This window comes from Microbacterium sp. NPDC056044, from assembly GCF_042267145.1.
GTDB lineage: Bacteria > Actinomycetota > Actinomycetes > Actinomycetales > Microbacteriaceae > Microbacterium.
The window spans coordinates 408269-463241 of sequence record NZ_JBHJWZ010000003.1; the positions used below are offsets into that span (position 1 = coordinate 408269).

A 54973-nucleotide genomic window follows, 5' to 3' on the forward strand; every position below is an offset into this window, starting at 1 on the left:
GCCCTTCGCATAGACCGAGATCGCGAGCAGCGCCTCGACCGCCATCACCACGAAGAGCGCCCCGATCCACCACGGCCACAGGCCCGGGTTGAGGAACGAGACCCATCCGCCGGTCGAGAAGTAGACGACGCCGACGAAGTGGTCCCACAGGATCGCGCCCGCGGCGACAGCGAGGAACACGAGAGTCCAGATGAGGTCGCTGAGGCTGGCACGGCGCTCCCGTGCCTCGGGCAGCTGGTCGAGCGTCCACGCGCTCACGAACCCCGAGTCGGTGCCGCGTTCAGCGCGCTCGACGATGAAGAACACCAGCGTCGTCCAGAACCCGATGTGCACGATGACGCTCATCGTGACGGCGGCGACGGTGCCGACGATGGTGCCGAACGGCTCCCCCGCGATCGTCTGGCCGAGCGCGACCCCGAACGCCGCGCACGCCGGCACGATGGCCCACAACAACTTCAGCAGGCGCCACCACGTGAGGTAGTAGCGCGGCCCGATCAGCCACAGCGGCCGGTCGGTGTACTGCGCGGCGAGCTTGTCGGGGTCGCCGAGCTCGGTGAGCACGGCCCGTTCGGCGCCGTCCCGCGGTTCGCCCTGCTCGACGCGGGCCTCGATCTGGTCGTCGATCGACGCGCGCAGCTCGGCGGCGAGGTCGGCGCGCTGCGCTTCGGGGACGGTCCGCATGGCGGCGTCGACGTAGCGGTCCGTGAGGGTCGCGGTGGTGGTCATGTCACTTCTCCTCGGGGAGGGCGTCGATCGCCGTGGCGATCGCGCGGAAATCGTCGGTGAGGGCGCCGGCCAGGCGGAGGCCGGCGTCGCTGGTGCGGTAGAACTTGCGCGGACGGGACTCGTCGGTGTTCCACTCGCTCGTGAGGTACCCCTGCTTCTCGAGACGTCGCAGCAGCGGGTACAGCGTGTTCGCGTCGGTCGGGAAGCCGCGCTCCCCCAGTTGCTCGAGCAACCCGTACCCGTACCCCGGCGTCTCGAGCAGCCGCAGGCACGCGAGCACGACCGTGCCGCGCCTCAGCTCCTGCAGGTGCGTCTCGAGGATCTCGGATTCGCTCATGCCTCACACCATACTGTGCGTCACACACTATCGTCAATGACACTTTATAGTTCTCGCCGGAACTGGGATGCTGAGGCAACCACGAGACGGGAGTCCCGATGTCCGAGAAGCCGAGCCGCTGGACCCGTCTGAAGTGGGCGCTCTTCGGAAAGCCCGTGACCCACGAGGAGTACCGCAACGCGCAATCCTCTTCCTACCGCGACGCCCGCGTGATCGGCCACTACGAGCCACGCGACGCGCGCTTCCACGCCGGCGGGTTCTGAGCGGCCGCGGGCAGACTGAGGACGTGACAACGCCTGCCCCGCTCCCGCCGCTCGACGACCTCCTCGGCACGGCCCACGTGGTCGCGCTGCCCCTCGTGACGCGCTTCCGCGGCATCGATTCACGCGAGGCGCTGCTCTTCGAGGGCCCCGAGGGCTGGTCCGAGTTCTCCCCCTTCGCCGAATACGACGACGCCGAGGCCGCGACGTGGCTGGCTGCCGCCATCGAGGATGCATGGATGCTGCGCCCCACCGCGCGCCGCGAGCTCATCGGCGTGAACGCCACCGTGCCGGCGGTGGCGGCAGCATCCGTTCCGTCCGTTCTCGCACGGTTCGACGGCTGCCGGACGGCGAAGGTCAAGGTGGCCGAGCCCGGTCAGGTGCTCGCCGACGACGTCGCACGCGTGCGCGCGGTGCGCGAGGCGATGGGGCCCGAGGGGCGCATCCGCGTCGACGCCAACGGCGCGTGGAACGTCGACGAGGCCGAGCACGCGGTGCACGCGCTCGCAGAGTTCGACCTCGAGTACGTCGAGCAGCCGTGCGCGAGCGTCGAGGAGCTCGCGGAGCTGCGGCGTCGCGTGAAGTACATGGGCATTCCGATCGCGGCCGACGAGAGCGTGCGCAAGGCCGCCGATCCGCTCGCGGTCGCACGGGCCGGGGCGGCCGACCTGCTCGTGATCAAGGCGCAGCCGCTCGGCGGCGTGCGCCGGGCGCTCGAGATCGTGGAAGAGGCCGGGCTTCCGGCGGTCGTGTCGAGCGCCCTCGACACGTCGGTGGGCCTGTCGATGGGTGTCGCGCTGGCGGCCGCCCTGCCCGAACTCGACTACGACTGCGGCCTCGGCACCGCGTCGCTGTTCACCGCCGACGTCGTCGACCCGCCGCTCGCTCCGCGCGGCGGCGCCCTGGCGGTGGGCCGCGTCATCCCCGACCCGGACCTGCTCGCCGCGCACGCGGCATCCGTCGACCGCCGCGAGTGGTGGCTCGAGCGGCTCGCGCGCTGCTACGAGGTGCTGCGCACCGCGGGCTGAAGCGGCGGCCCGTCAGAACAGCGGGCGGCGCCGCCGGAGGCGACGGCGGACGTCGCGGAGGCTCCGGCGCAGCGGCGCCTCACGGACCGCGACCGGCGTGAGGCGCATGAAGCGCGCGAGCCGCCGGTCGAAGCCGGCGAACGCCCGCGCGTCGGCGGCCGTCCACGGCAGGCGCATGAGCGCGCGGAACTCGGGGCCGAGATAGCCCGCGACCAGTCGCTGACGCAGACGCAGCACGCGTGCGGGCACGCGCCGCCCGAGGTACTCGAGCCGCACGATCCGCATCAGGTAGTCGCGCGTGACGTCGTCGATCGTGAGCTCGGCGAGGCTCTGCCGCCAGTAGTCGTCGAACGCCTCGCGTAACGGTGGCCACGCGTCGGGCGGCAGCTGCAGCGTCGTGCCGAACACGCTCCCCTGCTGGTAGAAGCGCTCGGCGAAGTCTCCGGCGAGCGCGCCGTGCACGCGCTCGTAGGCGTGCTCCGCGCCGCGATACAGGCACGCCGCCACCCACTTCTGCAGCGCCGGGTCGAAGGCGTTGTAGCCGACGGGGTGTCCGGGCTCGGAGCGCACCCGGGCGTGCGACGCGTTCGTCGCGCGTCGCATCGCCGCCCTCTCGTCAGCACCGCCGAGCATCGCCACCGCGATGTACGCGGTCGTCGTGCGCGCGCGCCGCTTCGGGTTGCTGAACAGGCGCGCCTCTTCGACCTTGCTCTCCATCACCCCGTACGCGACCGCGGGGCGCGACAGCTGCATGATGACGTTCGCCGTGCCGGCGGCGAGGATGAACCAGTTGGCCGCCTGGCGCAGCGCGTCGTTCTCGGTCGCATCGGTGCGCCGGCGCAGCTCGGCCCTCGTCGCCGTCACGACGGCCTCGGCGTCATCGCCCGTCGTCATGAGCGCACTCTAGCGCAGAAGTGAACGGCGGTTCACTCCCGGTGATCAGAGGGGGTCGACCAGCGCCGTGGCGAGGCGGGCGGTGCGCTCGTTCACGAGCTCGCGCATGTCGGCCACGCTCAGGCCCGACATGATCGCGAAGGCCGACGTGTCTTCCCAGGTCTGCAGGATGAGGCCGGCGAACTCCTGCGCGGGCACGCGCAGACGGAAGCGATAGGTGTCGGCGAGCTCCTCGATGAACGAGCCGACGCGCTCGACCATGCCCAGCTGCCACGCGATGTAGGTCTGCGCGAGCCGCTGGTCGCGCATGGCGCGCGTGCGGATCTCGCTGGTCAGCAGGACGCCGTGCTTCTTGTCGAACGCGACGTCGAGCAGCTGTCGCACCAGGGCGCCGGGGTCGAGGTCCTCGCCGCGCTCCTGCAGCTGCGCGACCCGCGCGGCGACGTCGTCGATCTTCTCGCCCGCGACCTGTTCGGTGAGGGCGAGCATGAGCTCGTCCTTGGTCTCGAAGTTCGAATAGAAGGCGCCGCGCGTGAATCCTGCGCGTTCGCAGATCGCTTCGACGGATGCTGCGTCCAGGCCGACTTCCGCGAAGACCAGAGCGGCAGCATCCAGCAGCTTCTGCCGGGTCGCCTCGCGACGACGCGAGGTTCCGGGCGCCTCGGCCACGGGGGTGTCGGTCATCGGTCCTCCCTCTCCTCCAGTCTCACACGCACTACTCAGCTTCGGGCCGCACGCCCGCCTTACGATACACTCATGTATCCGATACAGCGTTGTATCGACAGTTCCCCACCTCACCCGTAACCGGAGGCGCTGTTGTCGACTCTTCTGTATGCGCTCGGCCGTTGGACGTACCGTCACCCCTGGCGGGTGCTGGTGTCGTGGCTGCTGCTGCTGGGGGTGGCCCTCGGCTTCGCGGCGCCGCATCTGGGCGGCACCGACAACTCGTTCTCGATCCCCGGCACCGAGGCGCAGGAGGGCATCGAGCTGCTGGACCGCAGCTTCCCGCAGGCGAGCGGCACGAGCGCGCAGCTCGTGATCGTCGCCGCCGACGGCGACACCGTCACGAGCGAGCCGTATGAGAGTGCGATCGGCGACACCGTGTCGCACCTGGAAGACCTCGACGGCGTCATCGCCGTGACCGACCCGTTCAACGAGATGGTGACGGGGATGGTGTCGGACGATGAGTCGGCCGCGATCATCCGCCTGCAGTTCGACGGGCAGGCGACCGACGTATCGGACGAGACGAAGCAGGGCCTCGAGGACGTCGCTCACGATCTGCGCGAGACCCTCCCGTCCGGCTCCCAGGTCGCCATGGGCGGCGACCTGTTCTCGACGTCGGTGCCCGCTCTGTCTCCCATCGAAGCGGTCGGCGTGCTCATCGCCCTGTTCGTGCTCATCGTCACGTTCCGCTCGTTCGCCGTCGCGTGGTTCCCCCTCGTGTCGGCGCTGATCGGCGTGGGGCTGTCGATCGCGCTCATCTTCGTGGCGACCGTGTTCGTGTCGGTGTCGTCGACGACGCCGATGCTCGCCCTCATGCTGGGGCTCGCGGTCGGCATCGACTACGCGCTCTTCATCGCCGCCCGACATCAGGACCAGGTGCGGGCCGGCGTCGAACCTGAAGAGTCCGCAGCCCGCGCGACGGGCACCGCGGGCTCCGCCGTCGTGTTCGCCGGCATCACGGTGCTCATCGCCCTCATCGGCCTCGGCTTCGCCGGCATCCCGTTCCTCACCACCATGGGCATCGCGGCGTCGGTCGCCGTCGCGATCGCCGTGGTCGTCGCCGTCACGCTGACGCCCGCGCTCCTCGGCTTCGCCAAGCACCGCGTCGCCGGCTGGGGCCACGGCAAGAAGCGTCGAGGGATCGCCCTCGCCACCCGCCGCCGCGCCCGCGACGGCGAGGACGAGGACGAGGTCGTCGCCTCGACGGACGCACCCGAAACGATCCCCGCCACCGAGCCGGCCCACGAAACCGCAGCGCCGGCGAAGATGAACGCCTGGGTCAGGCTGGTGACGAAGCACCCGATCGTCACCACCATCGCCGTCGTCCTCACGCTCGGCGTCATGGCGATCCCGGCGGCGAGTCTCGCGCTGGCCCTGCCCAACGCCGGCGGGCAGCCGGAGTCGAGCCAGGCGCGCCAGGCGTACGACCTCACCGCCGAACACTTCGGGCCGGGGTCGAACGGCCCGCTCATCATGACGGGCACGATCGTGACGTCGACGGATCCGCTCGGGCTCATGGCCGACCTCAAGGCCGAGATCGAGAAGGTGCCGGGCGTGAAGGAGGTCGCGCTCGCGACCCCGAACGAGACGGCCGACACCGGGCTCATCCAGATCGTGCCCGAGACCGCGCCCGACGACCCGGCGACCGCCCAGCTCGTGCGCGACCTGCGCGCGCTCGCCCCGGAGCTCGAGGACGAATACGGCGTCGACCTGAAGGTGACGGGGTTCACCGCCGTCGGCATCGACATCTCGGACCGCCTGGGCGCAGCGCTGCTGCCCTTCGGCGTGTTCGTGGTCGGACTGTCGCTCGTGCTCCTCATGATCGTGTTCCGCTCGATCTGGGTGCCGATCAAGGCCGCCCTCGGCTACCTGCTGTCGGTGATGGCCGCGTTCGGCCTCGTCGCCGCGGTGTTCGAGTGGGGCTGGGGCGCGGACCTCCTGCACGTGGACCGCACCGGTCCGGTGATCAGCTTCATGCCGATCATCCTGATGGGCGTGCTCTTCGGCCTCGCGATGGACTACGAGGTCTTCCTCGTCAGCCGCATGCGCGAGGACTACGTGCACGCCAAGCGGGCCGCCGGCACGCACGCGACGCGCAGCGGCCGCGACATCGCCGTGGGCGCGGTGCGCTCGGGCTTCACCGCCTCGGCCCGCGTGGTCACCGCGGCGGCGGTCATCATGTTCGCGGTGTTCGCGGCCTTCGTGCCCGAAGGCGACTCGTCGATCAAGCCGATCGCGCTCGGACTCGCCGTCGGCATCGCGGTCGACGCGTTCCTCGTGCGCATGACCCTCGTGCCGGCCGTCATGACGCTGCTCGGCGACCGGGCGTGGTGGATGCCGCGCTGGCTGGAGCGGGTACTCCCCCACTTCGACATCGAAGGTGAGGCCGTCGAGCGCGAGCTGTCGCTCGCCCACTGGCCCGAGCCCGACACGACGGCCGTGGTCGTCGGCGACGGCGTCGCCGTGCGCGCGGATGCGGGCGGACCTGCCGGTGAGGTCGTGCTGTTCGAGGATGCGGCGTTCCGCGTCGAACCCGGCGGCACGCTGATCGCGACCGGCGACCCCCGCGCCGCGCGGGCGCTGGCCCTCACGATCGCGGCGCGGCTCGCGCCGACCGACGGACGCCTGCGTGTCGCGGGGCACCTCCTCCCCGAGCGCGGGGCGTGGGTGCGCGCACACGTCGGCCTGGCGCTCCTCGCCGACGCCGACGCCGACGCCGGCGAGCGGGTGCCGGCGCTGCGCCGCGCTCTCGCGGGGAAGGCGGGCCTCGTCGTGATCGAGGGCGTCGACGCGCTCGACCACGCCGAGCGCGACCAGGCCGCCGCGCTGCTGCGCGACGCGGCCGCCGCGCTGGCCGCGGGCGACGAGCGCCTGACGCTCGTCGTGACCGGCCGCACCGAGAGCGCCGCGCTCGCCCTCCTTGCGGACGCGCACCGCCCCGACGTGACCTCGATCACGCTGCGCTCCGCCGCCCAGACCACCCCCACCGCAGAGGTGAACGCATGACCCCGAACTGGATCACCACGGCCGTCGAGCGGGCCCGTTCGACCCGGCCCGTCACGTGGCTGACGCTCATCGGCGTGCTGCTGCTGCCCGTCGTGATCGGCGGCATCCTGGTGGCGGCGCTCTACAACCCGGTCGAGCGGCTCGACAACCTGACCGCCGCCGTCGTGAACGAAGACGAACCGGTCACGGTCGACGGGCAGCTGGTGCCCCTCGGCCGCCAGCTCACCGCCGGACTCGTCGAAGGCTCCGACGACCTCGACAGCAACCTCACCTGGACACTGTCGAACGCCGACGACGCGGCCGCGGGCCTCGAGGACGGCACGTACGACGCGGTCATCACGATCCCCGAGAACTTCACCGCCGCCGCCCTGTCGACGCGCCCGGGAGAGACGCCCGAGCAGGCGACCATCGAGGTCACGACCTCGCCTGACAGCCTGATCGTCGACGACGCCATCACGGCGCAGGTGGCGAACGCTGCGGCATCGACGATGGGCACGCAGCTGTCGACGGTGTACCTCGAGAACGTGTTCCTCGGCTTCACGACCCTGGGCGACCAGCTCGGCACCGCGGCCGACGGGGCGCAGCAGCTCGCCGACGGCGCGACCCAGGCCGCAGACGGGGCGGCGCAGCTGCCCGGCGGCATCACCCAGCTCGCAGACGGCAACGAGCAGCTCGCGAGCGGCGCCTCGCAGCTCGCGAACGGCGCCGGCCAGATCGCAGGCGGCGCGACGTCGCTGCAGTCGGGACTGACCACCATCGCGGATAAGACACGCGAAGCGGCCGCCGGCGCGCAGCAGATCGCGGACGGCGTGAATGCCGGCGCTGCGGCACTCGAGCAGACCGGCGTCGTACCCGACGGGCTGACGCAGGCGGCGAACGGCGCGTCCACCACGACCGGACTCGCGGCGGCGGAGGCGCAGTCGAACTTCGAGGCTCTCCAGAAGCTCGCCGCGTCCTGTGCGCAGCCCGGCGACTTCTGCGCCCAGCTGGGCGCCGCGGTGGCCTCGGCGGGCAAGACCTCGGCGATCCTCAACGGGACCGGCACGCCCGACAACCCCGGTGCGGTGACGCTGACGCAGCTGACGGCGGACGGGATCGCCCAGGTGAACACGGGCGTCACCGCCGAGTTCGCGAAGCAGTTCCGCACCGTCGGCACCGGCGTCGGCACGCTCGCGGGCGGCCTGACGCAGCTCGCCGGCGGCATCGACCAGTCGGCGGCGGGCGCGGGTCAGCTGGCCACCGGCGTCACGGGAATCCAGAGCGGCGCGAGCGGCCTGTCGGACGGAGCGACGCAGCTCGCGGGCGGCGCGACCCAGGCGGCCGACGGGGCCACGACCCTCGCCGACGGCGTCACGCAGCTCGCGGACGGCACCGCCGAGCTCGCCTCGGGGCTGACCACAGCATCCGAGTCCCTCCCGTCGTACACCGACCAGCAGGCGACCGACCTCGCCACCGTGGTGGCGAACCCCGTCGAGGCCGAGGGCGTCGGCTCGTCGTTGTTCGGCGCGTCGGCGATCCCGCTGCTCGCGACCCTCGCACTGTGGTTCGGCGGGCTCGGCACGTTCGTCGCGCTGCAGGCCGTGTCGCGCCGCGCGCTCACGTCGCGCAAGCCGTCGGCGCTGCTGGCCCTGCGCTCGTTCGCACCGGCCGCGGCACTCGGCGTGGTGCAGGGCCTGCTCGTCGCCGGCGTCGTGCAGCTCGCCGCGTCGTATTCGTGGGCGGACTGGTGGGTGTTCGCCCTGGTGTGCGTCGTCGCGGGCATCGCGTTCGCCGCGGTGAACCAGGCGCTCATCGCCGTGTTCGGCGGCGCCGGGCGCTGGCTCGCCGCGCTCATCGGGGTGTTCGCCGTCGCGACCGGCGTCGTCTCGACGGCGCCCGCGGTCCTCGCGGGCATCGCCGCCCTCCTGCCGACAGGCCCCGCCTACACTGGCATGCTCGCCGCGCTCACCTCCGCGTCGGGTCTCGGCGCGGCACTCGTCGGGCTCGTCGTGTGGACGGTGCTCAGCCTCGCCGCGACGATCCTCGCGGTCGCGCGCCGGCGCAGCACCTCGGCGCGCGCGCTGCTCAAGGCGGCTCCCGCCACCGCCTGATCTCCCGGGTTCGGGGCGCGTTCTCTCCGTTGGGGCGCACATCCTCCGCCCCAACGGAGGAAATGCGCCCCAAACCCGTCAGGGACTCGGCCGATCGGCGGACGATCCTGGCCGATCGGCCGATTGCCGGCCCGACGGCGGCGCGCCAGGATCGGAGCCATGAACGGCCCCGAGCCCACCCCGCGTCCGACCGAGCCACCCCGAGACACCGCGCGGATCCCGCCGCGCTGGTTCATCCGCACCGCGTGGGTCGTCCACCGCGCGCTCTATCGCGTGACCGGCGGACGCGTGGGGCTGCGGCATCCATCCCCCACGGTCTACGGGATGATGCGCCTGCACACCGTCGGCCGCCGGTCGGGCGAGCCGCGCGTCGCGATCCTCGGGTACTTCGAGGACGGCCAGGATCTCGTCACCCTCGCGATGAACGGCTGGGGCGACCCGCCGCCGGCGTGGTGGCTCAACCTCAAGGCCCGGCCCGCGGCATCCGTCGATCTTCCCGACGGCTCGCGCGACGTGCTCGCCCACGAGGCGACGGGCGCGGAGCGCGAACGGCTGTGGGCGGTGTGGCGCACCCTCGAGGGCGACGCGGACCTGGACGCCTACGCGGCGCTGCGCAGCCGCGAGACCCCGGTCGTGGTGCTCGCCCCGGCGGGCTGAACCTGGGGTCAGCTCAGCTCAGGCCGGAGTAGGCGTGGAGGCCCTTGAAGAACATGTTCACGATCGTGAAGTTGAAGATCACTGCGGTGAAGCCGATGATCGACAGCCATGCCGAGCGCGAGCCGCGCCAGCCGCGCGTCGCGCGGGCGTGGATGTAGCCGGCGTAGAGCACCCAGATCACGAAGGTCCAGACTTCCTTCGTGTCGAAGCCCCAGTAGCGGCCCCACGCGTCGTTCGCCCAGATGGATCCGGCGATCAGCGTGAAGGTCCAGAAGATGAACCCGAGGATCGCGAACCGGTAGGCCAGCGACTCGAGCGCCTCGGCGCTCGGCAGGGTCTTGAGGAAGCCCGGCCCGGTCTTGGCGGTTCCGGATGCTGCGGCCTCGACCTTCGCGAGAGCCGCGATCTTCGTCTCACGCCGGGCCTGCATGAGCTGCAGCACCGAGAGCCCGAACGCGAGGGCGAACAGCGCCGTCGCGAGGGACGCGACGAAGACGTGGATGACGAGCCACACCGACTTCAGCGGGTCCATGAGGGGCACGATGTCGGTGTAGAACCAGATCGCCGTGCCGCCGAGCAGCACCACCACGAGCCCCGTGATGAACGTGCCGAGGAAGCGCAGGTCGTAGCGGAAGAGCACGCCGAGGTACACCGCGACGATGAGGAGCGTGCCGGTGAGGGCGAACTCGTACATGTTCGACCACGGCACGCGCCCCGCGGCGATGCCGCGGGTGACGTCGCCGCCGAGGTGGAACAGGAAGCCGAGCACGGTCAGCGAGGTGCCGATGCGCGCCCACACGAGTCGCGCGCGCTTGCCGACAGGGGCGTTGAGCGCATGCTCCGAGGCGGTCTCCTGTGCCCGCATCTGCTCGACGATGCCGGTGCGGGAGCCCCCGCCGGCGCCACCCGCGGCCACGAGTTCGCGTTCGCGTGCGGTCTTGGCGGCGGCGTCCTTGGCGTCGACGGCGACGGCGCCGCGACGGGCGAGGTCCACCGCGTACGCGATGAACGCCAGTGCGTAGATCGCGATGGCCGTCCAGACCAGCAGCACCGAGACGTCGTCGAGGGTGAGGGGGGAGGCGTCGGGCATGGCTCTCAGTCTACGTCGGGGGTGGATTCGGGCTTCGTGGGGCGCTCACCGTCGCCGGCGGGCTCCGCGAGCGACGCGAGGTGGCGGTGGGCGAACTGCTCCACGGCGCTGTCCAGCGCCGGGTCTTCGCCGCGGGCGAGACCCGCGTACTCGAGGTGCACGGTGTGGCCTTGACGCGTCGCCTTGACCCACATGCGGCGTCGCGGCACGAAGAGCGCGGCGAGCAGGCCGGCGGTCGCGAGCACCGCGAACACCAGCACCCAGGTCGCGGCGGCGTCGCGGTGGATCGAGAGCGACACGTACCGCTTGACCGAGTCCTGGAATCCGGCGGCGTCCGGCGCCTCGTTCTCGAACGTGATCGTGCCGAGGCCGTCGGGAAGGTCCACGGTGTCGCCCGGCTTCAGCTCGAGCGACTCGGTGCCCGAGTCGCCGCCGGCGAGCTGGGTCATCTCGCTCGGGTCGAGCGTGTACACCGACTTCGGCACGCCGCCGTCGATGCCGAGGTCGCCGGCGTAGACCCAGAACGTGAGCATCGGGTACTCGAGGTCGCCGTAGACCGAGGCGAGCGCGCCGTTGTCGAGGGGCTGAGCGGTGGGATAGAAGAAGCCCACGAGGCCCACCTGCTCGCGCAGGCCGTCCGGCACCTTCACGACGCCCTGCGAGGTCATGTTGTTGTCCTGCGGCAGGAACGGCACCGACTCCGAGAACACGACGTCGCCCTTGTCGTTGCGGATCGTGATGGTCGGCGCGTAGCCGTTGCCCATCAGGTACACCTTGTCGCCGGCGATCGCGAGCGGATGGTTCACGCGCACCTCGCCGTCTGCGGCATCGGCGTTCGGGAACTGCGTCGTCAGGTGCGCGACGAAGTCGCCCGCCTGCCCCGCGCCCTGCTGCCCGGGAGTGACGTACGACACCGAGAACTCGTCGAGCGTGAGCGCGTAGGGCTCCAGGGCGTCCTCGTCGACGAACCGGCCCGGGTTGAAGGAGGTGTAGTCGAGCATCGTGTTGACCCAGGTGCGGCCTTCGATGATGACCGTCTGGCCGGTGTAGGTGAACCCGCCGCCGATGCCGACCGCGAGCAGCACGCCGACCAGCGCCGCGTGGAACACCAGGTTGCCCGTCTCGCGCAGGTATCCGCGCTCCGCCGACACCGAGAGCGCCTTCGCGCCGTCGTAGCGCGCGACGCGATAGCCCGCCTTCTTCAGCTGCTGCTGGGCGGCCTCGATCGCGGTCGCCGCGGCGGCCGCAGCATCCGTGTCGTCCTGGAATTCCAGGATCTCGGTGCGGTGGGCATCCAGGCGGCCGAGGCGTGCGGGGGTGCGCGGCGGCTGCGCGCGCATCGCCTTGTAGTGGTGCTTGGTGCGCGGGATCACGCAGCCGACGAGCGAGACGAACAGCAGGATGTAGATCGCCGAGAACCACGGCGACGTGTAGACGTCGAACAGGCTCAGGTTGTCGAGCACCGGCGCGAGGTCGGCGTTGTCGACGAAGTACTGGCGCACTCCGTTGGGGTCGGCACTGCGCTGCGGCACGAGCGAGCCGGGCACCGCGGCGATCGCGAGCAGCAGCAGCAGCACGAGCGCGGTGCGCATCGAGGTCAGCTGGCGCCAGCCCCAGCGCAGCCACCCGACGACGCCCAGGGCGGGCTGTGTGATGTCGGATGCTGCGGAGTCGGCGTGGTCGGAGGGCCGGAGCGGATCGGTCACGTCGTCGGTCACTGAACCTTCCGGAGCGTCAGAGCGGGGCCGGGACACTGGCGAACACCCCCTGGAGCTGGGCCATGACGGCGGTCCAGACGCCGGTGACCATGAGGAGTCCGAGCACGATGAGCACGGCGCCGCCGATGAGGTTGACGACGCGGATGTGGCGCCGCACGAACGACACCGAGCGGGTCGCCCACCCGAATCCCAGCGTGAGGAGGAGGAACGGGATGCCGAGACCCAGCGAGTACGCTACGCCCAGGAGCGCTGCGCGCGCGGCCGAGCCCGAGTCGAACGCCATCGTGAGGATCACCGCGAGCGTCGGTCCGATGCACGGCGCCCAGCCGATGCCGAGCGCGATGCCGAGCAGCGGCGCGCCGATGAGCCCGAGGTTGCCGCGGACCTGCGGGCGCGAGATGCGCTGCGCGAGGCCGAACCACCCGATGAAGACGAAGCCCATCGCGATGATGACGACGCCGAGGATGCGCGTGATGAGGTCCTGGTACTCGAGGAGGAACCGGCCGAGGGTGCCGCCGAGCATCGCCATGCTGACGAACACCACGGTGAATCCGGCGATGAAGAGGAGCACGCCGAGCACGAGGCGGCCGCGGGCGGGAGGTGCGGAGTCCGTCGCCGGCTCGGGGCGTCTGGTCTCGCGCGTTCCTCGCTCGCTCGACGAGCGGGAGCCGGTGCCGACGGGGACCGGGGCGGGACGGGCGCTCACCGCGCCGCCGATGAACCCGAGGTACCCCGGAACGAGCGGCAGCACGCACGGCGACAGGAACGAGATCGCGCCGGCCAGCAGGGCGATGGGGATGGCGATCAGAAGCGACCCGTCGGCGACGAGGGCGCCGAGGTTCACGACTCCTCCAGGGCGTCGCGCACGATCGTCTCGAGGATCGACGCCTCTTCGATCTGGCCGACCAGGCGCGCGGCGACGCGGCCCTGCTTGTCGAGGACGAGGGTGACCGGCACCGCGTTCAGCGGGGTCTCGCCCGCGAACGCGAGCTTGATCGAGCCGTCTTCGGTCGTGAGCGCGCTCGGGTACTTCACGCCGTACTTCTCGGCGAACGCCTGCGATGCAGCGGCGCCGTCGTAGAGGTTCACGCCGAGGAACGAGACGCCCTTGTCCTGGAACTCCGCGTCGACCGCGGCCAGCTCCGGAGCCTCGACGCGGCACGGCGCGCAGCCGGCGTACCAGAAGTTCACGACGAGCACCTGGCCCGCGTAGTCGGCGCTGGAGGTGGTGCCGCCCGTGTCGAGCACGCCCTCGAACTCCACCGGATCGGTGCGCTCCGCGGCGGGGGTCTCGACCACGCGGAACCCGTCGGCCGCGACGAAGCCCTTGTTGTCGCCCGAGCGGTACTGCTCGGCGAGCGGGTCGCTCGTGCAGGCGGCGAGGCCCGCGATCAGCCCGAGGACGAGGAGAGCGGATGCTGCGGCCCGCACCTTCTGGAACCGCTGCGTCATACCGCCCCCACATCCACTGCGCCGGCCGTCGACGCCGGTTCGGCGTAGGCGGTCTCGGTCCATTTGCCGTCGACCATCTCGAAGCTCGTCACGCTCGACAGTGCGCATCGTCGCGCACGGGGGTCGTGCCGGAGCGGGAGCCCGGCGACCGCGAGGTGGGTGATCCAGATCGGGAGCTGGTGCGACACGATGACGACGTCGCCCGAGTCCGCAGCATCCCACGCGTGCGTCATCGCCGAGTTCATGCGGCCCACGACGTCCGCATACGGTTCGCCCCAACTCGGCAGCGCCGGCTTGCGCAGGTGCCGCCAGTTCCACGGATTGACCAGGGCCCGCGCCATGCGCTTGCCCTCGAAGACGTTGGTCGGCTCGATGACCCGCTCGTCGACGACGGGGGTGAGGCCGAAGATCTCGGTGAACGGCTCGGCGGACTCCTGCGTGCGCTGGAGCGGCGAGCACACGAGCGCCGACACGGGGCGCTCGAGCGACTTGATGTACTCGGCGGCCTGGCGGGCCATGTGGCGGCCGTCGGCGCTCAGCCGGTAGCCAGGGAGTCGCCCGTAGAGCACGCGGGCGGGGTTGTGGACCTCCCCGTGGCGCACGAGATGAAGGCGAGCAGCGGGCACCGGGCCAGTCTACGTGGGGGTGTTCTGTGGACCGGCTGAGCGTTCTCCCAGCTTTGCGGGCCCCGCCGCCTCAGTCGAGTCCGGGCTCGGGGCCGCGGGAGGCGCCGCGGGATTCCAGCAGTGCCCGGACCCGCACGTAGAGGAACCACGCCACGCCGATCACGACGGCCGCGATGACGACGTACTGGAGGATGTCGGCGTACCGCTCGACGATGTGCCACGACTCGCCGAGGAAGAAGCCCGAGAACACGAAGATCGAGTTCCAGATGAGGCTGCCCGCCGCCGACAGCAGCGTGAACCGCCACACCGGCATGCGCGTGATGCCCGCGGGGATCGAGATGAGGCTGCGGAAGATCGGGATCATGCGCCCGAAGAACACGGCCTTGCCGCCGTGACGCCCGAACCACGCGACAGTGCGGTCGATGTCTTCGGGGTGCAGCAGCGGCACCTTGGTCGCGATGGCGCGCAGGCGCGCGACGCCGAGCCATGCGCCCAGCCCGTACAGGAGGAGGGCGCCGACGACCGATCCGACGGTGGTCCAGATGAGCGCCTCCGCCAGCGAGAACGATCCGCGGCTCGCCGCGAGGCCCGCCATCGGCAGGATGACCTCGCTCGGCAGCGGCGGGAACAGGTTCTCGAGGGCGATCGCGATGCCCGCTCCCACGGGCCCGATCACGTCCATCAGCGAGACGGTCCAGTCCGCGAGGGCGGTGAGCCAGGAGCCGTCGGTCGTCGTCGCAGTCGTCATTCGTCGGATCCCGTCCGTCGGTGGCAGTTTCGTGGCGGCGGCCGCGACCCTTCGGTGCGACGCCGTCCACGCTACGGGGCGAGGATGAACGAAACCCGGGTGCGAACCCCCGGAAGTCGATACGGGTGCCCCCGAAGGGGCAGGGATCAGAGCGTGGAGCCGGGAACCGCAGCCGAGGCCACCAGGAACGCGGCGACGAGCGACAGCACGATGAGGGCGGCGCCCGCGAGCGGCACCCAGAACGCGAGCCGTCGCTTGACCATCAGCACGATCGCCACGACGACCGTCGCGACGAGCATCACCCACGGCAGGATCATGCCCATCAGCCACCCGAGGGTGATGAGGTCGACGTTGCAGTCGCGCACCCCGCACGAGTCGGACGCCATCACGAGGAAGATGCCCATGAACGACGCCAGCGTCGCCAGCACGGCGTCGGCGACGAGCAGCACGATCGTGATCACGAGGTCGAGGACCTTCACCGGCGGCTTGGCGGATGGCGGGGCCGATGCGGCCCACCCCGGCGCGGACAGCTGGGGTTCCGGCGTGGTCATGCCCGCATGGTAGCGGCGAGCGCGGACTTCGGCGAGAAGGCGGCGACGGCGCGTCCACGTAGACTTGTCGCTCGTGAGTGAACGCGTCCTCGTCAAGCAGCTTCAGGGTCTCCCCGACGGCCCGGTGTCCGTCTCCGGGTGGGTCGAGACCGTCCGCGATCAGAAGAAGGTGCAGTTCGTCATCCTCCGCGATGAGTCCGGCGCCGTGCAGCTGGTGAATCCGGCGACCCGTCCGGCAGAGGACGGCACGGAACAGGATGCTGCGGCCCTGGCCCTCACCGACCTCATCTCGAACCTCGCCACGGGCACGTTCCTGACCGTGACGGGCGAGCTCAAGCACGACGAGCGCGTGAAGCTCGGCGGCGTCGAGATCAAGATCGGTGCGCTCGACATCGCGGCCGCGGCGCTGCCCGAAACGCCGATCGCGGCCGACTCGGGTCTCGACAAGCGCATGGACTGGCGCTTCCTCGACCTGCGCCAGCGTCGCAACAACCTCATCTTCCGCGTGCAGACCACCCTCGAGCACGCCCTCCGCTCGTACTGGATCGAGCGCGACTACATCGAGGTGCACTCCCCCAAGCTCATGGCCTCGGCGTCCGAGTCCAACGCCGAGCTCTTCGAGGTGCCCTACTTCGAGGACAAGACCGCGTACCTCGCGCAGTCGCCGCAGTTCTTCAAGCAGATGGCGCAGGTCGCCGGCTTCGGCAAGATCTTCGAGATCGCTCCCGCCTTCCGCGCCGACCCCTCGTTCACGTCGCGCCATGCGACCGAGTTCACCTCGGTCGACGCCGAGATCAGCTGGATCGACTCCCACGAGGACGTCGCCGCCATGCAGGAGGAACTCCTGCAGACCGCGTTCCAGGCCGTCAAGGACAAGTACGGCGCAGAGATCGAGGAGCTGTTCGGCCTCGAGGTGCAGGTGCCCGCGATCCCGTTCCCGCGCATTCCGCTGGCCGAGGCCCGCGAGATCGTCAAGAGCCGCGGATACGAGATCCCTCGCACCGACGGCGACCTCGACCCCGAGGGCGAGCGCCAGATCTCGGCCTACGTCGAAGAGACCTACGGCCATCAGTTCGTCTTCATCACGGACTACCACCCCGAGATCCGCGCGTTCTACCACATGCGCGACGAGGAGACCGGGCTCACCAAGTCCTACGACCTCCTGTTCAAGGGCGTCGAGATCACGACGGGCGCGCAGCGCGAGCACCGCGTCGACGTGCTCATCGAGCAGGCGAAGGAGAAGGGGCTCGGGGCCGAGCACCTCGACTTCTACTTCGATTTCTTCCGCTACGGCGCCCCGCCTCACGGCGGCTTCGGCATGGGTCTCGCGCGCGTGCTGATGCTGCTGCTCGGCCAGGACTCGATCCGCGAGGTCACGTACCTGTTCCGCGGCCCGACACGGCTGGCCCCCTAGCAACACCCGGACTCGTTAGGGGCAAACCCCGCTGCGGATGTGTCCCCGTTCCCGCGATGCTGTGTCGCGGGGGCGGGGACACATCTTCTTTCAAGCGACCCCGGGGGGTCCCAAATGAGTCATCGGAGAAGTCGGTCACGGGCCCTGGCGGCCCTCATCACCGCGGCGGCGGCAACGATCGCCGTCGTCTCAGCCGGCGCGCCGGCGGTCGCCGCCGATCCGCCACCGCCCGTGTCGTCGGTCGTCGCCACCGGCCTCGACAACCCGCGCCAGGTGTCCATCGGCGCGGGCGGCACGGTGTACGTCGCCGAAGCCGGAACGGGCGGCGCCGGCCCCTGCCTGCCCAATCCGGAGGATCCCGAGGCGAGCGTGTGCCTGGGAGCCACGGGCGCGGTGACGCAGATCAGCCGCGGAACGCAGACCCGGATCGTCACAGGGCTTCCGTCCCTCGCCGGTGCTGACGGCTCCGGCGCCACCGGACCCTCGGCCGTGAGCGTGCGGGGTGGCAACATCGCCGTCCTCGTGGGACTCGGCGGAAACGGCGAGAGCCGGGCACTGCTCGGGGCGGGCGGCGCCGCACTGGGCACCGTCGTGACGGGCCGCATCGGCCAGCCGCTCACCGTCGCCGTCGACGTGACGGGGTACGAGGACGCGGTGAACCCGGACGGCGCGCAGGTCGACTCGAATCCGAGCGGGTTCGTCGACGTCAACAGCAAGCGCTGGACCATCGCCGACGCCGGTGCGAACGCGATCGTGACCCTCGGCGGCAACCTCGCCGACGCCACGGTGGCCGTCCTGCCTCCCACATTCGGCGTTCCGCCGTGGGGCGGCGATCCGATTCCCGCCGAGGCGGTTCCGACCAACGTCGTCGTGGGTCCCGACGGCGCGTACTACGTGTCGCAGCTCCTGGGCTTCCCGTTCCCGGCGGGCAAGTCGAGCATCTGGCGCATCGTGCCCGGCCAGCAGCCGACCGTCTACGCCACAGGGCTGAGCAACGTGACCAGCCTCGCGTGGCAGCACCAGACGCTGTACGCGGTGCAGATCAAGGACGCCGGCTTCCTCGACGACAGCCCGCCGATCGGCTCGCTGCGCAAGGTGGTGCCCGGAGCCGCTCAGCATCCGGCGGTGCTGTCGGGTCTGTTCGCCCCCTACGGCGTGGCGATCTCCGGCACGACGGCGTACGTGAGCACCGGCGCCGTGCTGCCCGGCGGCGGCGAGGTCGTCTCGGTCGCCCTGCGGTAGGTAGGCCACGGCGCCGAGGCCCCGGCCGGGTTCGCCCGCCGGGGCCTCGGCACCAGCGCCCTGGGACGCATCGTCCACCGGACGCTCACCGAACGTTCATCGCCGACGCGTCACCGTGTCATCAACCGGGCATAGCTTCCTCTCATCCCCGAATCCCGAGCCCTCTTCGGCGTGCTCGGGAGACACCCGAGAGGAACGAACATGTCCCACATCACTTCGCGCCGGCTGCTGCTCGGCGCCGCCGCGGCCACGGTCGCCGCTCTCACCCTCGCCGGCTGCTCGAGCGCCGGCACACCGTCGGCGGAGGGCACCGACGGCGCGGCGTCCGACGCGGCGACGGCCACGAGCCTCGCCGACTTCGGCACGTTCGCCGACCTGGAGGAGGCCGCCAAGGCCGAAGGCCAGCTGAACGTCATCGCGCTGCCGCGCGACTGGGCGAACTACGGCGAGATCCTCGACCTCTTCGCCGAGCGCTACCCCGAGATCACGATCAACGAGCAGTCGCCCGACGTGTCGTCGGCCGAGGAGATCCAGGCCGCCGCGACGAACGAGGGGCTCGACACCGCACCCGACGTGTTCGACCTCGGACTCACGGTGGCGCTGCAGAACACCGACTGGTTCGCGCCGTACCAGGTCGAGACCTGGGACGACATCCCCGACGCCCTCAAGGAGTCGACGGGTCTGTTCGTCGGCGACTACGGCGGGTACATGTCGGTCGGCTACGACTCGGCGCGCTTCGACGCTCCCGAGTCGCTCGACGACCTGCTCGGCGAGGCCTACAAGGGTGCGGTGGCGATCAACGGCGACCCGACGCAGGCCGGCGCCGCCTTCGCGGCCGTCGGTCTCGCGACGGTGCAGTCGGACGGCACGCTCGACGACTTCCAGCCGGGCATCGATTGGTTCTCCGAGCTCAACGCGGCCGGCAACATGCTGAAGCTCGACGTCACGAGCGCCACGGTCGCCAGCGGCGAGACCCCCGTCGTCTTCGACTGGGACTACCTCAACGCGGCGCACCAGGCCGACACCCCGACGTGGGAGACCGTCGTATTCCCGGGCGTCGGCTACGCCGGCTACTACAACCAGGCCATCAACCGGGACGCCCCGAACCCGGCCGCTGCGCGTCTGTGGCAGGAGTTCCTCTACAGCGACGAGGTGCAGAACCTCTGGCTGAAGGGCGGCGCCCGCCCGGTGCGCATGGAGGCCATGATCGAGGCCGGCACGATCGACCAGGAACTCGCCGACGCCCTGCCGACCGCTCCTGAGGAGACGGTCGTCCCGACGGAGGAGCAGTCGGCGGACGCCGGCACGCTCCTGGGCGAGAAGTGGGCCGCAGCGGTCCAGTGACGACCGCACACATCCTCACCGGTCCCGACCAGGACCGCGTGACAAACCCCGCCGCGTCGGAGCCATCAGCTCCGGCGCGGCGGGGCCGCCCCGCGCCCGACTGGTCGTGGCTCGGGCTCACCCCGTTCGCGGCATACGTGCTGCTGTTCCTCGCCCTGCCGACGGTCATCGCGGTGGCGTCGGGCCTCTTCGACGGCGACGGAGCGTTCACGTTCGACAACCTCGCCGCGCTCGGCGACCCCGTCATCCTGGCGACGTTCTGGAACTCGACGTGGGTGTCGCTGCTCACCGCGGTCGTCGGCGCGATCATCGGCGCACTGGTCTGCTACGCGATGCTCGGGCTCCCCGACACAGGATTCATACGGACCACCGTGGATGCCGCATCCGGCGTCCTCGCCCAGTTCGGCGGCGTCATGCTCGCCTTCACGATGATCGCGGCGATCGGCACGCAGGGCGTCGTCACGAAGTTCCTCCGCGACGCGCTCGGCATCGACATCTTCGCCGGCGGCGCGTGGATCTACGCCCTGCCGGGCCTCATCCCCGCCTATCTCGTCTTCCAGGTCCCCCTCATGATCATCACGTTCATGCCGGCGCTCGCGGCGCTGCGCCCGCAGTGGTTCGAGGCGCACCTGACGCTCGGCGGCACGCGCTCCGGCTTCTGGCGCCACGTCGGCTTCCCGGTGCTCGCGCCCTCGTTCCTCGCGAGCCTGCTGCTGCTGTTCGCGAACGCCTTCTCCTCGTACGCGACCGCCGCGGCCCTCGCGAGTCAGGGCTCGCAGATCGTGCCGCTCCAGATCCGCACCGCACTCACGAGCGAGACGCTGCTCGGCCGCGAGAACCTCGCGGGCGCGCTCGCCCTCGGCATGATCGTCGTCGTCGCCGTCGTCATGTGGGTCTACGCACTCATCCAGCGACGCGCCGCGAGGTGGCAGGCATGAACCGGCTCGCCCCCTCCCCCGCCGTCCGCTGGATCATCGGCGCCGTCGTCGGGCTCGTCTTCGTCATCCCGTTCCTCGCGACGTTCCTCTTCACGCTGTCGTCGCCGGACGGCTCGTACTCGCTCGACCGCTGGTTCGCGCTGTTCGATCCGGCGAACGCGGCGCGCTACCGCCCGATCTGGACCGGGCTCGCCAACTCGCTCATCCTCGCCGGCGTGACGGTGCTCATCGTGCTGTTCCTCTTCACCCCGACGATGGTGCTGGTGGCGCTCAAGTTCCCGAAGCTGCGACGCGGGTTCGAGTTCCTCGCGCTCCTGCCGATCACGATCCCCGCGATCGTGCTCGTGGTGGGCCTCGCGCCCATCTATCTGCAGATCGGGCGCACGCTCGGCACCGGTGCGTGGACGCTCGCCTTCGCGTACGGCATCCTCGTGCTGCCGTTCACGTACCGCTCCATCCAGGCGTCCATCGACGCGATCGACGTCAAGACGCTGTCCGAGGCCGCGCGCACGCTCGGCGCCGGCTGGGTCACCGTGCTGGTGCGCGTGATCGCCCCGAACCTGCGACAGGGGCTGCTCGCAGCATCCCTCATCTCCGTCGCCGTCGTCCTCGGCGAGTTCACGATCGCGTCGCTGCTCAACCGCCAGGTGCTGCAGACCGGACTCGTGGTGATCAACCGCCAGGACTCGTACGCCGCGGCCATCTTCACCCTGCTCGCGCTCGCGTTCGCGTTCGTGCTGCTGCTCATCATCGGCCGCGCCGGCCGCGCCGGCTCCGGAAAGGCTCCCGAATGACCTCCGCCGACACCCCGCCCCGCACCCTCCCCGCGACCTCCGACAACCTGCTGCTCGCCGACGCCGGCGAGGGCACGCGCGTCGAGTTCCGCGGCGTCGTCAAGGAGTACGGCGCCACCCGCGTGCTGCACGGCGTCGACCTCGACATCGAACCCGGCGAGTTCGTCTCGCTGCTCGGCCCCTCCGGCTGCGGCAAGACGACCGCCCTCCGCGTGCTCGCCGGCCTCGAGAAGGCGACGGCGGGCGAGGTGCGCCTCGGCGGCGCGGACGTCTCGGGCATCCCGACGAACAGGCGCGACATCGGCATGGTCTTCCAGTCGTACTCGCTCTTCCCGCACCTGCGCGTCGCCGACAACACGGCGTTCGGGCTGCGCCGACGCGGCATCGGGAAGAGGGATGCTGCGACCCGCGCCGCCGATGCGCTCGAGCTCGTCGGGCTCGGGCACCTCGCCGACCGCTTCCCGCACCAGCTCTCGGGCGGCCAGCAGCAGCGCGTGGCGCTCGCCCGCGCCCTCGTGACGGAGCCGCGCGTGCTGCTGCTCGACGAGCCGCTGTCGGCGCTCGACGCCAAGGTGCGCGTGCAGCTGCGCGACGAGATCCGCCGCATCCAGCTGCGCCTGGGCATCACGACGGTGTTCGTGACGCACGACCAGGAGGAGGCGCTCGCGGTGTCCGACCGCATCGCCGTCATGAACGCGGGCCGCATCGAGCAGATCGGCACGCCGGAGGAGCTCTACCTCAACCCGGCGACCGCCGGCGTCGCGGCGTTCATCGGCGTCTCGAGCGTCGTGCCCGGCGTCGTCGAGGGCGGCACCGTGACGGTGTGGGGCGTGCGGCTGCCGCTCCAGGCGCCGAGCGCCCCGGGGCCGGTCGACGTGTTCCTGCGCCCCGAGAACCTGCGCCTCGCCGACGGCGACGCGCCCGGCATGGACGCGATCGTGCAGGAGAGCACGTTCCTCGGCAGCTTCCGCCGCACCCTGGTGCGCACCGCCGATGACTCCCTCGTGCGCGTGCAGCACGCGGCGACCGACCGTGTCGAGTACGCCGAGCGCGTGCGCATCGCCCTGGTGCCCGAGCCCGTGACGGTGCGCCCCCGCGACTGATCGGGGACGCGGGCTCAGCCGGCCAGCGCCGCCCGCAGGCGGTCGGGCGACACGCGCCAGTGCCCGTGCAGCTCGCCGTCGATGAGCACCACGGGGATCTTCTCCCACCACTGGGCGTAGAGGGCGGGGTCGTCCGCGATCGAGAGCTCCTCGACGTCGACCGCGTCCTCGGGCAGCTCGGCCACGACGGTCTCGACGACCTCGCGGGCGACGTCGCAGAGGTGGCAGTCGGGCTTGCCGATCAGGGTGACGGTGGTCACGGCCCGCGCCGTCACGCCTCGACCGGGTAGCCGGAGGCGATCCACTCGTTGGTGCCGCCGTCGACGTTCGTCGCGTCGTAGCCGCGCGCCTCGAGCGCCTCGACGACGCGGCCGGAGCGGCCTCCGATGGCGCAGATGACGTCGAACGCGCCGTCGGGCAGCTCGTCGAGCCGGCCGCCGATAACCGACATCGGGATGTTGATCGCGCCGGGCACGTGGCCCGCCGTGTACTCGTCGACCTCGCGCACGTCGATGAGCGGGGTCTCGACGCGGTCGCGCAGCTGCTGGACGGTGATGGACTTCATGACGGCCTCCCGGGTCGCGGGCTCTGCGGGCGCGGCATACACGAAGCGCCCGTCCGAAGACAGGCGCTTGGTGCGGATGCCGCTTACTTCTTGTTGCGGCGCTGGTGGCGGGTCTTGCGAAGCAGCTTGCGGTGCTTCTTCTTCGCCATGCGCTTGCGGCGCTTCTTGATGACAGAACCCACGGAAAACCTCACTAGATCGGGGTCTGGACGCGGCCTGGCCGCGCCCGGGAACGGGGCAAAAGGAAAAATGCCTCGGAACAGTCTAGCCGACGTCGGCGATCGGCCGTTGCAGGGCCTCGGTGACCGCGGATTCGGGCACCCGGTAGCTGCGTCCGAACCGCACGGCGGGCAGTTCGCCCGAGTGGACGAGACGGTAGACCGTCATCTTCGAGACACGCATCAACTCGGCGACCTCGGCCACCGTGAGGAAACGCACGTCCGGGAGTTCAGCCATGTCGATCCCCTTCCCCAGAAGTAGTGTGATCCCCCTTCCCCAAGGGGCGATGCAGTCACTCTAGAACGCGCGTGACCCGCGTGTAAACACAGAGGCTGCTGTGAACCACTGTGACATGTGATGCGTATGGGGCGATCAGCCCTCGGGTCGCTGCCGCGCTCGCCGATCCCGCGCCTCGCGGGCGGCCTGCCTCTCGAGCTTGTGCGCGTCGCGCAGGGCCTTCTCGGCGTCGCGCACCACCTTGCGCGCCTCGCGGAACTTCTTGTCGTCGGCGATGTCGGCGTCGTCGGGCACCACCCAGCTGCCCGGCTGGTCGCGGCGTCCGTCCGCCGTCGCGGCGATGTAGTCGCTGACCCCCTCGAGGCCGCGGGCGAGCGCGAACGAGAACGGGTCCGATTCGTCCAGGAACACGCCGGACTCGATCGCCGCGCGGAGGTCGGGGTACGCGTCGGCCGTGATGAGGGTGCGGAACATCGCGTCCTCGCTGCGGCTGATCGCCTCGCCGTCGAGACCCCGCTCGCGCTCGACCCGCGCGTACCCGGCCAGGATCGTGCCGGCCCAGTGGGCGGTGCCGGTCACGAGCAGCATGACGGCGAGGCGCTCGGAGTAGTTCAGGCCGGTGTCGGCGAGCGCGCTGAGTCCGGCGTCCATCCAGGCCGCGCTGTTCGGCGTCGCGGGCACCCCCGAGATCGGGATGTCGAGCACCCACGGGTGCGCGAGATAGTTCTGCAGCTGCTCGCGGTAGAGGGCCTCCAGCCGCTCGCGCCAGCCGCCCGCGGTCCGCGTCGCTTCGGAGGGGGCGCCGGTCGCCTCCTCCTGCATCAGCAGGATGAGGTCCTCCTTCGCATTGACGTAGCGGTAGAGCGACATCGGCGTGAAGCCGAGGCGTGCCGCGACCGCCGCCATCGACACGGCGCCCAGGCCCTCGGCATCCGCGATCTCCACCGCCGCTTCGACGATCCGCTCGACGCTCATCTCCCGCTTGGGGCCACGCTGCGGGTTGGCCGCCACGCCCCACGCGAGGGCGATGCCGCGCGGGAGCTCGGGCTCGACTGCATCGGTCATGGCGCCAGTCTAGGACTGTTTATCTCGTAAACAGTGTGTTAGCGTCATAAACAGTTACTGGCGTAAACAGTTTCTCCCCTACACGGAACCACGGAAGGAAGCCCCATGCCCGACCGCACCGCCCCGGTCATCGTCGCCTCCGGCCTTCGCAAGGCCTTCGGCCGCCAGCAGGTCCTCGACGGGCTCGACCTCGCGGTCGCGCGCGGCGAGATCTTCGCGCTGCTCGGCCCGAACGGCGCCGGCAAGACCACGACGATCAACGTGCTCACGACCCTCGTCCGCCCCGACACCGGCACCGCGACGGTCGCCGGCATCGACGTCGCCCGCGATCCCGAGCAGGTCAAGCGCCGCATCAGCCTCACCGGCCAGTCCGCCGCTGTCGACGACGCCCTCACCGGCACCGAGAACCTCGTCATGCTCGGCCGCCTCTCCGGGCTGTCGCGGCGGACCGCCCGTGTGCGCGCCGGCGAGCTGCTGGCCCGCTTCGGATTGACGGATGCTGCGACCCGCCGCGTCGGCACCTACTCGGGTGGCATGCGCCGGCGCCTCGACCTCGCCCTGAGCTTCGTCGTCGCGCCCGAGATCCTCTTCCTCGACGAGCCGACGACCGGCCTCGACACCCGCAGCCGCCGCGAGCTGTGGGAGGTCATCCGCTCGCTCGCCGACGCCGGCACGACCGTCTTCCTCACGACGCAGTACCTCGAGGAGGCCGACCACCTCGCCGACCGGATCGCCGTGCTCGACGCCGGCCGCATCGTCGCCGTCGGCACGGCGGCAGAGCTCAAGGCCCGCGTCGGCGGCGATGCCGTCGAGCTGCACGATGCGCACGGCGAGCTGCTCCGCAAGGTGCCGACGGACGGCTCGGTGTCGGGGCTGCGGCGCGCGCTCGACGTGCTCGACGAGTCCGGCGCCGAGGGCATCGTGACCCTGCGCCGGCCGAGCCTCGACGACGTCTTCCTCGCCCTCACCTCACCCGACGGCCGCGGCGAGCGCCGCGCCGTCCCGGCCGAAGCGCCGGCCGACACCGCCAAGGAGCTCGCATGACCGCCATCGCCCCCGCCCTGCGCCCACGCGTCTCCGGCCTCACCGCCGAGAGCGTCTTCGTCGGCCGGAGCCTGCTGCATTCGCTCCGCGACGGCGAGTCGCTGCTCATGGCGGTCCTGCTGCCGGTGCTGCTCATGGTGATGTTCACGTACGTCTTCGGCGGCGCCATCGACCCGTCAGGGGGCTACGTCGACTACGTGGTGCCGGGCATCATCCTGCTGTGCGCAGGGTTCGGCGCCGCCTCGACCGCCGTGTACGTCGCGAACGACATGAAGGCCGGCATCATCGACCGCTTCCGCACGATGCCGCTGCGCGCCAGCGCGGTGCTCACCGGCCACGTGGTCGCGAGCCTGCTGCGCAACCTGCTGGCCACCGCGGTGGTGATCGGCGTCGCGCTGCTGCTTGGCTTCCGCCCGACGGCCGACGTGTGGGGATGGCTCGGCGCCATCGGCATCATCGCGCTCTACATCCTCACGATCACGTACCTGTTCGCCGCGATCGGGCTCGCCGCGGGCAGCCCCGAAGCCGCGAACGGCTACGGCTTCATCATCCTGTTCCTGCCGTACCTGTCGAGCGCGTTCGTACCCGTGACCACGATGCCCGAGTGGCTGCAGTGGGTGGCCGAGAACCAGCCGGTGACACCGATCATCGAGACGCTGCGGAGCCTCCTCATGGGCACACCGATGGGCGACTCGGGGTGGTGGGCCATCGGCTGGTGCCTCGCGATCCTCGCGGTGTCGTTCGCGTGGGGCGGGTGGCTCTTCCGCCGCAAGGCGGGACGCCGATAGACGGACGCCTCAGCGCCCGGGGAGCCGCTTGAAGGCGTTCTCGAGCGCGTGCTTCGCGGAAGCGGCGGCGCGGCCGACGACCTCGGCCGCGTGTGCCGCGGAGTCGGTCAGGCCGGCTCCGCTCGAGTCGTCGGCGTCCATGCCGTCGTCGAGGAAGGGCACCAGCCAGTCGTCGACCTCGTCGAGCGGTGCGGCCGACAGGCTGTAGTAGCGGTGCTGACCCTCTTCGCGCACCGAGACGAGGTGCGCGTCGCGCAGCACCTTGAGGTGCTTCGACACGGTCGGCTGACTGGCGCCGAGCTCGGTCACGATGTGCGACACGCTGGTGCCGCGCTCTCCGGCGGATGATCGATCGAGCAGCAGTCGCAGGATGTCGCGACGCGTTCCGTCTGCGATCACGTCGAAGATGTCCGCCATGTGCTCAGATTAGTCGGGAGCCCTGCGGAGTACCATGAGCGAGACCGCCGGGCCGCCGCAGGAGCACGGTTTCGCATCAGGAGGAACCCCGTATGACGGATGGCAGGCGCGTCGCCCCCGTCACCGGCATGAGTCCGCTGCGCGCGCTGGGCCACGGGTTCATGGAGTTTTTCCGCGAGCTGACGCAGCGCTCCCCCGCCCGGTTCGCGATCATCATCTTCCTGTCGTTGATCCTCGTGTTCACGGGACTGTTCTCCCTCCCGATCGCCGCGGCGAACGGACAGGTGACCCCCTTCGCCGACGCGTTCTTCACGGCGGTGTCGACCATCTGCGTCACGGGACTCGCGACGGTCGACATGGCGACGCACTGGTCGCCGTTCGGTCACGTGCTGGTGTTCATCGGCGTGCAGATCGGCGCCCTCGGCGTGCTGACGCTCGCCTCCATCCTCGGACTCGTGATCTCACGCCGCCTGGGCCTCAGGGCCAAGCTGATCGCGGCGAGCGACTCGAATCCGCTGCGCACCCACGGCGGGCCTGTCAACGAGGGCCAGACGGTGCAGCTGGGCCAGATCGGCAGTCTGCTCGCCACCGTCGCGCTCTCGACGCTCGTGATCGAGACGATCCTCGCGATCCTGCTCTACCCCGGGCTGATCGTCGCGGGGGTGCCGTGGGACGTCGCGCTGTGGGAGGCGCCCTTCTACGCCGCGATGTCGTTCACGAACACGGGCTTCACGCCCAACGCCGAGGGGCTCGCGCCGTTCCGCCACGACTACTTCTTCCTCACCGTCCTGATGGCCGGCGTCTTCCTCGGCTCGATCGGGTTCCCCGTGATCTACACGCTGCTGCGCCAGCGGTGGCGGGTGCGGCGGTGGTCGCTGCACGCGAAGCTCACCCTCATCACCACGGTGACGCTGTTCTTCGCCGGCGGCGTCGTGTTCCTCGTGCTCGAGTACGACAACCTGCTCACGCTCGGCACCAAGGACGCCTGGGATACGACGTTCCAGGCGTTCTTCCTGTCGGCGATGACGAGATCGGGCGGGTTCTCGATCCTCGACATCGGCGAGCTCAACCAGTCGAGTCTCCTCGTGGCGTGCATGCTCATGTTCGTCGGCGGCGGGTCGGCGTCGACCGCCGGCGGCATCAAAGTGACCACCCTCGCCGTGATCGCCCTCGCGGTGATCTCCGAGGCGAAGGGCCGCGCCTCGAACCAGGTGTTCGGCCGCCGCATCCCGAGCGACGTGCTGCGCGTCGCACTGTCGGTCGTGGCATGGGGATCGACGATCGTCGCGCTGTCGACGATCATCATCACGCAGATCACGAAGGCCGACCTCGGCGACGTGCTCTTCGACGTCATCTCGGGCTTCGCGACGGTGGGCCTGTCGACCGGCCTCACGGCGGAGCTGCCCGATCCCGCCGTCTACGTCCTGGCCATCACGATCGTCATGGGTCGCGTTGGTACAGTGACACTCGCCGCGGCGGTGGCCGCGTCATCCCGATCGCAGCTGTACTCGCTGCCCGTGGAAAGGCCGATCGTTGGTTGAGCGGATGAGGGGCGATGCGCCCGTTCTCGTGATCGGACTCGGGCGCTTCGGCGCCGCGTGCGCGGGTGAGCTCGACCGGCTCGACCGCGAGGTGCTCGCCATCGACGACAACCTCGATCTCGTGCAGAAGTGGTCGGAGCGCGTCACCCACACGGTGCAGGCCGACGCCCGCAACATCGACGCGCTGAAGCAGATCGGCGCCCAGGACTTCTCGGTCGCCGTGGTCGCGGTCGGCTCGTCGATCGAGGCATCCGTCCTCATCACGGCCAACCTCGTCGATCTCAAGGTGCCGCAGATCTGGGCGAAGGCGGTGTCGCAGTCGCACGGCAAGATCCTCGCCCGCGTCGGCGCCAACCACGTCATCTACCCTGAGCGCGAAGCCGGCGAGCGCGTCGCCCACCTCGTGAGCGGCCGCATGCTCGACTTCATCCGGTTCGACGACGACTTCGCGCTCGCGAAGCTGTACCCGCCGAAGTTCATCCGCGGCGTCGGCCTCAACGAGTCGGGCGTGCGCACGAAGTACAACGTGACGGTCGTGGGCGTGAAGAGCCCGGGCAAGCCCTTCCGCTACGCGGAGGCGAACACCGTCGTCACGAACCACGACCTCATCATCGTGTCGGGCACGAACTCCGACATCGAGCGCTTCGCGTCCCTCGAGCGCTGAGCGGCCTCACGCGCCGGCGGCGAGCTCCTTCGCACGGGCGAGGGCGGCGTCCGTCGCCTCGGCGAACACGTCGTCGAGCCGGGCGTCCTGCAGCACGGCGACGGCCCGCTCGGTCGTGCCCTTCGGGCTGGTCACGCGCCGGCGCAGCTCCGCCGGGTCGTCACCGGATGCCTCGAGCAGCGCCGCGGCGCCGATGAAGGTCTGCTCGGCCATGACCCGCGCCTGTGCCTGATCGAACCCCTTGCCCACGGCGGCCTTCGTGAACTCCTCCACGAGCAGGAAGAAGTAGGCGGGACCCGACCCCGAGATCGTCGACAGGGCGTCGATCTGCGACTCGGGCACCTCGACGACGGTTCCGACGGTCTCGAACAGGCGGCGCACGGTGGCGGTCGCGGCGGCGTCGGCGTGCGTGCCGGTGGCGAGGCCGGTGACGCCCTTTCCGACGAGTGCCGGGGTGTTCGGCATCGACCGCAGCACCGCGACGCCGTCGCCCAAGATCTCCTCGAACGTCGCGATCGTGACGCCCGCGGCGAGGCTCACGACGATGGTGCCGGGCTCCAGCGCCGGGGAGATCTCGCGCAGCAGATCCGGGACCATGGCGGGCTTCACCCCCACGAGAACGACGCGGGCGGCGGCCGCAGCATCCGTGTTCCCCGAAGGGGACGTCTCGAGCGCGACGCTCGTGACCTCCTCGAGGCCGTCGAGCTCGGCGGCCTTCGCGGCGGAGCGGTTCGTCGTCGTCACTCCCCCGGTCGCGAGCCCGGAGCGCGAGAGGCCTCGCGCGATCGCGCCGCCCATCGAGCCGGCGCCGAGGATCGCGATGGGCGGAAGGGCGGGGGTGTCTGCAGCCATGGCGTCGATCCTACGACACCGATATCGGCGTTGACTTATATAAGTGACAGCGCAATACTATGTCCATGCACGCGCTCGACATCCTCGGCGATCCGGTGCGTCGGCGCATCCTCGAACTCCTGGCGGAGGGCGAGCGCAGCGCCGGCGAGATCGGCGAGGACGTGCAGCGCGAGTTCGGCATCTCGCAGCCGGCGGTGTCGCAGCACCTGCGGGTGCTGCGAGAGTCCGGCTTCGCGACGGTGCGCCCCGACGGCGCCCGACGCCTCTACGCCATCGCTCCCGAACCACTCGAGAACGCCGCGGCCTGGTTCGACCCGTTCCGGCGGTTCTGGCAACCGCACCTCGACGCGCTCGGCACCGAGCTCGCCCGCGGGCGCCGCGCCCGTCGCCTCGCGGCGGAGCGGGAGACGGATGCGGCGAACCCCGACTCCGACGAAGAATCCGGCACGACCGAACCCCAGGAGGAATGACATGGTCGACGTACAGGGCCAGCTGGCCGCAGTGACCCGCGAGATCGAGAGCGAGGAGGTCGACGGCTACCCGTCGCGCGTGCAGACGCTGGCGCAGACGTATCCGTCGCCGATCGACGACGTGTGGGATGCCGTCACCAGTGCGGACCGCATCGCACGGTGGTTCCAGCCGATCTCGGGCGACCTCATGGTCGGCGGTCGCTACCAGATCGAGGGCAACGCGGGCGGCGAGATCCAGGAGTGCGCGCCCCCGGCGAACGGCGCCGCGCACTACAAGGCGACGTGGGAGTACGGCGGCGGAGTGACATGGATCACGGTGCGCCTCACCGCCGAGGGTGACGACGCGACCCGGTTCGAGCTCGAGCACATCGCCCGCACCGACGACGTGCCGGCCGAGTTCTGGGATCTCTACGGCCCCGGCGCCACCGGCGTCGGCTGGGACGGCGGCCTGCTCGGACTCGGCCTGCACCTCACCGGCGGCGGCGGACCGAAGCCCGAGGACGCAGAGGCGTGGGCGTTCACGGACGAGGGCCGCGCCTTCTACCGCGGTGCCGCCGACGCGTGGGGCGCCGCGCACGTCGCCGACGGCGCCGACCCCTCGGCCGCCGCGCGAGCCGCCGACAACACCTACGCGTTCTACACCGGCCAGACCCCGCCATCCACCGAGAAGTAGATCCGCGGCCGGTCTATTCTCGTGAGTGGGCGGGGGCGCAGGAGTCTCCGCAGGACGTGGGAGGCACCCGGAATGACCCTCTTCGACGGCATCGCCGCACGCAGCGTCGAAACGCCCGGCCTGACCGTGAACGTGCTGGAGCGCACCGCCGACGATCCGGGTACTCCGCCCGACCGCACGGTGGTGCTCATCCACGGGAACGGCTCGTCCGCGCTCTTCTGGCAGGAGCTGATGGAGGATCTCCCCCAGGATCTGCGCGTGATCGCGATCGACCTGCGTGGGTACGGCGGCACGGAGCACGCCCCCGTCGACGCGACGCGTGGCGTGCGGGACTTCAGCGACGACGTGCACGCCACGCTCGAGGCGCTCGGCATCCCGACGGCCCACCTGGTCGGCTGGTCGCTCGGCGCGGGCGTCGTCATGCAGTACGCACTCGACCACCCGGTGCTCAGCCTCACGCTCGAGGCGCCGGTCTCGCCCTACGGGTTCGGCGGCACTCGTCGCGACGGCACGCGCCTCACCGACGACGACGCCGGCGTCGGCGGAGGCGCCGGCAATCCCGACTTCGTGCAGCGACTCATCGATCACGACACGTCGACCGATGCGCCGAACTCGCCGCGCAACGTCTTCCGCGCGCACTACGTCGCCCCGGGCTACGTGACGGACCACGAGGACGTCTGGGTCGAGTCGATGCTCACGACCTCGACCGCGACTGGCAACTACCCCGGCGACTCCGTGGCGAGCGATAACTGGCCGGGGTTCGCCGCCGGCACGATCGGCGTGCTGAACACCCTGGCCCCCGGCAACTACGATGTGTCGGGCATCGCCGAGCTCGCCCCGAAGCCCCCGATCCTGTGGATCCACGGGGCGCTCGACCCGATCGTCTCGGACGCCTCGTTCTACGACTACAACAACCTCGGCAAGCTCGGCATCATCCCCGGGTGGCCGGGCGAGGACGTCGCGCCGCCGCAGGAGATGGTGTCGCAGATGCGCGACGTGCTCGCGCGGTACCGGGAGGCCGGCGGCGAGGTGACCGAAATCGACCTTCCCGACACCGGTCACACGCCGCACCTCGAGCGCCCGGCCGAGTTCCGCCATGCACTGCTCCGCGTCATCGGGTACGTCGGGCAGCCGCACAACCCCGCTCCCCCGACCGAGGCGATCATCCTGCGCTCGTCCGACTGACACCCCGCGCGGCTTCTCGCAAGGGGTGCGGGCGGCGGGTCGCAGCATCCGTAAGATCATCCGCATGAGTGCTTCCGGCGGCGGCAAGGCGATCCTCGCGGCGTTCCTGGCGAACATGGGCATCGCGCTGGCGAAGTTCATCGCGTGGTTCCTGTCGGGTTCCGCGTCGATGCTCGCCGAGGCGATCCACTCGGTCGCCGACTCGGGCAATCAGCTGCTGCTGATGCTCGGAGGCCGCAAGGCCAAGAAGGCCGCAGACCGCGAGCATCCTTTCGGCCACGGGCGCGAGCGGTACGTGTACGCGTTCGTCGTGTCGATCATCCTGTTCTCGGTCGGTGGCCTGTTCTCGATCTACGAGGGCATCGACAAGCTCACGCACCCGCACGAGCTCGAGAACGTCTGGATCCCGATCGCGGTGCTCGTGGTCGCGATCGTGCTCGAGTCGTTCTCGCTGCGCACGGCGATCAAGGAGAGCAACCATGTGCGTGCGAAGGGCCAGTCGTGGGTGTCGTTCGTGCGGCACTCGAAGGCGCCCGAGCTTCCTGTCGTGCTGCTCGAGGACGTCGCCGCGCTGACCGGACTGGCGTTCGCACTGTTCGGCGTCGGCATGACCGCGATCACGCACAACCCCGTCTTCGATGCGATCGGCACGCTCATGATCGGCACGCTGCTGATCCTCGTGGCCATCACGCTCGGCATCGAGACGAAGAGCCTCCTCGTGGGCGAGGGTGCGACGGATGCCGACTACGACCGCATCGTCGACGCCATCAACGACGGACCGGAGGTCGAGAAGCTCATCCACATCAAGACGCTCTACCTCGGCCCCGACGAGCTGCTGGTCGCGGCCAAGCTCGGCTTCGCGTCGGACGCCCCGCTCGCGCACGTCGCCTCCGACATCGACCGCATCGAGGCGCGCGTGCGCGCGGCGGTGCCGGCGGCACGCATCATCTACTTCGAGCCCGACATCTACCGGCCGGGCGACGATCACACCCCACCCACGTCCGAGTTCGTCATCAAGTCGACGGACTGAGCACGCCGTGCCCATCGAGTACTGCATCTTCACCGAGCCTCAGCAGGGCGCGAGCTACGACGACCAGCTCGCGTTCGCGCAGGCGGCCGAGCGGCTCGGTTTCGACGGATTCTTCCGCTCCGACCACTACCTGCACATGGGCGACGGCGACGGCCTGCCCGGTCCCACCGACGCGTGGACCACCCTCGCGGGGCTCGCGCGCGAGACCTCGCGCATCCGCCTCGGCACGCTGGTGTCGTCGGTGACGTACCGGGTTCCGGGTCTGCTCGCGATCCAGGTCGCACAGGTCGACGCGATGTCGGGCGGCCGTGCCGAGCTCGGCCTCGGCACCGGGTGGTTCGGGCGCGAACACGAGGCCTACGGCATCCCGTTCCCCGCGAAGCGGTTCGACCTCCTCGAGGAGCAGCTCGCGATCGTGACCGGGCTGTGGTCGACGCCGGTCAACGAGACCTACAGCTTCGCGGGCAAGCATCACCGGCTGACGGATGCCCCGGCCCTGCCGAAGCCGGTGCAGGCCCGGGTTCCCGTCATCGTGGGCGGCGGCGGGCCGAAGCGCACGCCGGAGCTCGCCGCGCGGTTCGCGACCGAGTTCAACATCGGGTTCCGGTCCGAGGCGGAGTCGGCGGAGAAGTTCGCCGGCGTGCGGGCGGCGTGCGAGCGGGTGGGTCGCGACCCCGACTCGCTGAAGCTGTCTGTGGCGTTGCCCACGCTGGCCGGGGCATCCGTCTCCGAACTCGACCGGCGCGCCGAGAACCTCGGCCGCACCGTCGACGAACTGCGCGGCGACGTGAACATCGTCGGCAGCCGCGACGACATCGTCGCGAAGGTCGAGCGGCTGGTCGCGATCGGCGCGCAGCGCGTCTATTTCCAGCTCATGGATCTGCGGGACGTCTCGCACGTCGAGTACCTGGGCGAGGTGCTCCCCCACCTGCCGCGCTGACGGCTCAGCCCGAGGCCGTGGCCCAGAGCGGGGCCAGGGAGACCGCCCCTGCGATGAGGACCGCGGTGGCTCCGAGTGCGACGATGTCGATGAGGGGCAGCGCGCGGGCGCTGATCCGCCGGACCACGACACCGAGCAGCACGACGGCCGCACCGGCGGCGCACATGACCAGCAGCCAACCGACGAGCCATGCGAACACGGCGGCGCCCTCGTTCGCGTCCAGCGCGGCCGGCGTCCCGGCGTTCTGCACCCAGAGGGCGTGGTGGAGCCACAGCGAGAGCAGGCCGCCCGCTGCCGATGCGAGGGCGACGGCTCCTGCTGTCGTCAGCCGGTCACGCGGCGTCACCTCATCCACACGGGAACCTTAGCGGTGCGCCCTCGGCGGTGTCGACCGCCATTCCGCTCCCGGGTCCACCACGTGACGACATCGAGATTCGCTGTTCACTTCCCGGTCGTTCCGCCGGCGGCTCATCGCCGCTAGCGTGCAGGCAGGAGGTGCGATGCGCAAGCCGCTCTTGCCCGCGCTGATCGCGGGTGCGGTCGGGTTCGTCGCCGTGTCCGCGCCCGCGGCGATCGTCTCGTGGACCGTGCCGCCGCCGTCGAGCTCGCCCGCGTTTCCCACGGAGGTCGCGACCTACTCGTGGTTCGTCGCGCACGGCGACCTCGGCACGCCGGCGACGATGATCTACCAGAACGGCATCGGGGTCGAGTTCATGGACTCCCCGCAGGCGGTCGCTCTCGGCGTGGACGGCAGCACGTACCGCCGCATCGGGGCCGCAGAGCAGCGTTCGACGCCGACCGATCAGGGCGACCCGGCCGCCATGGTGCTGTCGGCCGACGGCACGTTCGCGGTCATCGCGGGTGCGAACGGCCACGGCGACGTCCTCGTCCGCTCCCTGGTCGACGGCACCGACCGCGAGGTGCCGATCGGAGCCGGGCGCAGTGTGGTGCCGTTGAGCATCGCCTCCGACGGCGATCACGTCCTCGTCCTCCTCGCCGACAGCGAGATGAGCAGCTACACCGACCCTCCGTTCAGCGGCACGCTCGCGATGCTCGAGCTGTCGACCGGCGACCTGCTCGAGTACTCGGTGCAGGGAGTGACGTCGGCGGCACTGTCTCCCGATGGATCTCGCATCGCCGCGCAGACATCGCAGGGCGCCGTGATGATGGATGCCTCGGGGCGCAGCATCCGTGAACTCCCCGCGGAACTGAGGGGGCAGGCGTTCGGCGACGACGCGTGGTCCCCGGGCGGCACGCGCCTCATGACGCTCGCCCACGACCCGGTGTGGGTGGAGAAGCCCACGGGTAGGACGCTGACCAGCGCCGCGACGCTGCTGGTCTCCGACGTGTCGGCCGGCACGACGACGAAACTCGCGCTCACGGGCGTCGAATATGCGGCGGCCCTGGGCTGGCGTGACGACGACACGATCGTGCTGCAGGCCTACGCCGACGACAACAGCTCCGAGTTCCGGTGGGTCGACGCCGGCACGGGCGCCACGCAGAGCTTCTCGACCTACGAATCGGGGTTCACCGCGGCATCGATCGGCTCCGCCGACCTCGCGAGGGATCTGATCAGCGAGTGGGCGATCGAGGACAGGGCCGTGAACCAGGGGTGGACCTTGGGGATCATCGGCGGCATCGCGGTCGGCGGCGCCGCGGGGCTCATCGTGTGGGCGGTGACACGCCGCCGCTCGAGCTGAGCGCTCGGGGCCGCTTCTCAGGCGCCGCTGCGCGGCGGCTTGTCGAGTCCGTGCCGGCCGGGGCGATCCGCTTCGGCAGCGGTTTCGGGGCTGACAGCGGAGGCGTCTGCCGGCTCACCGGAGGTGGGATAGTGCGGCTCGTCGATCTCGACCGCCTTGTCGCGCTCCTCGAGCGGAGGCAGGTGGTCGAGGGGCTGCTTGATGTCGTCGGGGTGATGGCTCATACGGCCAGCCTGCGTCGAGGCGCCGGCAGCGGCGAGGAGGTTGCGAGGCGCGGAGCGGTGTGATCCGGCGCGGTGATGAGGCTCGACGCGTGAAGTGCGACCACGTAGGCCCCGACTGCGGCGGCGCCGGCGATGACTTCGCCCGTGTCGACGACGCTCCACGTCGCGTCGGGCCGATAGCAGACGGCGAAGTCTTCGCCGCTGCCCATCAGAGCGAAGTAGCGGTCCATGGTGCGCCGGGACTGGTCGATCGACATCGCACGCCTCCGAGGGGCGGGCCGCGTGACCCGTTCCCCTGCTGTGCTCAGCTTCGCAGTCCTGGATCCGCATCGGTAGGCGTCCGATGCGGAGTCCTCACACTGGCAGCCGGTAGGACGGCAGTCCCCGCCGGCGGATGAGCCACTCGGCGAACACGAGGTTCGGGAGCCAGCACAGGAACGGCACGGCGGCGTACGCGTTCGCGAAGGCGGAGTCGAACTCCCACGGCTGCCCGAGCACCAGCGGCGCCATGAGCAGCAGCGGCAGCCAGATGCGCAGCATCACGCCGGAGTAGGTCAGCGCGTAGTTGCGGATCATCCACGCCTGGTGACTCGGCACATCGTGACGACGGATCGCGCGGTACGCCCGCCAGCCCGTGACGAGCCACAGCACGGCGAGCGCACCGAAGCCGAAGAAGCCGACGTACCCGGCGGGACTCGACGGCGCGATGATCAGGCCGCCGACGGCGCCGATCGCCACCGCGAGCAGGTACACACGCCCGATCCAGCGGTGCACGCGCGGCGCACGGGTGCGCAGCCCGCGCCAGAACTGGAGCGGTCCGGCGATCAGCGCGGTGGCACCGCCGACGATGTGGACGTACAGCGCGCCCTGCACGAACGGGTGGACCGCGGCGTAGGTCGGCGCGAGCCCGACGTCCTGCCCGGCGAGCTCGGCGAGGGAGGCGGTGAAGTACGGCACAGCCGAGTACGCGACGATCGCGAGCGCCGTCAGCAGGACGAACGTCCAGCCGATGCGGGAGCGGATGCCGCCCGGCCGTGCGACGGCGGGAGCGGTCCGGACGGGTTCGATGAGGCGGGTCACGAGCGACACGCTAGGCCCGCGCGCACACCGCCCAGCAGGGTGCTGTCCCCCGGATCGGAGGAGGTTGTCCCCCTAGCACGACCGTACTCACCTGGTCGAAATCATTGCCAGATTCGAAGATTTGTACTATACTTTTGCCATGACCGAGATGCCTCCTTCGCACGAGAGCGAGGCTGATTCATGGGCTCATCCCGCCACCGACGAGTTCCTGCCGCCGGTGCCCGACGTGGTGGATCTGGTGCTCGAGACGGCGACGATGATGTCGGTGTTCGCGGCCCAACGGCTGATCCGGATCGACGCGATGCGCCGCGAACTGCTGCACGAGACCACGGGCCGCGGCGACGGAGTGCGCGACATCGTCGAGCGGTCGATCCGGCTCGAACTCGCCGCGGCGATGCGGGTGACCGAGTACACCGCCGGGCGTCTGATCGCACAGGCCGAGGCGATGGTCGAGCGCTATGCGCCGGCACTCGATGCGCTGGGCGCGGGCCGCATCACCGAGAAGCACGCCGAGATCATCGCCGACCTGCTCGACGAAGCGCCGGCCGAGCTTCGCGCGGACCTTCTGGAGCGCGCCGTGCCATTGGCCGAGTCCGAGCCGGTGGGCACCTTCCGGCGGGCGCTGCGTCACATGATCGAGACGGCCCGCGCCACGACCTTGGAAGAACGGCACCGGCGAGCACTCCGAGCACGACGCGTCACCGTCGAATCCGGCGAGGACGCCATGGCCGCGCTGTGGATCCACGGGCCCGTGGTCGAGATCCACGCCATCCACGGCCGGCTCACGCAGATGGCGAAGGCGATGCGGAATGCACCCGGCGAGACGCGCACCCTCGACCAGCTGCGCGCCGACATCGCGGCCGACCTGCTCATCGACGGCACCACCGACCACCTCCCCGCGGCGGCGTCGGGCATCCGGGCGCAGGCCGTCGTGACCGTCCCCGCGCTCGCGCTCCTCGACGACGAGTACGCGAACGCCGGCGACCCGCCCGTGGTCGAGGGCATCGGCCCCATCCCGCTGTCGAAGGCGCGCGAGCTGTGCGGCGGCGACGCCCGGTGGATGCGGGTGCTCACCCACCCCGAGACCGGCATGGTGCTCTCCGTCGGACGCGACAGCTACCCGGCACCCGCCGCTCTGCAGCGGCTGGTCAGATGGCGAGCAGACCGATGTATGGGCCCCGGCTGCTCCATGCCGGCGTCACGGTGTGAGATCGATCATCAGATCCGCTGGGCCGACGGCGGCGAGACCTGCCTCGACAACGCGCTGCCCTTCTGCAAGGGGCACCACATCGTCAAAGACAACACCGACTGGCAGGTCGAGCAGATCGACGGCTCCGGCGGCGCCGTCGCGTGGACCTCACCGACCGGACGACGCTACGTCGTCAGACCCGAACGCAAGGTCCCCACGTTCACGGTGTCACCGTCACGCGTTCGCGGCCCCGTCTTCCCCGCGGGGGCCGACGCACCCTTCTGAGTACAACAGAAGGCTCAACGCCGCGCGTCGAAGAAGCTTCTGAGGAGAGCGGATGCCTCGGCCTCGCGCACGCCCGCGACGACCTCGGCCCGATAGGGCAGGCGACGGTCGCGCACGACGTCGTACACCGACCCCGCGGCGCCGGCCTTCTCGTCCCACGCACCGAACACGAGCCGCGAGATCCGCGACTGCAGCACGGCGCCCGCGCACATCACACACGGCTCGAGCGTCACGACCAGCGTGCAGCCTTCGAGGTTCCATCCGCCCCGGGCGGCGGCGGCCGCACGCAACGCGACCACCTCGGCGTGCGCGGTCGGATCGTGTTCGACCTCGCGCAGGTTGCGGCCCTCGCCGATGACCGTGCCCGCAGCATCCGTCACCACTGCTCCGACCGGGACGTCGCCCGCCTCGCCCGCGGCCGCGGCGAGCGCGAGGGCGCGGTCCATGGCGGCGAGGTCGGCGGGAGCGGGAAGCACAGCACGAGCGTAGCCGTCCGCGCAGAACTCGCCCCGGGCTCCGGCACCGCGACGCACTAACCTGTCTTTATGCGCCTGCACGTCGCCGACCACCCGCTCATCACCCACAAGCTCACGGTGCTGCGCGACCAGCGCACCCCGTCGCCGGTGTTCCGCCAGCTCACCGAGGAACTCGTGACGCTGCTCGCCTACGAGGCGACCCGCAACGTCCGCGTGGCGCCCATCGAGATCCAGACCCCCGTCACGACGACGACCGGCGTCCGCATCGACGAGCCGCGTCCGCTCGTCGTGCCGATCCTCCGTGCCGGTCTCGGCATGCTCGAGGGCATGGTCAAGCTCATCCCGACCGCCGAGGTCGGCTTCCTCGGCATGGTGCGCGACCACGAGACGCTCGAGCCGTCGACCTACGCCGAGCGCCTCCCCGACGACCTCAGCGACCGCCAGTGCTTCGTGCTCGACCCGATGCTCGCCACCGGCGGCTCGCTGGGCGCAGCGATCGAGTTCCTCTTCAACCGGGGCGCGCAGGACGTCACCGCGATCTGCATCCTCGGCGCACCCGAGGGTGTCGCCGCGATCGAGAAGCAGGTCGCCGGCCGCGACGTCACTCTCGTGCTGGGCGCGCTCGACGAGCGTCTCAACGAGCTCGGCTACATCGTGCCGGGTCTCGGCGACGCCGGCGACAGGCTGTACGGCACGGTCTGAGACCCGACCTCGGCCGTCGTCGCACGGCGTCCGAGGACAGCGATCGGCGTGAACGGGCGTCCGTTGAACCGCGTCGCGGTGACCGTCGTGTACGCGCCCATCGTCGGGCTCACGAGCAGGTCGCCGACCTGCAGTTCGGGCAGCAGCACCTCGCGCGCGATCACGTCCGACGAATCGCAGGTCGGACCCGCGAGGGTCGCCCACCGGTAGGTCGAGGCATCCGTCGTCCTCCGCAGGTCGCGCTCGGCGAACACGAGCGGGTGCACATCCTCGGTGAGCACGTTCGAGTACGAGCCGTAGAGGCCGTCGTCGAGGTAGTACCAGCGGCCGTCGCCGCGCTCGGCGATGCCCATCACGCTCGTGACCAGCGTCATCGCGTCGGCGACCATCACGCGGCCGGGCTCGGCGATGATGTCGAGCCGCCGCGCGTGGGGCTCGAGCACGGGGCGCAGCACCCGGGCGACGTCTTCGATGGCCGCCGATTCGGAGTCGTACGACGCCGGGAAGCCTCCCCCGATGTCGAGCGTGTCGAACTGCACGTTGAGGCGACGCTCGAGGATGCCCATGAGCTCGAGCGTGTCGCCGGCCGCGGCCGCGAACCGCGCGGGATCGTCGAGCTGACTGCCCACGTGATAGCTGAAGCCGGCCACCGTGATGCCGGCGGCGAGCGCCTGCTCGACGAGGTGAGCGGCCTCGAACGGGCCGACGCCGAACTTGCTCGACAGGTCGCTCTTCGCGTGCGCGCTGCGGTACGCGAGCCGCACCAGTAAGCGGGTGTCGGCGGGCGCCCCGCGGAACTTGTCGATCTCGACCTCGTTGTCGACGACGAAGGTGCGCACCCCCGCAGCCAGCGCCTCGGCGATCTCGGCCGGCTTCTTGATCGGATGGGTGTGGATGATCCGGGATGCGGCGACCCCGCGCCGCGTCAGCATCGCGAGCTCCTCGCCGGTCGCGACGTCGAACCCTGAGCCCGCGTCGTCGAGCACGTCGAGCACCGCATCATGGGCGAGCGCCTTGACCGCGTAGTGGAACCCCACGAAGGGCAGCGCGTGACGCAGGTGCCGGTACTGGCGGCTCACACGTTCCGGGTCCAGAAGCAGCAGCGGCGTGCCGTGCAGCGCGAGAGCCGCGCGGGCCGCCACGGACGACAAGAGAGCGGATGCCTCGGCCCGCCGCCTGCTCTCCAGCGCCCGGGTCGTGCGGGGTTCACGTCGCAGGGTTGCGAGGTTCATGATGCCGTCTCCTGCGGGCGCGCCGGGCGGCGCGCGTCGCGCAGACCGGTCCGGGCGGTGACCGTGAACGCGCCGGCGGCGACCGCGTAGAACACGACGTCGGCGACGACCTTGCCGGCGAGCATGCCCCACACCGGGTCGGGGATCAGCCAGACGCCGAGCATGAGCGCCGCAGGGCGCACCAGGAACGTGTCGAGCAGCTCGGCAGCGCCGAACTCCGCGACCAGCAGCACCGCCGTGCGTCCGACCGCGCGGCGCCGGGTCCCGGAGGCGGCTGCCTGCTCGATGTAGATCGTGACCGCGAGCACGGCGTAGAAGCCGATGATCTCGCCGACGAGTGCCGCAACGGCGATGAGCGGCGCGGCGTCGGTCCACAGGGTCGCACTGAGGCCGCCGACCACCAGCGCGGCGGTTCCGGCGATCTCGGCAGGCAGGTACCGGACGATCCAGAAGACGATCCCGCGGCGCCGGGGCGCAGCATCCGGAGTCTTCTGCTCTTCGCGATCCGGCGTGCTCGCGATCGTCGCGGACAGCGGGTCGATCGTGGTCATGTCGTCCCCCTCCGTGTGTCAGAGGAGGAAGCGGCGGACGTGATACCCGCACATACTGCGGCGCGGCATCCGCCCCTCGCCGAACGGATACCGCGCCTCTGCGCTTTTTACGACGCCTGGCAAGATTACGTGGCGAGAATTTTTCGCCCAAAGGGGTTGACTTTGCCCGTGGTGGCCGTCTAGCGAGTGCCGCGCCTCAGTCGCCGAGCGGGGGCTCCTGCGGGTTGCGACGGCCCGTCTCGCGCTCCCAGAACTCCAGCTGCTGGGTCAGCGCCTTCGCGAGTTCGAACACCTGGTCCGGGGGAATGCGGATGCGGCTCACGACCCGGGCCGGGACGACCGTCTGACGCTGCCCGGTCTCGGCGTCGACCTGTTCGCGCGGCGGCTGCGCGAGGGTGAGGAAGTCCATCACGAACACCGTCGGCGTGTGCCACACGTTGGCGAAATCGGCGTAATTGCCGCCGATGAGCTCGGGCGGAAGGTCGATCTCGAACTGCTGCGAGGCGTCGTCTGCCATGCGGGCTCCTGTTCGGGCGGGTGTCTTGTCCCTGACCGGTGCGAGACGCTCGGGGGCTGTGGTGTGCGACGTGTTCGACTGTGTGCGCGAGTCTACGCGGGCCTCAGCCGCGACCGACGAGTCGCGCGAAACCGCTCAGTCGCGCCACGCCCTCGGGTGTGTACGGCAGGTCGTCGAGCAGGCCCGGCGAGTACACGACGTACGCCGTGTGCATAGCGCGGGATATCGCGACGTTGAGCCGGTTGCGCAGCAGCAGGAACTCGAGTCCGCGCGGCGCGTCGCGCCCGCTCGACGCGGCGAGCGACACGATCGCGACGGCGGCCTCCTTGCCCTGGAATTTGTCGACCGTGCCGACCGGCACATCGGGGAACCCCGCCGCCGCGAGCGCCGCCTCAACGGCGACCTGCTGCGCGTTGTACGGCGTCACAACGATGAGGTCGCGCTGCTCGAGCGGGCGGGGCGCGAGCGAAGTCGAGGAGCCGTCGATGTCGTCCGTCGTGACGTCGGTCCACTCGCGTCCGATGAGGTCGCCGACGAGGCGCGCGACCTCGGCCGCCTCCTCGAGGGACTGCGTGGCGTTGCCGTGGTGGCGCAGCGCGATCGGCACGAGACCGGCGGGGACGCCCTCGATGCGGCGCAGCGCCGTCGAGGAGTGGGCCTCGAGCTCGCCGCGGTACGACAGGGTCGACACGGGTGCAGCGACCTCCGGCCGCATGCGCCGCGTCTCGGCGAGGAAGTAGCCGTACTCGTGCGGGATGACGTCGGCGCCGTCCATGACCCAGCCGAGTGCCGACGTGTCGACGGGGGCGGGGTGCGTTCCCTGGCTCACCTGCGGCAGCTGCTGCGGATCGCCGAGCAGCAGCAGCCGGGGTGCGGCGAGCGAGACCGCGATCGTCGAGGCGAGCGAGAACTGGCCCGCCTCGTCGACGACGAGGAGGTCGAGGCTGCCGCGCGGCACGCGGCCCTCATGACTGAAGTCCCAGGCCGTGCCGCCGATCACATAACCGGATGCCTCGTGCTCGGCCGTGAACGCGGCCACGCCGTTCTTGGGCAGCACGGTGAACGAGTGGTCGGCCGCGGCGTCCTTCGGGGCCTTGCCCACCTGGACCGCCGGCACTCCCGCCGCGATCACGCGGTCGAGCAGGTGCTCGACGGTCGCATGCCCCTGCGCGACGACGCCGACGTTGTACCCGTGGTCGCGCACGAGCCGGGCGATCACGTGCGAGCCGACGTAGGTCTTGCCGGTGCCGGGAGGACCCTGCACGGCGAGGTAGCTGCGGTCGAGGTCGCGCACAGCCCGCGCGATCGCGTCGACGTTGTCGTTGCCCGCGGCAGGCAGCGGCCCGGTGAGGGTGCGGGGCGCGCGGCGGCACAGGATGTCGGTGGCCGGGTCGGCCGGAAGCTCCGGCGCGGCCGCGATCACGGTGTCGGCCCACGCGTCGATCGCCTTCTGCTGGTTGCCTGCGGCGGGCGGCGCCTGCGGAGTGAGCGCGAGTGGCAGCTCGCTCCACGTGACGCCGTCGACCGCCGTCTCTTCGATCACGGCACCGTCGTCGAGCACCTCGACGACGGTGACCGAGCGGTACGCATGGATCCAGCGCGGCGACGCCTCGAACGGGAACGGCGCCGGCAGCTCGTACAGCGCGAACGGGTTCGATCCCTCGCTGATCCGCGTGCCGGGAGCGAGATCCCCGCGCAGCTCGACGATGCGCCGCTCGCCGCCCTTGCCGCTCTCGAGGAAGTGCCAGTCCTCGCGCACGACGCTGCGCGCAGGGTCGATCGCGACCACGTCGCGCGTCTCGTCCCACAGCGACACGGGTTCGCGCAGGCGCAGGAAGTGCGTGGCCCAGAACGACTTCGCCTCGCGTGGGTAGTAGTCGATCGCGGCCGCGCCGAGGCGCAGCGAGCGCGCCTCGACAGAGTCGTCGGGGTGGTCGAGCGCCAGCGCGTCGAGGACAGTCGCGCGCACCGACGGCTCGTACGCCCGCTCGTCGGGCTCGGGATTCGGCGAGGGCACGAGCTGCGCCTCGCGCGCACGGTCGACGAGCCAGTCGCGCAGCCGCAGGGTCGAGACGCAGTCGTACCGGTTGTAGTCGGCGAGGTCGTCGAGGACGACGGATGCCTCGACCACCGCCCCGTCGGCCTGCAGCGCCCGCGCCTCGACGTAGCGGACGATCGAGTCGTCGCCCTTCTGCACGTCGCTCGTGCGCACCTCGTCACCCATGTAGAGCGGCTCGAGCTTCTTGATCGAGTACGAGCGGGAGCCGACCCGCAGGGCGCGGCGCACGATCGGGTACAGGTCGACGAACACACCGTCGCGCAGGAGGCGATCGACGTCTGCCTCGCGCACGCCGTGACGAGCGGCCATGGCGAGCAGGTGCGTCGGCTCGTACGGCGCGTAGTGGTAGATGTGCATGCCGGGGAACTGCTGGCGACGCAGGTTCACGATGTCGAGGAAGGCCTCGAGCGCCCGTTTCTCGTCGGCGAACGAGTGCGCCCACAGCGCCGTGTACTGCTCGCGCGTGTCGACCCAGCCGAAGAGGTAGTCGATCCCCCACTGCGTCGGCTCGCCGGGTGCTGGCGGCTCGGTGTGCAGCGGGTCGCCCTCGAAGTCGAAGAACAGGTCGCCGTGATCGGGCCGGGGCAGCGCGCCGAGCGCCTTGGGCGCGACGACCTCGAACACGGGGATGGGCGGCGCCGGCGCGACGGCAGGCGCCTCGAGCACCGCGGCGACCGCGCCACCGGCGCCCACGACCTCATGCGGCACCGGCACGGGCTTCGGCGCGATCAGCGGCGGCGTGCCCGCCGGGCTCTCGAGCTGCAGACGCGCCTGCGTGCGCAGCGACGCGAAGACCTCGGGGTTCATGCCCACCGGCCCGTTCGGGGCCGCAGCGAGCTGCTCGATCGTCTCGATGCCCGCGGCACGCAGCCGCTCGCGCTGCACCGGCCGCATTCCCGCGACGAGGAGCAGATCACGGGATGCCACGACCTCGGCGTCGCACGTCGCGCAGCGCCCGCACGCCACGACGCCGAGCTCGCCGCGCGGGTCACCCCAGGCGATCGGGTCTCCGGCCGCGCCGAGGTCGAGGCGGCGATCGGCGATGAGCGCGGCGAGCCGCTCGCGACGCAGCGAGAAGACCGGAAGCAGGTCGTCGACCTCGTGCTCGCTGACGCTGCCGTCGCCGAGCAGCAGCTGAACACGATCCGAGCGCGGAACCCCCAGACGATCGAGCTGGTCGACATATGCCGCGAGCTGCATGAGCGCGGTGACGCGGGCATGACGGGCGAGCTTCGTGTCCTGCACGAGCCAGCGTCCGGCTTCGTCCCGCACGAGGAAGTCCGCGAACCCGACGAACGAGTCCGTCGAGAACGCCGCCTGATACACGACCTCGGCGTCCGACGCGAGCGCCGCGTTCGTCTGGGCGACCGCATCGGCGAGGGCCGCAGCATCCGACGATCGCGTCTCGGGGATCTCGACGACCCGGTCGCCGAACCGCTCGATGTAGCCGGCCAGCACGCGGAGCTCGTGCACCGTGCCGAGACGCCCGGCGCGCTCGAGGGTGAGGTCTTCGGGGTCTTCAACGGCGATCACGCGCCCCAGCCGCGCATCGATTCCGCGCAGCCACGCGAACTCGCACTCCGCCGCGGTCTTGAGATCGCTCGCGCTCCAGACGATCCGGCCTTCGTCCTCGATGTATCGCATGCCCCGCCTTCCTCCCCATGACGATAGCCGCGGCCACCGACACCTCCGCCCCGCGCGGCCACCTGCCAGACTTGACCCCATGAGCCTGCCCTTCGACAGCGCGTACCGGCACGGGTTCGCCCGGGTCGCGGCGTGCACGATCCCGGTCGAGATCGCCGACCCCGCTGCCAACGCCGCCGCCGTGCTCGAGGCGGCACGCGTGTGCGACGCCGACGCGGTCGCCGTCGCGGTCTTCCCGGAGCTGTGCCTCACCGGCTATGCGATCGACGACCTCGTCATGCAGGACCCGGTGCTCGACGCCGTCGTGGCCGCGATCGAGCAGCTGGTCGAGGCATCCGTCGATCTCCTCCCGGTGCTCGTCGTCGGCGCGCCGCTGCGCCACCGCAACCGCCTCTATAACTGCGCGGTCGTGATCCACCGCGGCGAGCTGCTCGGCGTCGCGCCGAAGTCGTACCTGCCGACCTATCGCGAGTTCTACGAGCGCCGCTGGTACGCGCCGGGCGACGACCAGTCCGCGCAGGACATCCGCGTCGGCGAACTCGAGGCGCCCTTCGGGCCCGACCTGCTGTTCGAGGCGCTCGACATCCCGGGTCTCGTCGTGCACGCCGAGGTGTGCGAGGACGTCTGGGTGCCGATCCCGCCCTCGTCGCGGGCGGCCCTCGCCGGCGCGACCGTGCTGCTCAACCTCAGCGGCAGCCCCATCACGATCGCGCGCGCCGAGGACCGCAAAGACCTCGTGCAGTCCCAGTCGCTGCGCTGCCTCGCCGCCTATGCCTACGCCGCGGCGGGAGCGGGCGAATCCACGAACGACCTCTCGTGGGACGGCCAGACCATGATCTACGAGGGCGGCAACCTGCTCGCCGAGACCGAGCGCTTCCCCGACGGTCCGCGTCGCTCGATCGCCGACGTCGACCTCGACCGCCTCCGCCAGGACCGCCTGCGCCAGGGCACCTTCGACGACAACCGAAGGGCGACGGGAGCGGATGCCTCGTTCCGCACCGTGCACTTCCGGCTCGACCCGCCGCGGGCCGATGTGGGGCTGCGCCGCACGCTCGACCGGTTCCCGTTCGTGCCCGACGACCCCGCCCGCCTCGCGCAGGACTGCTACGAGGCGTTCAACATCCAGGTGTCGGGGCTCGTGCAGCGCATGCGCGCGATCGGCGGGCCGAAGCCCGTGATCGGTGTGAGCGGGGGCCTCGACTCGACCCACGCGCTGCTCGTCGTCGCACGGGCGATGGACCTCATGGGCCGCCCGCGCAGCGACATCCTCGCGTACACGATGCCCGGCTTCGCCACGAGCGAGCACACCAAGTCGAACGCGATCGCCCTGGCCGAATCGGTCGGCGCCTCGATCGAGACGATCGACATCCGGCCGCTCGCGATCGAGATGCTCGAGCGCCTCGGCCACCCGTTCGCCGACGGCGAGCCCGTGCACGACATCACCTTCGAGAACGTGCAGGCGGGCCTGCGCACCGACTACCTCTTCCGCCTGGCCAACCACCACGGCGGCATGGTCATCGGTACCTCGGACCTGTCGGAGCTCGCGCTCGGCTGGGCGACGTACGGGGTCGGCGACCACATGAGCCACTACGCCGTCAACGCCGGCGTGCCGAAGACCCTCATCCAGCACGTGATCCGGTGGGTGATCTCGCATCGCGAGGGCGTCGACGAGCGTGAGGCCGAGGTGCTGCAGTCGGTGCTCGACACCGAGATCTCGCCCGAGCTCGTGCCCATGGGCCAGGACGGCAAGATGCAGTCCACCGAGGACCGCATCGGCCCTTACGCGCTGCACGACTTCGCGCTGTTCCACATCCTCCGGTACGGCTTCCGCCCGTCGAAGATCGCGTACCTCGCGGCGCACGCGTGGGGCGACACGGCGGCCGGCGCGTGGCCTCCCGGCTTCCCCGAGGAGGACCGCTACGCCTACGACCTCCCGACGGTCGCGAAGTGGCTGCAGGTGTTCTTGAAGCGCTACTTCGCGTTCGCCCAGTTCAAGCGCTCCGCGATCCCCAACGGCCCGAAGGTCTCGCCCGCCGGCTCGCTGTCACCGCGCGGTGACTGGCGCGCACCGTCCGACGGCAACGCGCGGGTGTGGCTCGCCGAACTGAAGGCCGCCCTCCCCGATCTCGTGAAGGACTGAGGGGACGTTCCGTCAGGCCGGCGCCTGCGCGTACGCCAGCGTGATGATCCAGCTGTCGCGGGAGAGATCCGCGAGCTGGTAGAAGACCTTACGGTCGGGGATCCAGCCCTTGGTCAGCGGGCTGTCGAGGCGCACGTGATCGGCGGCGACGCGGGCGCCGCGGCCGTCGGCGTCGCGCACGGCCTGCACGCGGGTCCAGTGGGCGATGAGCTTGCCGAGGTCGTTCTCGTCGAACAGGTGCGAGTGCCGCTTCATGAGGTGCAGCTCGGCGTCGTCGGGGTGCGCGTCGCGCAGGTCGATGCCGAGCGACACGTCGGGGTCGCACACGGCGACGACGGTGGCCGCACGGAACGTCGTGTTGCGGATCTTCAGCGGCAGCTCGGCGCCGCCGACCTCCGCGATCAGCTGGGTGTGGAAGCCGAACGTCCGAGGGGCCTCACGCTCGACGCGCACGTCCTTCGGATCGACGCCGAGCTTCGTGGCGACGATCTCCTTCGCGAGCACGCGCTTGCGGTCGTGGTCCGAGAGCTTGGGGTCCCAGCCGAGTCGCGCCGTGATCCCCGCCGGAGTCTCGAGAAGCACCGATTGCATGATCCACCTCATTCTCCGCGGCCCGTCCGCACCTCCATCCTGTCGCGGCGACGGGCGGTGAGGAAGTCCGCCACGCCAGGGTCCGTCAACCCCCTCCCGGGCCGCCGGGGCGATGCAAGGATGGACCCCATGGCGAGGCGCGCGACGGTGATCGGCAGCGGACCCAACGGGCTGTCGGCGGCGGTCGCGCTCGCCCGCGCAGGGTACGAGGTGCGGGTGCTCGAAGCCGCCTCGACCATCGGCGGCGGAGTCCGCACGTCGCCGCTCACCCTCCCGGGCTTCCGGCACGATGTCTGCTCGGCGGTGCAGCCCGCCGCCCTGTCGTCGCCGTTCTTCCGCGCCTTCGGCATCCACGACCGCGTCGGCTGGATCCACCCGCTCGCGTCCTACGCGCAGCCGCTCGACGACGGCCGTGCCGCGATCGCGTGGCGCGACATCGAACGCACGGCCGACGCGCTCGGCCCCGACGGGCGCGCGTGGCGCGGCGTGCTGCGCCCGCTCAGCCGCCACCTCGGCGGCGTGGTCGACTTCACCGGAGCGCAGCTGCTGCGGTGGCCGAAGCATCCCATCACCACCGTCCGGTTCGGGCTGCGCGCGCTGCAGCTCGGCACGCCGCTGGGCCGCGGCACGTTCCGCACCGAGGAGGCCAACGCACTGCTCGCCGGCGTGTTCGCGCACGCGAACACCTCGTTGCCGTCGCTCGGCGCCGCCGCCTCGGGGCTGTTCCTCGCGGCGCACGCCCACTCCGCCGACGGCTGGGCCTTCCCCCGCGGCGGCGCGCAGAGCATCGCCGATGCGCTCGCCGCCGACCTCCATGCCCACGGCGGCGTCGTCGAGACGGGCAGGCGGATCGACACGCTCGAGGGGCTCGAATGGGGCGATCCGGATGCCGGGGACCTCCTGCTGCTCGACACCACACCGCGCCTCCTCCTCACGCACCCCGGTCTCCCCGCCCGCTACGCCCGGGCGGTCCGTCGCTACCGCTACGGCCCCGCCGCCGCGAAGGTCGACTTCGCCCTCGACGGACCGGTCCCGTGGGCGCACCCCGACGTCGCCCTCGCCCCCACCGTGCACCTCGGCGGCACGCGGGAGGAGATCGAGGCCAGCGAGAACGCGGTCGCGCAGGGCCGCGTGACCGAGCGCCCGTACGTGCTCGCCGTGCAGCCGAGCGTGCTCGACGGCACGCGCGCCCCCGCCGGCAAGCAGGTGCTGTGGGCGTACATCCACGTGCCCGCGGGCTCGACGTTCGACCCGACGGAGGCCGTAGTGCGGCAGGTCGAGCGCTTCGCGCCGGGCTTCCGGCATCGCATCATGGCGAGCCACGCGATGACCGCCGCCCAGCGCGCGGCCTACAACCCGGCCGACATCGGCGGCGACATCCTCGGTGGCGCCTTCACCTTCGCGCAGGCGTTGCGGCGACCCGTCGTCTCCCCGACGCCGTGGCGCACCCCGCTGCGCGGCGTCTACCTCGCGTCGGCGTCGACGCCACCGGGCCCCGGCGTCACGGGCATGCCCGGCTGGTACGCCGCACGGCAGGCGCTGCACGACGGTGGCCGGCGCCACGAGCTCGGAGACCTCTTCGGAGCGTGACCCCATGGAGGGCTTCGCCGCGGTCGACTTCGAGTTCGCTCGTCAGGTGCTGCAGCGGGGCGTCGCGGCGCTGTTCGTCGTCGCGTTCGTCTCGTCGCTGAACCAATTCCGTCCGCTCCTCGGCGAGCACGGCCTCCTTCCCGCGCCGGAGCTCCTCGAGTGGGTGCGCACCTCGAAACGAGGGGCACGGATGCTGCGCCCCACCCTGTTCCGCTATACCCGGTACACCGACCGGCGCCTCGTCGCCCTGTGCGGGTCCGGCATCGTGATCGCCGCGGCGCTGGTCTCCGGCATCCCGCAGCTCGGTCCGCCGTGGGTGCCGATGCTGTGCTTCCTCGCCCTGTGGCTCGGCTACATGTCGATCACGTCGATCGGGCAGACCTTCTACGGCTTCGGCTGGGAGATGCTGCTGCTCGAGGCCGGCTTCCTCGCCGCGTTCCTGGGTTCGGACGACCAGCCGCCGCCGGTCGTCGTGATCGTGCTGTTCTGGTGGCTGGTGTTCCGGCTCGAGTTCGGCGCGGGCATGATCAAGATCCGCGGCGGTCGCGAGTGGCGCGACCTCACCGCGCTCACCTACCACCACGAGACGCAGCCGATGCCGGGGCCGCTCAGCCGGCAGGCGCACCTCCTCCCCCGCTGGTTCCACAAGGGCGAGGTGCTCGGCAACCATTTCGCGCAGCTCGTCGTACCGTGGTTCCTGTTCGCGCCGATCGTCGGGCTGTTCCTGCCGGGACCGGTGCCCGCGATCGTCGGGGCGGTCGCCGCCACGATCGTGATCGCGACACAGGCGTGGCTCGTCCTCACGGGCAACTTCGCGTGGCTCAACTGGATGACCATCGTGCTCGCCTTCTCGGCGATCGGGGTGCCGGGGTTCGGCGCAGAGCACCGGGCCGCAGCATCCGTTCCACCCGGCGTGATCGACGGGATCCCGCTGTACTGGCTCGTCATCACGTGCGCGGTCGGCGTGCTGTACCTCGTGCTCAGCTGGCGGCCGCTGCAGAACCTCTTCGCCCAGCGGCAGCTCATGAACGCCTCGTTCAACCGATGGCAGCTCGCCAACGCGTACGGCGCGTTCGGCACGGTCACGAAGGAGCGCATCGAGATCGTCGTCGAAGGCACGATGGACGACGACCCCGACGCCGCCACGTGGCACGAGTACTCGTTCAAGGGCAAGCCCGGCGACGTGCACCGCCTCCCGCGGCAGTTCGCGCCGTATCACCTGCGCCTGGACTGGCTGATGTGGTTCCTGCCGCTCGGGCGCTCGCTGGACGACTGGTTCACCGCATTCCTGGTGCGGCTTCTGGAAGCGGATGCCGCGACCCTGCGCCTGCTCGCGCACGACCCGTTCGCGGGCGAGAGGCCGCGCTGGGTGCGGGCGGTGTCGTACCGCTACCGCTTCACAACGCGCGCGGAGTTCCGCGAGACGCACGCGCGGTGGGTGCGCGACCGCCCGCGCGAGGTCATGGGACCGGCGTCTCTGCGCCGCTGACGGCCGCCTTGCGGCGCTCGCGCGCGGTGCGGCGCGCGGTCAGGTCGACGATGGCCACGAGGAACGCGAGCGCGAGGAACACCGCGACCGACAGCATCCCGAACGCGTACGCGTCGTGGTACACGACGAGGTCGTCGTGCGTGCCGGACTCGCGGTAGATCGCCGCGTAGAACAGCGACAGGGCGACAGCCGTGCCGACCGCGGCGCCGATGCGCTGGCCGAGCTGGCCGACCGAACCGGCGAGGCCGCCCTGCTTGACCGGGATGTCGCCGAGCGTCAGCGCCTGGTTCGGCGCGATGACGAGTCCACCACCGGCGCCGCCGAGGGTCATGACGGCGGCGGCGATGTACGGCGTCCACACGGGATCGGTGTAGAGCGCCGTGAGCACCAGCCCGCCGACGCACAGCAGCATGCCGGCGAGGCCCCACACCACGACCACGCGGCCGTGGGTGCTGACGAGGTTGCCGCCGATCCACGAGGTGATGGCCGAGGCGAGCGCGAAGCCGATCGACACCATGCCGGCGTACACCGGCGCGAGGCCGAGGCCGAGTTGGAGGAACAGCGTCGTCAGGAGGAACAGAGCCGGCGCTGCGGTGAAGTACGCGGTCTGCAGGAGCGTGCCGTTGCGGTACGACGTGATGCGGAAGAGCCCGAGCGGAATGAGCGGGTTGCGGCCGCGCGCCGCGTACCGGCGCTCCCACGCGATGAACGCGGACGCGAACAGCGCGAACGCGACGAGCAGCCACCAGCGCGCCGGGTTGTCGGTGGGCGCACCCGTCGTGAAGAGGAACGGCCACATGAGCGAGATGACGCTCGCGCCGAACAGCAGCACCCCGACGGGGTCGAGCTGCACCTTGCGCTGCGACCGGGTGCGGGTGTCGGGCAGCAGCCACAGCGCGAGCCCGATCGCGGCGAGGCACAGCGGCACGTTCATCCAGAAGATGAGCCGCCAGCCGTCGGTCGGTCCGCCGAGAGCGATGAGCAGGCCGCCCAGGGTCGGGCCGAAGGCCGTCGCGATGCCGATCGTCGCGCCGAAGAGGCCGAACGCGCGGGCACGCTCCTTGCCCTGGAACAGCTCCTGCGCCATGCCCAGCACCTGGGGCATCTGGATGCCGGCCGCCACGCCCTGCAGCAGCCGTCCGACCAGCAGGATCTCAGCGGTCGGCGCGAGCGCGCAGAGCACGCTCGTGACGGTGTACAGCGACAGCCCCACGATGAAGAGCAGGCGGCGCGAGCGCTGGTCGCCGAGACGCCCCATCGGCACCAGCACGAGTCCGAATGTCAGCACGAAGCCCGACACGATCAGCTGCAGCTGGGTCGAGCTCGCGCCGAGCACCTCGCCGATCGACGGGAGTGCGACATTGACCTTCGTCATGTCGAGGATCGTGATCGCCGCGACCGCGACGCAGACCCAGAAGGCGCGCCACCGGGCACCGTGCGAGAGCGGGATGACCGCGGTCGTGGCCGGCACGGCGCGCGCCGTGCTCGAGGAGGTCTGCGGCATCGGCTGTGGCTCGGTCATCCTGCCCAGGCTAAACCCGTTCCCCGGCGTGCCGGGCGGAAACAGCGCGGGGCGGGACATGATGGAGGGGTGAGACTCCTCGTCGCCGCCCTCGCCTCCGAGCTCGTCGCGTTCCCCGACGACCTCGACGGATTCGACCGGCTCGTCACCGGTCCGGGCAAGCTGCAGGCCACCTACGCGCTCACCCGCGCACTCGACGCGACCGCCTACGACGAGATCGTGGTGGTCGGCACCGCGGGGGCGATCGATGCCCGGCTCGAGGCATCCGTCTACGAGATCTCGGCAGCGGTGCAGCACGACGTGACCGACATCGACGGCATCGTGGGCCAGCACGTGTCACTGCCGGCGCGCGTCGAGCTCGACGCCGACGGCGTGACCATCGCGACCGGCGACCACTTCGTCGACGACTCCGAGGCGGTGGAGGTCATCCGCCCGCTCGGGGCCGGGCTCGTCGACATGGAGACCTACGCCTACATCTGGGTCGCGCAGCGCTTCGGTGTGCCGATCCGCGTGCTGAAGGCCGTCTCGGACCGTGCCCAGGACGGCGCCATCACCGACTGGCGCACCGCGGTGACGGCCTGCAGTCACCAGCTGCGCGACCGCATCCGTGCCGACTACGGCGTCTGAGCCCGACTCACCCCCGGCTCATGAGACCCACTGCGTCCGCTGCCACGTGAGGTTGGCCAGCGTCGCCTGCCCAGACAGCGAGGGGTGGAAGTAGTCGCGCGTCGAGATGTCGGACTTCGCGAACGCATAGTTCGCGACCGCGAATCCGTCGAACCGGCACTTGGGCGTCGCCGTGCAGGCATCGAACAGCGCCTGGTTGAACTCGTTCACGCGCTGCTGCACCATCGTCCGCCGCGCCACGTCGGCGGCCGCCCCGCTGCTCGGATTGGCGAGCATCGACTGGCAGGTGCCGAGCAGCGACCAGGCGAGACGCGCCGACAGGCTCGACTTGTTGATGTCGTAGAGGCGCTGCAGGCTCGGGATGCTCGCGACGAAGATCTCGGGTGACCCCGAACTCGCGGCGAGGGTGGCGAGCGCCGTCCTCACATTCGTCGTGAACTGGGCGGTCGGCGTCATCTGCGCGACCGTCCGGGTGCACGCGTCGATCGCGCCGATCTCGATCGTGACGTACTGCGCCCCCTGACCGGCGGCTGTCTGCGCCTGCGCGGGAAGCGCCGACGACCCGGCGCCGGACTTCGCGTCGTTGAAGACGCTGGTGTTGACGAGGCCCGTCGCCCCGGCGGCCCGCAGCCTCAGCAGATGCGAGTTGACCGAGACCGTCGAGCCGGTCGACCAGCTGTTCGTCGGACACGACGTCAGACTCGAGCACGTCATCGCGGCCTGGGTGATGGAGTCTCCCAGGGCCGCCATGCGGGTGACGGCCGACGCGGGCGGTGCGGCCTGCGCGGCGGACGCGGCACTGAGCGTGCCGGTGAGCAGGAGAGCGGATGCCGCGATCGCGGCGAGGGCGCGGCGCGCCCGGGTGGTGGAACGCATGTCGACTCCGTACGTCGTCGTAACAGGAGGGCGCGGCGAACGGCCGCG

At 71.0% G+C, this 54973-nt stretch carries 57 protein-coding genes (1 of these 57 only partly in view); 27 read left to right on the plus strand and 30 right to left on the minus strand.

The window, feature by feature from the left end; genetic code table 11:
- Positions 1 to 726 carry the 5' portion of a permease prefix domain 1-containing protein gene (locus ACFC1I_RS10700; RefSeq protein ID WP_376008772.1) on the minus strand. 240 nt of this gene lie to the left of the window's left edge, so the window shows 726 of its 966 coding nt (coding positions 1-726); it begins with the start codon at positions 724 to 726; the stop codon falls past the left edge of the window.
- Between the two features lies 1 nt (position 727).
- Positions 728 to 1063: a PadR family transcriptional regulator gene (locus tag ACFC1I_RS10705; protein ID WP_376008774.1), complete on the minus strand. Its 336-nt coding sequence runs from the start codon at positions 1061 to 1063 to the stop codon at positions 728 to 730.
- A 98-nt stretch (positions 1064 to 1161) separates the two neighbouring features.
- On the opposite strand from ACFC1I_RS10705, the gene ACFC1I_RS10710 reads away from it, so the two are divergent.
- Together ACFC1I_RS10710 and ACFC1I_RS10715 are read left to right on the plus strand one after the other, a co-directional pair.
- A complete protein-coding gene (locus ACFC1I_RS10710; RefSeq protein ID WP_376008776.1) occupies positions 1162 to 1326 on the plus strand; it encodes a hypothetical protein in 165 nt (54 codons plus the stop codon).
- Between the two features lie 23 nt (positions 1327 to 1349).
- Positions 1350 to 2351 (plus strand): o-succinylbenzoate synthase, encoded by a 1002-nt coding sequence (locus ACFC1I_RS10715; RefSeq protein ID WP_376008778.1) that lies wholly within the window; start codon positions 1350 to 1352, stop codon positions 2349 to 2351.
- Between the two features lie 12 nt (positions 2352 to 2363).
- On the opposite strand, the gene ACFC1I_RS10720 is transcribed toward ACFC1I_RS10715, so the two are convergent.
- Together ACFC1I_RS10720 and ACFC1I_RS10725 are read right to left on the minus strand one after the other, a co-directional pair.
- Positions 2364 to 3245, minus strand: a complete 882-nt coding sequence (locus ACFC1I_RS10720) for an oxygenase MpaB family protein (RefSeq protein ID WP_376008780.1) — start codon at positions 3243 to 3245, stop codon at positions 2364 to 2366.
- Positions 3246 to 3290: 45 nt separating this feature from the next.
- The gene (locus ACFC1I_RS10725; protein ID WP_376008782.1) at positions 3291 to 3929 is read right to left on the minus strand and encodes a TetR/AcrR family transcriptional regulator; all 639 of its coding nucleotides are present in this window, start codon (positions 3927 to 3929) and stop codon (positions 3291 to 3293) included.
- Between the two features lie 132 nt (positions 3930 to 4061).
- Here ACFC1I_RS10725 and ACFC1I_RS10730 point away from each other — a divergent pair, with 132 nt between their 5' ends.
- From ACFC1I_RS10730 to ACFC1I_RS10740, 3 genes are all read left to right on the plus strand, one after another.
- Positions 4062 to 6974: an MMPL family transporter gene (locus ACFC1I_RS10730; RefSeq protein ID WP_376008784.1), complete on the plus strand. Its 2913-nt coding sequence runs from the start codon at positions 4062 to 4064 to the stop codon at positions 6972 to 6974.
- Complete coding sequence (locus ACFC1I_RS10735) at positions 6971 to 9064, plus strand: YhgE/Pip family protein (RefSeq protein WP_376008785.1); 2094 nt, start codon at positions 6971 to 6973, stop codon at positions 9062 to 9064. Before ACFC1I_RS10730 ends, ACFC1I_RS10735 begins: the two co-directional genes overlap by 4 nt.
- A gap of 159 nt (positions 9065 to 9223) precedes the next feature.
- Positions 9224 to 9721 carry a nitroreductase/quinone reductase family protein gene (locus tag ACFC1I_RS10740; RefSeq protein WP_376008787.1) on the plus strand — a complete coding sequence of 166 codons (498 nt, stop codon included), beginning with the start codon at positions 9224 to 9226 and terminating at the stop codon, positions 9719 to 9721.
- A gap of 13 nt (positions 9722 to 9734) precedes the next feature.
- Here ACFC1I_RS10740 and ccsB read toward each other — a convergent pair whose 3' ends face one another.
- The 7 genes from ccsB to ACFC1I_RS10775 form a co-directional block, all read right to left on the minus strand.
- Positions 9735 to 10811, minus strand: coding sequence for a c-type cytochrome biogenesis protein CcsB (gene ccsB, locus ACFC1I_RS10745; RefSeq protein ID WP_376008789.1), 1077 nt, complete (start codon positions 10809 to 10811; stop codon positions 9735 to 9737).
- Positions 10812 to 10816: 5 nt separating this feature from the next.
- The gene (locus ACFC1I_RS10750) at positions 10817 to 12529 is read right to left on the minus strand and encodes a cytochrome c biogenesis protein ResB (RefSeq protein WP_376008791.1); all 1713 of its coding nucleotides are present in this window, start codon (positions 12527 to 12529) and stop codon (positions 10817 to 10819) included.
- Between the two features lie 16 nt (positions 12530 to 12545).
- A complete protein-coding gene (locus tag ACFC1I_RS10755) occupies positions 12546 to 13373 on the minus strand; it encodes a cytochrome c biogenesis CcdA family protein (RefSeq protein ID WP_376008793.1) in 828 nt (275 codons plus the stop codon).
- Positions 13370 to 13981 (minus strand): TlpA family protein disulfide reductase, encoded by a 612-nt coding sequence (locus tag ACFC1I_RS10760; RefSeq protein WP_376008795.1) that lies wholly within the window; start codon positions 13979 to 13981, stop codon positions 13370 to 13372. The genes ACFC1I_RS10755 and ACFC1I_RS10760 overlap by 4 nt, the downstream gene beginning before the upstream one ends.
- Positions 13978 to 14607, minus strand: a complete 630-nt coding sequence (locus ACFC1I_RS10765) for a histidine phosphatase family protein (RefSeq protein WP_376008797.1) — start codon at positions 14605 to 14607, stop codon at positions 13978 to 13980. The genes ACFC1I_RS10760 and ACFC1I_RS10765 overlap by 4 nt, the downstream gene beginning before the upstream one ends.
- 70 nt (positions 14608 to 14677) lie before the next feature.
- Positions 14678 to 15355 carry a DedA family protein gene (locus tag ACFC1I_RS10770; protein ID WP_376008799.1) on the minus strand — a complete coding sequence of 226 codons (678 nt, stop codon included), beginning with the start codon at positions 15353 to 15355 and terminating at the stop codon, positions 14678 to 14680.
- A gap of 146 nt (positions 15356 to 15501) precedes the next feature.
- Positions 15502 to 16002: a DUF6264 family protein gene (locus ACFC1I_RS10775; RefSeq protein WP_376008801.1), complete on the minus strand. Its 501-nt coding sequence runs from the start codon at positions 16000 to 16002 to the stop codon at positions 15502 to 15504.
- On the opposite strand from ACFC1I_RS10775, the gene aspS reads away from it, so the two are divergent.
- From aspS to ACFC1I_RS10805, 6 genes are all read left to right on the plus strand, one after another.
- On the plus strand, positions 15980 to 17320 hold the full coding sequence (gene aspS / locus ACFC1I_RS10780) for an aspartate--tRNA(Asn) ligase (protein WP_376008803.1): 1341 nt from the start codon (positions 15980 to 15982) through the stop codon (positions 17318 to 17320). The genes ACFC1I_RS10775 and aspS overlap by 23 nt on opposite strands.
- A 114-nt stretch (positions 17321 to 17434) precedes the next feature.
- Positions 17435 to 18562 carry a ScyD/ScyE family protein gene (locus ACFC1I_RS10785; protein WP_376008805.1) on the plus strand — a complete coding sequence of 376 codons (1128 nt, stop codon included), beginning with the start codon at positions 17435 to 17437 and terminating at the stop codon, positions 18560 to 18562.
- Positions 18563 to 18763: 201 nt separating this feature from the next.
- Positions 18764 to 19906 (plus strand): ABC transporter substrate-binding protein, encoded by a 1143-nt coding sequence (locus ACFC1I_RS10790; protein WP_376008807.1) that lies wholly within the window; start codon positions 18764 to 18766, stop codon positions 19904 to 19906.
- 38 nt (positions 19907 to 19944) lie between these two features.
- Positions 19945 to 20844, plus strand: coding sequence for an ABC transporter permease (locus tag ACFC1I_RS10795; RefSeq protein WP_376009355.1), 900 nt, complete (start codon positions 19945 to 19947; stop codon positions 20842 to 20844).
- Positions 20841 to 21638: an ABC transporter permease gene (locus ACFC1I_RS10800; protein WP_376008809.1), complete on the plus strand. Its 798-nt coding sequence runs from the start codon at positions 20841 to 20843 to the stop codon at positions 21636 to 21638. The genes ACFC1I_RS10795 and ACFC1I_RS10800 overlap by 4 nt, the downstream gene beginning before the upstream one ends.
- Entirely contained in the window at positions 21635 to 22741 is a 1107-nt protein-coding gene (locus ACFC1I_RS10805) for an ABC transporter ATP-binding protein (protein ID WP_376008811.1), read from the plus strand. The genes ACFC1I_RS10800 and ACFC1I_RS10805 overlap by 4 nt, the downstream gene beginning before the upstream one ends.
- Before the next feature lie 14 nt (positions 22742 to 22755).
- On the opposite strand, the gene ACFC1I_RS10810 is transcribed toward ACFC1I_RS10805, so the two are convergent.
- The 5 genes from ACFC1I_RS10810 to ACFC1I_RS10830 all read right to left on the minus strand — a co-directional run bounded on the left by ACFC1I_RS10810 (position 22756) and on the right by ACFC1I_RS10830 (position 24827).
- Entirely contained in the window at positions 22756 to 23001 is a 246-nt protein-coding gene (locus ACFC1I_RS10810; RefSeq protein WP_376008813.1) for a glutaredoxin family protein, read from the minus strand.
- A gap of 11 nt (positions 23002 to 23012) precedes the next feature.
- Positions 23013 to 23306 (minus strand): rhodanese-like domain-containing protein, encoded by a 294-nt coding sequence (locus ACFC1I_RS10815; RefSeq protein WP_376008815.1) that lies wholly within the window; start codon positions 23304 to 23306, stop codon positions 23013 to 23015.
- Between the two features lie 83 nt (positions 23307 to 23389).
- Positions 23390 to 23488, minus strand: coding sequence for a 30S ribosomal protein bS22 (locus ACFC1I_RS10820; protein WP_003792170.1), 99 nt, complete (start codon positions 23486 to 23488; stop codon positions 23390 to 23392).
- 82 nt (positions 23489 to 23570) lie between these two features.
- Entirely contained in the window at positions 23571 to 23762 is a 192-nt protein-coding gene (locus ACFC1I_RS10825; protein ID WP_019182077.1) for a helix-turn-helix domain-containing protein, read from the minus strand.
- A gap of 135 nt (positions 23763 to 23897) precedes the next feature.
- On the minus strand, positions 23898 to 24827 hold the full coding sequence (locus ACFC1I_RS10830; protein ID WP_376008817.1) for a TetR/AcrR family transcriptional regulator: 930 nt from the start codon (positions 24825 to 24827) through the stop codon (positions 23898 to 23900).
- Between the two features lie 105 nt (positions 24828 to 24932).
- Here ACFC1I_RS10830 and ACFC1I_RS10835 point away from each other — a divergent pair, with 105 nt between their 5' ends.
- Both ACFC1I_RS10835 and ACFC1I_RS10840 read left to right on the plus strand, forming a co-directional pair.
- On the plus strand, positions 24933 to 25871 hold the full coding sequence (locus ACFC1I_RS10835) for an ATP-binding cassette domain-containing protein (protein ID WP_376008819.1): 939 nt from the start codon (positions 24933 to 24935) through the stop codon (positions 25869 to 25871).
- Positions 25868 to 26659: an ABC transporter permease gene (locus tag ACFC1I_RS10840; protein WP_376008821.1), complete on the plus strand. Its 792-nt coding sequence runs from the start codon at positions 25868 to 25870 to the stop codon at positions 26657 to 26659. The genes ACFC1I_RS10835 and ACFC1I_RS10840 overlap by 4 nt, the downstream gene beginning before the upstream one ends.
- Positions 26660 to 26668: 9 nt before the next feature.
- Here the strand turns inward: ACFC1I_RS10840 and ACFC1I_RS10845 are convergent, their stop codons facing one another.
- Positions 26669 to 27076 carry an ArsR/SmtB family transcription factor gene (locus ACFC1I_RS10845; RefSeq protein ID WP_376008823.1) on the minus strand — a complete coding sequence of 136 codons (408 nt, stop codon included), beginning with the start codon at positions 27074 to 27076 and terminating at the stop codon, positions 26669 to 26671.
- Between the two features lie 128 nt (positions 27077 to 27204).
- On the opposite strand from ACFC1I_RS10845, the gene ACFC1I_RS10850 reads away from it, so the two are divergent.
- Positions 27205 to 28617 (plus strand): TrkH family potassium uptake protein, encoded by a 1413-nt coding sequence (locus tag ACFC1I_RS10850; protein ID WP_376009358.1) that lies wholly within the window; start codon positions 27205 to 27207, stop codon positions 28615 to 28617.
- Between the two features lie 4 nt (positions 28618 to 28621).
- The gene (locus ACFC1I_RS10855; RefSeq protein WP_374226639.1) at positions 28622 to 29281 is read left to right on the plus strand and encodes a TrkA family potassium uptake protein; all 660 of its coding nucleotides are present in this window, start codon (positions 28622 to 28624) and stop codon (positions 29279 to 29281) included.
- A gap of 6 nt (positions 29282 to 29287) precedes the next feature.
- Here the strand turns inward: ACFC1I_RS10855 and proC are convergent, their stop codons facing one another.
- Complete coding sequence (gene proC / locus ACFC1I_RS10860; RefSeq protein ID WP_376008825.1) at positions 29288 to 30133, minus strand: pyrroline-5-carboxylate reductase; 846 nt, start codon at positions 30131 to 30133, stop codon at positions 29288 to 29290.
- Positions 30134 to 30198: 65 nt separating this feature from the next.
- Between proC and ACFC1I_RS10865 the strand changes: the two genes are divergently transcribed.
- From ACFC1I_RS10865 to ACFC1I_RS10885, 5 genes are all read left to right on the plus strand, one after another.
- A complete protein-coding gene (locus tag ACFC1I_RS10865; RefSeq protein ID WP_376008827.1) occupies positions 30199 to 30603 on the plus strand; it encodes an ArsR/SmtB family transcription factor in 405 nt (134 codons plus the stop codon).
- Between the two features lies 1 nt (position 30604).
- A complete protein-coding gene (locus ACFC1I_RS10870) occupies positions 30605 to 31276 on the plus strand; it encodes an SRPBCC domain-containing protein (RefSeq protein WP_376008829.1) in 672 nt (223 codons plus the stop codon).
- A 72-nt stretch (positions 31277 to 31348) separates the two neighbouring features.
- A complete protein-coding gene (locus ACFC1I_RS10875) occupies positions 31349 to 32461 on the plus strand; it encodes an alpha/beta hydrolase (RefSeq protein ID WP_376008831.1) in 1113 nt (370 codons plus the stop codon).
- 64 nt (positions 32462 to 32525) lie between these two features.
- Positions 32526 to 33491, plus strand: a complete 966-nt coding sequence (locus tag ACFC1I_RS10880; RefSeq protein ID WP_376008833.1) for a cation diffusion facilitator family transporter — start codon at positions 32526 to 32528, stop codon at positions 33489 to 33491.
- A gap of 13 nt (positions 33492 to 33504) precedes the next feature.
- Positions 33505 to 34431: an LLM class F420-dependent oxidoreductase gene (locus ACFC1I_RS10885; RefSeq protein WP_376009361.1), complete on the plus strand. Its 927-nt coding sequence runs from the start codon at positions 33505 to 33507 to the stop codon at positions 34429 to 34431.
- A 4-nt stretch (positions 34432 to 34435) separates the two neighbouring features.
- Here ACFC1I_RS10885 and ACFC1I_RS10890 read toward each other — a convergent pair whose 3' ends face one another.
- A complete protein-coding gene (locus ACFC1I_RS10890; protein WP_376008835.1) occupies positions 34436 to 34786 on the minus strand; it encodes a hypothetical protein in 351 nt (116 codons plus the stop codon).
- Positions 34787 to 34931: 145 nt separating this feature from the next.
- On the opposite strand from ACFC1I_RS10890, the gene ACFC1I_RS10895 reads away from it, so the two are divergent.
- The gene (locus ACFC1I_RS10895) at positions 34932 to 36131 is read left to right on the plus strand and encodes a hypothetical protein (protein ID WP_376008837.1); all 1200 of its coding nucleotides are present in this window, start codon (positions 34932 to 34934) and stop codon (positions 36129 to 36131) included.
- Between the two features lie 17 nt (positions 36132 to 36148).
- Here the strand turns inward: ACFC1I_RS10895 and ACFC1I_RS10900 are convergent, their stop codons facing one another.
- The 3 genes from ACFC1I_RS10900 to ACFC1I_RS10910 all read right to left on the minus strand — a co-directional run bounded on the left by ACFC1I_RS10900 (position 36149) and on the right by ACFC1I_RS10910 (position 37435).
- Positions 36149 to 36355, minus strand: coding sequence for a hypothetical protein (locus tag ACFC1I_RS10900; RefSeq protein ID WP_376008839.1), 207 nt, complete (start codon positions 36353 to 36355; stop codon positions 36149 to 36151).
- Entirely contained in the window at positions 36352 to 36612 is a 261-nt protein-coding gene (locus tag ACFC1I_RS10905) for a hypothetical protein (protein WP_376008841.1), read from the minus strand. Before ACFC1I_RS10905 ends, ACFC1I_RS10900 begins: the two co-directional genes overlap by 4 nt.
- Before the next feature lie 97 nt (positions 36613 to 36709).
- Positions 36710 to 37435 carry a DUF2306 domain-containing protein gene (locus tag ACFC1I_RS10910; protein WP_376008843.1) on the minus strand — a complete coding sequence of 242 codons (726 nt, stop codon included), beginning with the start codon at positions 37433 to 37435 and terminating at the stop codon, positions 36710 to 36712.
- Between the two features lie 139 nt (positions 37436 to 37574).
- Between ACFC1I_RS10910 and ACFC1I_RS10915 the strand changes: the two genes are divergently transcribed.
- Positions 37575 to 38909, plus strand: a complete 1335-nt coding sequence (locus tag ACFC1I_RS10915; RefSeq protein WP_376008845.1) for a DUF222 domain-containing protein — start codon at positions 37575 to 37577, stop codon at positions 38907 to 38909.
- A 14-nt stretch (positions 38910 to 38923) separates the two neighbouring features.
- Here ACFC1I_RS10915 and ACFC1I_RS10920 read toward each other — a convergent pair whose 3' ends face one another.
- The gene (locus tag ACFC1I_RS10920) at positions 38924 to 39355 is read right to left on the minus strand and encodes a nucleoside deaminase (protein ID WP_376009364.1); all 432 of its coding nucleotides are present in this window, start codon (positions 39353 to 39355) and stop codon (positions 38924 to 38926) included.
- A 99-nt stretch (positions 39356 to 39454) separates the two neighbouring features.
- On the opposite strand from ACFC1I_RS10920, the gene upp reads away from it, so the two are divergent.
- Entirely contained in the window at positions 39455 to 40087 is a 633-nt protein-coding gene (gene upp, locus ACFC1I_RS10925) for a uracil phosphoribosyltransferase (RefSeq protein WP_376008847.1), read from the plus strand.
- On the opposite strand, the gene ACFC1I_RS10930 is transcribed toward upp, so the two are convergent.
- The 4 genes from ACFC1I_RS10930 to ACFC1I_RS10945 form a co-directional block, all read right to left on the minus strand.
- Positions 40033 to 41319: a type III PLP-dependent enzyme gene (locus ACFC1I_RS10930; RefSeq protein WP_376008849.1), complete on the minus strand. Its 1287-nt coding sequence runs from the start codon at positions 41317 to 41319 to the stop codon at positions 40033 to 40035. The two genes, upp and ACFC1I_RS10930, sit on opposite strands and share 55 nt — an antisense overlap.
- Positions 41316 to 41870: a hypothetical protein gene (locus tag ACFC1I_RS10935; RefSeq protein WP_376008851.1), complete on the minus strand. Its 555-nt coding sequence runs from the start codon at positions 41868 to 41870 to the stop codon at positions 41316 to 41318. Before ACFC1I_RS10935 ends, ACFC1I_RS10930 begins: the two co-directional genes overlap by 4 nt.
- Before the next feature lie 196 nt (positions 41871 to 42066).
- Positions 42067 to 42387 carry a DUF3467 domain-containing protein gene (locus ACFC1I_RS10940; protein ID WP_376008853.1) on the minus strand — a complete coding sequence of 107 codons (321 nt, stop codon included), beginning with the start codon at positions 42385 to 42387 and terminating at the stop codon, positions 42067 to 42069.
- A 103-nt stretch (positions 42388 to 42490) separates the two neighbouring features.
- Positions 42491 to 46090 (minus strand): TM0106 family RecB-like putative nuclease, encoded by a 3600-nt coding sequence (locus ACFC1I_RS10945; protein ID WP_376008855.1) that lies wholly within the window; start codon positions 46088 to 46090, stop codon positions 42491 to 42493.
- A 79-nt stretch (positions 46091 to 46169) separates the two neighbouring features.
- Here ACFC1I_RS10945 and ACFC1I_RS10950 point away from each other — a divergent pair, with 79 nt between their 5' ends.
- The gene (locus ACFC1I_RS10950) at positions 46170 to 48230 is read left to right on the plus strand and encodes an NAD(+) synthase (protein WP_376008857.1); all 2061 of its coding nucleotides are present in this window, start codon (positions 46170 to 46172) and stop codon (positions 48228 to 48230) included.
- A gap of 12 nt (positions 48231 to 48242) precedes the next feature.
- Here ACFC1I_RS10950 and ACFC1I_RS10955 read toward each other — a convergent pair whose 3' ends face one another.
- A complete protein-coding gene (locus tag ACFC1I_RS10955) occupies positions 48243 to 48821 on the minus strand; it encodes a hypothetical protein (RefSeq protein ID WP_376008859.1) in 579 nt (192 codons plus the stop codon).
- A 129-nt stretch (positions 48822 to 48950) separates the two neighbouring features.
- On the opposite strand from ACFC1I_RS10955, the gene ACFC1I_RS10960 reads away from it, so the two are divergent.
- Positions 48951 to 50411, plus strand: coding sequence for a phytoene desaturase family protein (locus ACFC1I_RS10960; protein WP_376008861.1), 1461 nt, complete (start codon positions 48951 to 48953; stop codon positions 50409 to 50411).
- Between the two features lie 4 nt (positions 50412 to 50415).
- Entirely contained in the window at positions 50416 to 51900 is a 1485-nt protein-coding gene (locus ACFC1I_RS10965) for a lipase maturation factor family protein (RefSeq protein ID WP_376008863.1), read from the plus strand.
- Here ACFC1I_RS10965 and ACFC1I_RS10970 read toward each other — a convergent pair.
- Positions 51872 to 53422, minus strand: a complete 1551-nt coding sequence (locus ACFC1I_RS10970; protein ID WP_376008865.1) for an MFS transporter — start codon at positions 53420 to 53422, stop codon at positions 51872 to 51874. The two genes, ACFC1I_RS10965 and ACFC1I_RS10970, sit on opposite strands and share 29 nt — an antisense overlap.
- A 69-nt stretch (positions 53423 to 53491) precedes the next feature.
- On the opposite strand from ACFC1I_RS10970, the gene ACFC1I_RS10975 reads away from it, so the two are divergent.
- Positions 53492 to 54049: a nucleoside phosphorylase gene (locus ACFC1I_RS10975; protein WP_376008867.1), complete on the plus strand. Its 558-nt coding sequence runs from the start codon at positions 53492 to 53494 to the stop codon at positions 54047 to 54049.
- Between the two features lie 18 nt (positions 54050 to 54067).
- Here the strand turns inward: ACFC1I_RS10975 and ACFC1I_RS10980 are convergent, their stop codons facing one another.
- Complete coding sequence (locus tag ACFC1I_RS10980) at positions 54068 to 54925, minus strand: SGNH/GDSL hydrolase family protein (protein ID WP_376008869.1); 858 nt, start codon at positions 54923 to 54925, stop codon at positions 54068 to 54070.
- Positions 54926 to 54973 lie beyond the last annotated feature (48 nt).

Bases quoted from the DNA above. Each gene is read 5' to 3' on its own strand.
- upp (WP_376008847.1), top strand. From the start codon at position 39,455: ATGCGCCTGCACGTCGCCGACCACCCGCTCATCACCCACAAGCTCACG.
- ACFC1I_RS10800 (WP_376008809.1), top strand. From the start codon at position 20,841: ATGAACCGGCTCGCCCCCTCCCCCGCCGTCCGCTGGATCATCGGCGCC.
- ACFC1I_RS10870 (WP_376008829.1), top strand. From the start codon at position 30,605: ATGGTCGACGTACAGGGCCAGCTGGCCGCAGTGACCCGCGAGATCGAG.
- ACFC1I_RS10840 (WP_376008821.1), top strand. From the start codon at position 25,868: ATGACCGCCATCGCCCCCGCCCTGCGCCCACGCGTCTCCGGCCTCACC.
- ACFC1I_RS10920 (WP_376009364.1), bottom strand. From the start codon at position 39,355: ATGGACCGCGCCCTCGCGCTCGCCGCGGCCGCGGGCGAGGCGGGCGAC.
- ACFC1I_RS10725 (WP_376008782.1), bottom strand. From the start codon at position 3,929: ATGACCGACACCCCCGTGGCCGAGGCGCCCGGAACCTCGCGTCGTCGC.
- ACFC1I_RS10785 (WP_376008805.1), top strand. From the start codon at position 17,435: ATGAGTCATCGGAGAAGTCGGTCACGGGCCCTGGCGGCCCTCATCACC.
- ACFC1I_RS10830 (WP_376008817.1), bottom strand. From the start codon at position 24,827: ATGACCGATGCAGTCGAGCCCGAGCTCCCGCGCGGCATCGCCCTCGCG.
- ACFC1I_RS10865 (WP_376008827.1), top strand. From the start codon at position 30,199: ATGCACGCGCTCGACATCCTCGGCGATCCGGTGCGTCGGCGCATCCTC.
- ACFC1I_RS10805 (WP_376008811.1), top strand. From the start codon at position 21,635: ATGACCTCCGCCGACACCCCGCCCCGCACCCTCCCCGCGACCTCCGAC.
- ACFC1I_RS10790 (WP_376008807.1), top strand. From the start codon at position 18,764: ATGTCCCACATCACTTCGCGCCGGCTGCTGCTCGGCGCCGCCGCGGCC.
- ACFC1I_RS10905 (WP_376008841.1), bottom strand. From the start codon at position 36,612: ATGTCGATCGACCAGTCCCGGCGCACCATGGACCGCTACTTCGCTCTG.
- ACFC1I_RS10835 (WP_376008819.1), top strand. From the start codon at position 24,933: ATGCCCGACCGCACCGCCCCGGTCATCGTCGCCTCCGGCCTTCGCAAG.
- ACFC1I_RS10935 (WP_376008851.1), bottom strand. From the start codon at position 41,870: ATGACCACGATCGACCCGCTGTCCGCGACGATCGCGAGCACGCCGGAT.
- ACFC1I_RS10850 (WP_376009358.1), top strand. From the start codon at position 27,205: ATGAGTCCGCTGCGCGCGCTGGGCCACGGGTTCATGGAGTTTTTCCGC.
- ACFC1I_RS10855 (WP_374226639.1), top strand. From the start codon at position 28,622: ATGAGGGGCGATGCGCCCGTTCTCGTGATCGGACTCGGGCGCTTCGGC.
- ACFC1I_RS10950 (WP_376008857.1), top strand. From the start codon at position 46,170: ATGAGCCTGCCCTTCGACAGCGCGTACCGGCACGGGTTCGCCCGGGTC.
- ACFC1I_RS10955 (WP_376008859.1), bottom strand. From the start codon at position 48,821: ATGCAATCGGTGCTTCTCGAGACTCCGGCGGGGATCACGGCGCGACTC.
- ACFC1I_RS10945 (WP_376008855.1), bottom strand. From the start codon at position 46,090: ATGCGATACATCGAGGACGAAGGCCGGATCGTCTGGAGCGCGAGCGAT.
- ACFC1I_RS10740 (WP_376008787.1), top strand. From the start codon at position 9,224: ATGAACGGCCCCGAGCCCACCCCGCGTCCGACCGAGCCACCCCGAGAC.
- ACFC1I_RS10875 (WP_376008831.1), top strand. From the start codon at position 31,349: ATGACCCTCTTCGACGGCATCGCCGCACGCAGCGTCGAAACGCCCGGC.
- ACFC1I_RS10930 (WP_376008849.1), bottom strand. From the start codon at position 41,319: ATGAACCTCGCAACCCTGCGACGTGAACCCCGCACGACCCGGGCGCTG.
- ccsB (WP_376008789.1), bottom strand. From the start codon at position 10,811: ATGCCCGACGCCTCCCCCCTCACCCTCGACGACGTCTCGGTGCTGCTG.
- ACFC1I_RS10845 (WP_376008823.1), bottom strand. From the start codon at position 27,076: ATGGCGGACATCTTCGACGTGATCGCAGACGGAACGCGTCGCGACATC.
- ACFC1I_RS10825 (WP_019182077.1), bottom strand. From the start codon at position 23,762: ATGGCTGAACTCCCGGACGTGCGTTTCCTCACGGTGGCCGAGGTCGCC.
- ACFC1I_RS10880 (WP_376008833.1), top strand. From the start codon at position 32,526: ATGAGTGCTTCCGGCGGCGGCAAGGCGATCCTCGCGGCGTTCCTGGCG.
- ACFC1I_RS10900 (WP_376008839.1), bottom strand. From the start codon at position 36,355: ATGAGCCATCACCCCGACGACATCAAGCAGCCCCTCGACCACCTGCCT.
- ACFC1I_RS10980 (WP_376008869.1), bottom strand. From the start codon at position 54,925: ATGCGTTCCACCACCCGGGCGCGCCGCGCCCTCGCCGCGATCGCGGCA.
- ACFC1I_RS10770 (WP_376008799.1), bottom strand. From the start codon at position 15,355: ATGACGACTGCGACGACGACCGACGGCTCCTGGCTCACCGCCCTCGCG.
- ACFC1I_RS10710 (WP_376008776.1), top strand. From the start codon at position 1,162: ATGTCCGAGAAGCCGAGCCGCTGGACCCGTCTGAAGTGGGCGCTCTTC.
- ACFC1I_RS10815 (WP_376008815.1), bottom strand. From the start codon at position 23,306: ATGAAGTCCATCACCGTCCAGCAGCTGCGCGACCGCGTCGAGACCCCG.
- proC (WP_376008825.1), bottom strand. From the start codon at position 30,133: ATGGCTGCAGACACCCCCGCCCTTCCGCCCATCGCGATCCTCGGCGCC.
- ACFC1I_RS10895 (WP_376008837.1), top strand. From the start codon at position 34,932: ATGCGCAAGCCGCTCTTGCCCGCGCTGATCGCGGGTGCGGTCGGGTTC.
- ACFC1I_RS10940 (WP_376008853.1), bottom strand. From the start codon at position 42,387: ATGGCAGACGACGCCTCGCAGCAGTTCGAGATCGACCTTCCGCCCGAG.
- ACFC1I_RS10760 (WP_376008795.1), bottom strand. From the start codon at position 13,981: ATGACGCAGCGGTTCCAGAAGGTGCGGGCCGCAGCATCCGCTCTCCTC.
- ACFC1I_RS10960 (WP_376008861.1), top strand. From the start codon at position 48,951: ATGGCGAGGCGCGCGACGGTGATCGGCAGCGGACCCAACGGGCTGTCG.
- ACFC1I_RS10970 (WP_376008865.1), bottom strand. From the start codon at position 53,422: ATGACCGAGCCACAGCCGATGCCGCAGACCTCCTCGAGCACGGCGCGC.
- ACFC1I_RS10720 (WP_376008780.1), bottom strand. From the start codon at position 3,245: ATGACGACGGGCGATGACGCCGAGGCCGTCGTGACGGCGACGAGGGCC.
- ACFC1I_RS10915 (WP_376008845.1), top strand. From the start codon at position 37,575: ATGACCGAGATGCCTCCTTCGCACGAGAGCGAGGCTGATTCATGGGCT.
- ACFC1I_RS10735 (WP_376008785.1), top strand. From the start codon at position 6,971: ATGACCCCGAACTGGATCACCACGGCCGTCGAGCGGGCCCGTTCGACC.
- ACFC1I_RS10965 (WP_376008863.1), top strand. From the start codon at position 50,416: ATGGAGGGCTTCGCCGCGGTCGACTTCGAGTTCGCTCGTCAGGTGCTG.
- ACFC1I_RS10705 (WP_376008774.1), bottom strand. From the start codon at position 1,063: ATGAGCGAATCCGAGATCCTCGAGACGCACCTGCAGGAGCTGAGGCGC.